Annotated in this window: 47 protein-coding genes (1 of these 47 cut by a window edge); 20 read left to right on the forward strand and 27 right to left on the reverse strand. The window is 70.9% G+C overall.

Annotated elements, in window-relative coordinates:
- The 4 genes from LXM50_RS13460 to LXM50_RS13475 all read right to left on the reverse strand — a co-directional run.
- Positions 1-904, reverse strand: partial view of an ABC transporter ATP-binding protein gene (locus LXM50_RS13460; RefSeq protein WP_233311847.1) — the 5' portion only. It extends 830 nt beyond the left edge of the window; the window shows 904 of its 1734 coding nt (coding positions 1-904); the start codon lies at positions 902-904; the stop codon falls past the left edge of the window.
- Positions 905-1123: 219 nt separating this feature from the next.
- Positions 1124-1972, reverse strand: coding sequence for an anti-sigma factor domain-containing protein (locus LXM50_RS13465; RefSeq protein WP_233311851.1), 849 nt, complete (start codon positions 1970-1972; stop codon positions 1124-1126).
- The gene (gene sigK / locus LXM50_RS13470) at positions 1969-2568 is read right to left on the reverse strand and encodes an ECF RNA polymerase sigma factor SigK (RefSeq protein WP_374107833.1); all 600 of its coding nucleotides are present in this window, start codon (positions 2566-2568) and stop codon (positions 1969-1971) included. Before sigK ends, LXM50_RS13465 begins: the two co-directional genes overlap by 4 nt.
- A 135-nt stretch (positions 2569-2703) precedes the next feature.
- A complete protein-coding gene (locus LXM50_RS13475; RefSeq protein WP_233311852.1) occupies positions 2704-3375 on the reverse strand; it encodes a fasciclin domain-containing protein in 672 nt (223 codons plus the stop codon).
- 127 nt (positions 3376-3502) lie between these two features.
- On the opposite strand from LXM50_RS13475, the gene LXM50_RS13480 reads away from it, so the two are divergent.
- A complete protein-coding gene (locus LXM50_RS13480; RefSeq protein ID WP_233311853.1) occupies positions 3503-5065 on the forward strand; it encodes a molybdopterin-dependent oxidoreductase in 1563 nt (520 codons plus the stop codon).
- Positions 5066-5086: 21 nt separating this feature from the next.
- Here the strand turns inward: LXM50_RS13480 and LXM50_RS13485 are convergent, their stop codons facing one another.
- The 9 genes from LXM50_RS13485 to dnaK form a co-directional block, all read right to left on the reverse strand.
- On the reverse strand, positions 5087-6190 hold the full coding sequence (locus LXM50_RS13485; RefSeq protein ID WP_233311854.1) for a DUF4185 domain-containing protein: 1104 nt from the start codon (positions 6188-6190) through the stop codon (positions 5087-5089).
- Between the two features lie 30 nt (positions 6191-6220).
- Complete coding sequence (locus LXM50_RS13490) at positions 6221-7108, reverse strand: carbohydrate ABC transporter permease (RefSeq protein ID WP_233311855.1); 888 nt, start codon at positions 7106-7108, stop codon at positions 6221-6223.
- A gap of 23 nt (positions 7109-7131) precedes the next feature.
- A complete protein-coding gene (locus tag LXM50_RS13495; protein WP_233311856.1) occupies positions 7132-8058 on the reverse strand; it encodes a carbohydrate ABC transporter permease in 927 nt (308 codons plus the stop codon).
- A gap of 83 nt (positions 8059-8141) precedes the next feature.
- Positions 8142-9512 (reverse strand): ABC transporter substrate-binding protein, encoded by a 1371-nt coding sequence (locus tag LXM50_RS13500; protein ID WP_233311857.1) that lies wholly within the window; start codon positions 9510-9512, stop codon positions 8142-8144.
- A 424-nt stretch (positions 9513-9936) separates the two neighbouring features.
- A complete protein-coding gene (locus LXM50_RS13505; protein ID WP_233311858.1) occupies positions 9937-10323 on the reverse strand; it encodes a glyoxalase superfamily protein in 387 nt (128 codons plus the stop codon).
- Between the two features lie 65 nt (positions 10324-10388).
- Complete coding sequence (locus tag LXM50_RS13510) at positions 10389-10868, reverse strand: heat shock protein transcriptional repressor HspR (RefSeq protein WP_233311860.1); 480 nt, start codon at positions 10866-10868, stop codon at positions 10389-10391.
- 172 nt (positions 10869-11040) lie between these two features.
- Positions 11041-12027 carry a DnaJ C-terminal domain-containing protein gene (locus tag LXM50_RS13515; RefSeq protein ID WP_233311861.1) on the reverse strand — a complete coding sequence of 329 codons (987 nt, stop codon included), beginning with the start codon at positions 12025-12027 and terminating at the stop codon, positions 11041-11043.
- A gap of 10 nt (positions 12028-12037) precedes the next feature.
- On the reverse strand, positions 12038-12640 hold the full coding sequence (locus LXM50_RS13520; RefSeq protein WP_233311862.1) for a nucleotide exchange factor GrpE: 603 nt from the start codon (positions 12638-12640) through the stop codon (positions 12038-12040).
- On the reverse strand, positions 12640-14496 hold the full coding sequence (gene dnaK, locus LXM50_RS13525; RefSeq protein WP_233311863.1) for a molecular chaperone DnaK: 1857 nt from the start codon (positions 14494-14496) through the stop codon (positions 12640-12642). The genes LXM50_RS13520 and dnaK overlap by 1 nt, the downstream gene beginning before the upstream one ends.
- Positions 14497-14906: 410 nt before the next feature.
- Between dnaK and LXM50_RS13530 the strand changes: the two genes are divergently transcribed.
- On the forward strand, positions 14907-15818 hold the full coding sequence (locus LXM50_RS13530; RefSeq protein WP_233311864.1) for a serine protein kinase RIO: 912 nt from the start codon (positions 14907-14909) through the stop codon (positions 15816-15818).
- 109 nt (positions 15819-15927) lie between these two features.
- Here LXM50_RS13530 and LXM50_RS13535 read toward each other — a convergent pair whose 3' ends face one another.
- The 6 genes from LXM50_RS13535 to LXM50_RS13560 all read right to left on the reverse strand — a co-directional run bounded on the left by LXM50_RS13535 (position 15928) and on the right by LXM50_RS13560 (position 21660).
- A complete protein-coding gene (locus LXM50_RS13535; protein ID WP_233311865.1) occupies positions 15928-16671 on the reverse strand; it encodes an aspartate/glutamate racemase family protein in 744 nt (247 codons plus the stop codon).
- Entirely contained in the window at positions 16668-18095 is a 1428-nt protein-coding gene (locus tag LXM50_RS13540) for a dihydroorotase family protein (protein ID WP_233311866.1), read from the reverse strand. Before LXM50_RS13540 ends, LXM50_RS13535 begins: the two co-directional genes overlap by 4 nt.
- Positions 18096-18097: 2 nt before the next feature.
- The gene (locus LXM50_RS13545) at positions 18098-18874 is read right to left on the reverse strand and encodes an aspartate/glutamate racemase family protein (RefSeq protein WP_233311867.1); all 777 of its coding nucleotides are present in this window, start codon (positions 18872-18874) and stop codon (positions 18098-18100) included.
- A 40-nt stretch (positions 18875-18914) separates the two neighbouring features.
- Positions 18915-19562 (reverse strand): GntR family transcriptional regulator, encoded by a 648-nt coding sequence (locus tag LXM50_RS13550; RefSeq protein WP_233311868.1) that lies wholly within the window; start codon positions 19560-19562, stop codon positions 18915-18917.
- Between the two features lie 96 nt (positions 19563-19658).
- On the reverse strand, positions 19659-20993 hold the full coding sequence (locus LXM50_RS13555) for an MFS transporter (RefSeq protein WP_233311870.1): 1335 nt from the start codon (positions 20991-20993) through the stop codon (positions 19659-19661).
- Positions 20994-21198: 205 nt separating this feature from the next.
- Complete coding sequence (locus LXM50_RS13560) at positions 21199-21660, reverse strand: DUF3817 domain-containing protein (RefSeq protein ID WP_233311871.1); 462 nt, start codon at positions 21658-21660, stop codon at positions 21199-21201.
- A 217-nt stretch (positions 21661-21877) separates the two neighbouring features.
- Here LXM50_RS13560 and LXM50_RS13565 point away from each other — a divergent pair, with 217 nt between their 5' ends.
- The 13 genes from LXM50_RS13565 (at position 21878) to LXM50_RS13625 (ending at position 35619) form a co-directional block, all read left to right on the forward strand.
- Positions 21878-22594, forward strand: coding sequence for a sirohydrochlorin chelatase (locus LXM50_RS13565; RefSeq protein WP_233311872.1), 717 nt, complete (start codon positions 21878-21880; stop codon positions 22592-22594).
- A gap of 158 nt (positions 22595-22752) precedes the next feature.
- Positions 22753-23802, forward strand: a complete 1050-nt coding sequence (locus LXM50_RS13570; protein ID WP_233311873.1) for a hypothetical protein — start codon at positions 22753-22755, stop codon at positions 23800-23802.
- A gap of 271 nt (positions 23803-24073) precedes the next feature.
- Entirely contained in the window at positions 24074-25795 is a 1722-nt protein-coding gene (locus tag LXM50_RS13575) for a nitrite/sulfite reductase (RefSeq protein ID WP_233311875.1), read from the forward strand.
- A 131-nt stretch (positions 25796-25926) separates the two neighbouring features.
- On the forward strand, positions 25927-26649 hold the full coding sequence (locus LXM50_RS13580) for a phosphoadenylyl-sulfate reductase (protein ID WP_233311913.1): 723 nt from the start codon (positions 25927-25929) through the stop codon (positions 26647-26649).
- Positions 26646-27584 (forward strand): sulfate adenylyltransferase subunit CysD, encoded by a 939-nt coding sequence (gene cysD, locus LXM50_RS13585; RefSeq protein ID WP_233311876.1) that lies wholly within the window; start codon positions 26646-26648, stop codon positions 27582-27584. The genes LXM50_RS13580 and cysD overlap by 4 nt, the downstream gene beginning before the upstream one ends.
- On the forward strand, positions 27584-28954 hold the full coding sequence (locus LXM50_RS13590; protein ID WP_233311877.1) for a sulfate adenylyltransferase subunit 1: 1371 nt from the start codon (positions 27584-27586) through the stop codon (positions 28952-28954). Before cysD ends, LXM50_RS13590 begins: the two co-directional genes overlap by 1 nt.
- 167 nt (positions 28955-29121) lie before the next feature.
- Positions 29122-30192 (forward strand): ABC transporter substrate-binding protein, encoded by a 1071-nt coding sequence (locus LXM50_RS13595; protein WP_233311878.1) that lies wholly within the window; start codon positions 29122-29124, stop codon positions 30190-30192.
- Positions 30189-30989, forward strand: coding sequence for an ABC transporter ATP-binding protein (locus LXM50_RS13600; protein WP_233311880.1), 801 nt, complete (start codon positions 30189-30191; stop codon positions 30987-30989). The genes LXM50_RS13595 and LXM50_RS13600 overlap by 4 nt, the downstream gene beginning before the upstream one ends.
- The gene (locus tag LXM50_RS13605) at positions 30979-32001 is read left to right on the forward strand and encodes an ABC transporter permease (RefSeq protein WP_233311881.1); all 1023 of its coding nucleotides are present in this window, start codon (positions 30979-30981) and stop codon (positions 31999-32001) included. The genes LXM50_RS13600 and LXM50_RS13605 overlap by 11 nt, the downstream gene beginning before the upstream one ends.
- A complete protein-coding gene (cobA, locus tag LXM50_RS13610) occupies positions 32001-32804 on the forward strand; it encodes a uroporphyrinogen-III C-methyltransferase (protein ID WP_233311882.1) in 804 nt (267 codons plus the stop codon). Before LXM50_RS13605 ends, cobA begins: the two co-directional genes overlap by 1 nt.
- A complete protein-coding gene (locus tag LXM50_RS13615) occupies positions 32801-34237 on the forward strand; it encodes an FAD-dependent oxidoreductase (RefSeq protein WP_233311883.1) in 1437 nt (478 codons plus the stop codon). The genes cobA and LXM50_RS13615 overlap by 4 nt, the downstream gene beginning before the upstream one ends.
- Positions 34234-34563 (forward strand): ferredoxin, encoded by a 330-nt coding sequence (gene fdxA / locus LXM50_RS13620; protein ID WP_233311884.1) that lies wholly within the window; start codon positions 34234-34236, stop codon positions 34561-34563. Before LXM50_RS13615 ends, fdxA begins: the two co-directional genes overlap by 4 nt.
- A 120-nt stretch (positions 34564-34683) precedes the next feature.
- Positions 34684-35619, forward strand: a complete 936-nt coding sequence (locus tag LXM50_RS13625) for an NAD(P)/FAD-dependent oxidoreductase (protein WP_233311886.1) — start codon at positions 34684-34686, stop codon at positions 35617-35619.
- Between the two features lie 178 nt (positions 35620-35797).
- On the opposite strand, the gene LXM50_RS13630 is transcribed toward LXM50_RS13625, so the two are convergent.
- Entirely contained in the window at positions 35798-36349 is a 552-nt protein-coding gene (locus LXM50_RS13630; RefSeq protein WP_233311887.1) for an ATP-dependent endonuclease, read from the reverse strand.
- A 97-nt stretch (positions 36350-36446) separates the two neighbouring features.
- Here LXM50_RS13630 and LXM50_RS13635 point away from each other — a divergent pair, with 97 nt between their 5' ends.
- Complete coding sequence (locus LXM50_RS13635; protein ID WP_233311889.1) at positions 36447-37862, forward strand: MFS transporter; 1416 nt, start codon at positions 36447-36449, stop codon at positions 37860-37862.
- Positions 37863-37907: 45 nt separating this feature from the next.
- Here LXM50_RS13635 and LXM50_RS13640 read toward each other — a convergent pair whose 3' ends face one another.
- Entirely contained in the window at positions 37908-38591 is a 684-nt protein-coding gene (locus LXM50_RS13640; protein WP_233311890.1) for a TetR/AcrR family transcriptional regulator, read from the reverse strand.
- A gap of 74 nt (positions 38592-38665) precedes the next feature.
- Here LXM50_RS13640 and LXM50_RS13645 point away from each other — a divergent pair, with 74 nt between their 5' ends.
- The gene (locus tag LXM50_RS13645) at positions 38666-39634 is read left to right on the forward strand and encodes an alpha/beta hydrolase (protein WP_233311892.1); all 969 of its coding nucleotides are present in this window, start codon (positions 38666-38668) and stop codon (positions 39632-39634) included.
- A 13-nt stretch (positions 39635-39647) separates the two neighbouring features.
- Here LXM50_RS13645 and LXM50_RS13650 read toward each other — a convergent pair whose 3' ends face one another.
- Complete coding sequence (locus tag LXM50_RS13650) at positions 39648-40217, reverse strand: MarR family winged helix-turn-helix transcriptional regulator (RefSeq protein WP_233311894.1); 570 nt, start codon at positions 40215-40217, stop codon at positions 39648-39650.
- 155 nt (positions 40218-40372) lie between these two features.
- Between LXM50_RS13650 and LXM50_RS13655 the strand changes: the two genes are divergently transcribed.
- Complete coding sequence (locus LXM50_RS13655) at positions 40373-41149, forward strand: MarR family winged helix-turn-helix transcriptional regulator (protein ID WP_233311895.1); 777 nt, start codon at positions 40373-40375, stop codon at positions 41147-41149.
- A gap of 103 nt (positions 41150-41252) precedes the next feature.
- On the forward strand, positions 41253-42170 hold the full coding sequence (locus LXM50_RS13660; protein ID WP_233311896.1) for a helix-turn-helix transcriptional regulator: 918 nt from the start codon (positions 41253-41255) through the stop codon (positions 42168-42170).
- Positions 42171-42192: 22 nt separating this feature from the next.
- Here LXM50_RS13660 and LXM50_RS13665 read toward each other — a convergent pair whose 3' ends face one another.
- On the reverse strand, positions 42193-42633 hold the full coding sequence (locus LXM50_RS13665) for a MarR family winged helix-turn-helix transcriptional regulator (RefSeq protein WP_233311897.1): 441 nt from the start codon (positions 42631-42633) through the stop codon (positions 42193-42195).
- 61 nt (positions 42634-42694) lie between these two features.
- On the opposite strand from LXM50_RS13665, the gene LXM50_RS13670 reads away from it, so the two are divergent.
- Positions 42695-43063: a VOC family protein gene (locus tag LXM50_RS13670; protein ID WP_233311898.1), complete on the forward strand. Its 369-nt coding sequence runs from the start codon at positions 42695-42697 to the stop codon at positions 43061-43063.
- Between the two features lie 112 nt (positions 43064-43175).
- Here LXM50_RS13670 and LXM50_RS13675 read toward each other — a convergent pair whose 3' ends face one another.
- From LXM50_RS13675 to LXM50_RS13690, 4 genes are all read right to left on the reverse strand, one after another.
- On the reverse strand, positions 43176-44390 hold the full coding sequence (locus tag LXM50_RS13675) for an MFS transporter (protein ID WP_233311900.1): 1215 nt from the start codon (positions 44388-44390) through the stop codon (positions 43176-43178).
- A 102-nt stretch (positions 44391-44492) separates the two neighbouring features.
- Positions 44493-45272, reverse strand: coding sequence for a hypothetical protein (locus LXM50_RS13680; RefSeq protein ID WP_233311901.1), 780 nt, complete (start codon positions 45270-45272; stop codon positions 44493-44495).
- Position 45273: 1 nt separating this feature from the next.
- On the reverse strand, positions 45274-45879 hold the full coding sequence (dcd, locus tag LXM50_RS13685; RefSeq protein WP_233311902.1) for a dCTP deaminase: 606 nt from the start codon (positions 45877-45879) through the stop codon (positions 45274-45276).
- Between the two features lie 22 nt (positions 45880-45901).
- On the reverse strand, positions 45902-46597 hold the full coding sequence (locus tag LXM50_RS13690; protein ID WP_233311903.1) for a response regulator transcription factor: 696 nt from the start codon (positions 46595-46597) through the stop codon (positions 45902-45904).
- Positions 46598-46701 lie beyond the last annotated feature (104 nt).

The raw sequence follows: 46701 nt of genomic DNA on the forward strand, positions 1-46701 counted from the left end.
CCACGGGCAGCACCAGGAAGCCGGCGTAACCGTAGAACGCCACGAGAGCCCCCACCTGCAACTGCCCCTGACTCACCAGCACAGCCCCGACCCAGGTCAAGCCGGCGACGAAGAGGCCGGGGATCAGCAGGTTCAGCGCTTCCGCCGCCGCGCGCGGCAGGGCGAGGCGGATCCCGGCGACGCGCAGCTCCGCCGAGCGCTCTCCGAATCGGGCGAGGAAACGCTGTTCTCCACCCACCCCGCGGAGCACGCGCAGGCCCTTGACGCTGTCCAGAGCGACGGCGTTCATCGCCTCGCGTGCGCTCCAGGCCACCTCGCTGCGCGCGTTGAGCGTGCGCACGAGCAGGAACGACGCGGCCGAGAACAGGGGAACACCCACGATCACGAAGAGGCCGAGCATCACGGAATCCCGCAGCAGCAGCACCGCGACCGTGACGAAGGCCACCAGCGCCGAGGTGATCGATCCGACGTTGATCGGGAGGAACGTTGCACTCCACGACTCCGCGGCCATCGTCACGACCGCGCCCGGCGCCAGTGAGCGCTCTGCGGCGACGGTCACCCGCGACGTCGCCTTCGCGAGCACCATCTCGAGCCGGGAGTACGCGCGGGCGAAGTTGATGGATCCGGCCCTGTCCCTGAGCCCTTGGATCAGCGAGTGCTGCAGCTGCAGCCACACCACGACGCCCAGCCAGCGCAGGAACGCCCCGTAGTCGCCGGCGACGAGGCCCTCGTCGACCGCGCGGCCGATCGCCCAGGGTGTGAGGGCGAGACCGAGCAGCCAGATCACGTCGCACACGACGCCCTGCAGCACCGTCGTCCACTGCCTGCGGACGAGCCAGGCCAGGAAACCTACGGGGGTGACGCCGGCGGGCGGTGGGACATAGGTCTCGGGAAGGGCGATCATCGCCCGTCTCCTCTCGCAGCAGGAACAGAGTCGACGACCGCGTGCGCACGGCACGACGGTCTGGATCGGATCACGAGGATCCGCGGAAACCCTGTTCAACGGCGCATATCGACACCCTAGCGACTTTCGCGCGAAATCGATATCACGGATTCGGACGAAATCCGCGATCGGCGCCCGGGCATCGCGGTCCGGGGCCTCGCGGCCCGGGACGAGGCGGTCTCAGGACGTCGGGATGACGACGATCGGCTGGCTCGTGGGCTTTCCCGTGGGGGATCCCCCCGCCGGCTCCACCGTCACGGCGATCGCGTCGCCGGCGTGCATGCTGCCCCGCAGCTGCGCGGTCGTCGTGCCCTGCTCGGCGGCGAAGACACCGGCCGACACGGGCGCGTCGCCCCGGACGAACCACAGCTCGTACGTCTGGTTCCCGTCCAACGGCTCGAGTCCGTCGGAGACGAGCACGGCCGTGCCGATCGACGCCGACCAGTGCGCTGTCGCGTGCCCCCCGGAGGGCAGCGCCACGGTCTTCTGGGCGGCGTCGGGTTCACTCTCGATCCGGTCCAGCGCGACGACGGCCGCGGGGCGCAGCAGCTGTGGGATGACGACCGCGGCACCGACGCCGAGACCGACGATCAGCACGAGGCACGCGGCCAGGGCGAACAGCAGTCGTCGCGGTCGACGCGACGCGCCCTCGCCCCCCGCCGCGGACGCGCTGCGTGCACGCTCCTGCCTGCGGGAATCCGGTACCGGGGGCTCGTCGGGGGCGACGTCGGGCACGGTCTCCGAGCCGGTCGACACGACGCCCTCGCCCGCGGCCGCGGTCTCACCCTCGGTATCGGGGTTCTGAGGCGTCACCGCGATGCGGGCGAGGAGCGCATCGCGCAGCACCGGAGGAGGCGCGACCGGTGAGGCACCCTCGGCGAGGAGCGCGGCGGTGTCCGCGTCGTCATCTGCGATCGGCGACCACTCGGGGTGCGCGGCGAGCGCGACCCGGTAACGTCGCTCGTCCTCCGCCGACAGCGCCCCGAGGCTGTGGCCGGCGGCCAGCTCGGCGAACTCCGGCTCGTTCATGCGTTCACCCCCCAGTGCGTCCGAAGACGCGTGAGTCCGTCTCTCATCCGGGTCTTCACCGTTCCCAGCGGCGAACCCGTGATCGTGGCGATCTCGCTCTGCGAGTATCCGCCGTAGTACGCGAGCACCAGCGCCTCGCGCTGCGCGTCCGGGAGCGCCGACAGGGCGTCGACCACCCGGTTCGCCTCGATCGACAGCTCGGCCTGCTCGGCGACGCTGTCGTGGGCGACGTCGAGATCGCGCGCTCCGATGCGCACGTCGCGGTCGGAGCTGGCCTGCGAGGACCGCACCCGGTCCACCGCCCGCCGATGCGCGATCGTGAGGATCCAGGTCCTCCCCCGCCCCCGGTCCGAGGCGAAGCGGGCGGCCGTCTGCCAGATCTCCAGGAAGACCTCCTGCAGCACCTCCTCGCTCTGCGAGCGGTTCACCAGCACGCGGAGGATGAGACCGAACACGCGCGACGACAGCATGTCGTAGAGCTCGGCGAACGCCGACTGATCGCCCTCCGCGACGCGCACCAGCAGCGCGGTCGCGAGGTCGTCGCCGCCGTCCTGCTCGGCGTGCTCGCGGTCATCGATCACCATGGCTTCCAGCATGCCCCACCTCCCCGCCCGGTCCCGGCAATGCGTCGCGGACGAGTGCCGCCGCGCCTCCCGCCGAGCGACGGGACCGCATGCCCAGGCGATGCCTGTGCGCATGCGGTCCGGTCGGTCTCGTGGGTGCGCCGGTGCTTACTGCGCCGGCGGCATCAGGACGGAGTCGATGAGATACACGGTCGCGTTGGCGGTGTGGACGCCGCCGCAGATCACGTTCGCATCGTTCACCTTGAGGCTGTCCCCCGAGCCGGTCACGGTCACCTCGCCGCCCTCGACGGTCTTGTGCGTGCCGACGATGTCCTTCGGCGCGATCTGCCCGGCGACGACGTGGTAGGTCAGGATCTTGCTGAGCGTGTCCGCGCCCGCGTCGGTCTTGAGCGTGTCGATCGTCGCGGGGTCGATCTTCTTGAAAGCGTCGTCGACGGGGGCGAACACGGTGAACTCGCTCCCGTTGAGCGTGTCGACCAGGTTCACCTTGGGGTTGAGCTTGCCCGAGACGGCCGCGACCAGCGTGGTCAGCAGCGGGTTGTTGCTCGCGGCGGTCGCGACCGGGTCCTGGGCCATCCCCGCGACCGATCCCGCGCCGGACGGCACCTGCTTCGCGTAGGCCGCGCACCCGGAGCCGACGAGGTCGGCGGCCGGATCCATCGTCTGGGAGGGGGACGCGGCCGGTGCGCTGGCCGAGGGCTTGGACGACTCCGACGACATCGAACCGGACGTCGACGAGCATGCCGTGAGGGCGAGGGCCGCGGCGGCCAGCAGGCCGGCGGCGGCGAGCGAGGCCCGGGTGCGAACGGTGGATCGCATGATCTTCTCCTTTGACTGGTGCATCTCGACCGTTCCTCGGCCGACATGGAGCGTTCGGAGCCGTGCCCGCACCGGATTGGATCCTGCTGGTCCCCATCCGTTTCGTCGTCCGCGACGAACCCCGGACATGGGAGAGAAGACAGCGTTTCGCGGCGGCCGTATCTGGGCAGCAGCCGCCGGTGCGGTCAGCGGCGGGGTGTTCGTCGCGTCCGCCGAGGTAACGGCGTTCCTGGTGGCGCGGGACGCAAGCCCCCTGCTGGCGGCGGGATCGCTGGTCATCGACATCGTGCCGCAATGGGCCAAGGAGCTGACGATCGCCGTGTTCGGCGCGAACGACAAGCTCTTCCTCCTCGTCACCCTCGGCGTCGGAGTGCTCCTGGTCGCCGCCGCCGCCGGTCTTCTCGAGCGCCGGCGCCGCTGGGCGGGCGTCGCCGTGTTCGCCGCCGCCGGCATCGCCGGGCTGCTGGCGACCACGACGCGTGCGGAGGCGACGGCGTTCGCCGCCCTGCCGCCCCTCGTGGGCGCGATCGCGGGCTGCCTGTTCCTGTCCGCGTCGATCGGAGCGCTGCGTCGGTGGCGCTCCTCCGCGGCCGCCGACGACGGTCGTCCCGGGACGGATCGACGGCGCTTCCTCCTCCTGACCGCACTCGGCGCGGTCGCCGCGATCGTCGCGGGGACCGGGGCCCGCATCGGCACCGTCGCCACGGGCTCCGTCGCCGCCGTGCGGAAGGCGCTGAGGCTCCCGGAGCCGTCGTCCAGGGTCACCGTGCCGGCCGGCGCCGAGCTCGACATCCCGGGGCTCTCGCCGCTGTTCACCCCGAACGCCGACTTCTACCGCGTCGACACCGCGCTCTCGGTGCCCTCGATCGCCCCCGAGGGGTGGCGGCTGACGGTCGACGGGATGGTCGCGAAGAGGATCGAGCTGAGTTTCGACGAACTGCTCCGGATGGGGCTGCGGGAGTACGCCGTGACGCTGACCTGCGTGTCGAATCAGGTCGGCGGCGATCTGGTCGGCACCGCGCGATGGCTCGGCGTCCCCGTGCGCGAGGTGCTCGCCCTCGCCCGGCCCGCGCAGGGAGCGGACATGGTCCTCTCCCGCAGCGTGGACGGCTTCACCGCGGGGACCCCGATCGCCGCGCTCACGGATCCGGACCGCGACGCGATCCTGGCCGTCGCCATGAACGGCGAGCCCCTCCCGCTGGAGCACGGCTTCCCGGTGCGGATGGTCGTGCCCGGCCTGTACGGCTACGTCTCGGCGACCAAATGGCTGACCCGGATGACGGTCACGACGTTCGCCAAGGATCAGGCGTACTGGACGACCCGGGGCTACAGCGCGCAGGCGCCGATCAAGCTGTCGAGCCGCATCGACACCCCGCGCATCGACAAGGAGATCCCGCCCGGGGCGGCCCGGATCGCCGGCGTCGCCTGGGCGCAGACGGTCGGCATCGAGCGCGTCGAGGTCCAGATCGACGGCGGCGCCTGGCAGACCGCGACCCTGTCCACGCCGGTCGGCGAGGACACCTGGGTGCAGTGGTTCCTCGACTGGAACGCGACGAGCGGCAGCCACACCCTGGTCGTCCGCGCGACCGATCGGAACGGCCGGATGCAGGAGCAGGAGCGCACCCCGATCGCGCCCGATGGGTCGACGGGATGGCAGTCGACCGTCGTCCGCGTGGGCACCGCGGGCTGAGCGGCGCGATCGCCCGGCGGCTCAGACGAGACCGCGGATCCGGAACTGCTCCACGTGGTAGACGCTGTTGTTCCCGGTGTTCCACTGGCTCACGCTGAGGTGCAGATCCGACAGGGTGGAGCCGGGGATGATGTACCCGCCGTAGAGCTGCGCGACGTGGCTGGCGTCCTCCGCGCCCCACTCGCACCCTGTGAGCAGCGTGGTCTTCGCGGCCGTGTAGAGGTTGTCGGTCGGGGTGTTCAGCACCATCGCGTCGATCCGGTAGGCGCCGGCGTTGAACCAGGTGAGGATCCACTTCCCGCCGAGCGGCCGCAGGCACATCTCGCCGAACTTCCCCGGCAGCACCTCGGTCGCCGGGTTGCCCCACCCCCAGGCGCCGTTCGCGTAGCCCCAGGGCTGGTAGGCCGACAGCGTGGTCATGCTGTTCTGCGGCACCCGGTAGAGCACGATGCCCTTGTCACGCTGGAAGCCGGTGCCGTAGATGTACACGTAGCCGTCGTTGCCCAGCCCCCACGTGATGCACTGGAAGCGGCCGCCGGCCATGTCGGCGGGGAACTTCAGGCCGGTATGCTGCCATGTCGCCCCGGAGTCGTCCGACTGCCACAGCTCGGTCCAGCGCACCGCCCCGAAGGTGGGCCCGTTCACGATCGCGTGCAGGTACATGCGGGATCCGATCGTGATCACGTCCGAGGGGATCACGGTCTCGTAGTAGGCGTCGTGCGGGTAGTACCAGAGCTGCGGCGCAGTCACCTGCGTGTTCGCGCCCGCACCCGCCGCCCCGGAGAACGCGACCCCGGCGGTGAGGTCGGCGGTCGACGAGTACAGCGCGACCGGCGAGCGCCAGTTGGTGCCGCCCACGGCGTCGGCCCAGGTGTCCCCGAACACGAAGATCAGACGGCCGTCGGGCGTGCGCGCGGGGATTCCGAGATCGGTGGCCCCCACTCCGTACTGCACTCCGGCCTGGGTGCCCGCGAGCACCTTGAGCCGGGTGACGGTGAGCCCGGCCGCGGCCGCGGGGCTGACGCCCAGTGCGGAGACGCCGAGCGCGGCTCCCGCGGCGAGGGCTCCCTGCAGGAGACCCCGGCGGGTCAGTGCGTGGGCGGGACGGTTCGGTTGTTCGGACATGGCATTCTCCTCTTCGAGAACACGGCCGGGCTACTTGAGCCCTGCCATCTTGATGTTGCCGATGATCTGACGCTGGAAGATGAGGAAGAGGATCACGACGGGCGCCGCCGCGAGCACGGATCCCGCCATGAGAAGGCCGAGCTCGCTCGAGCCGCGGCCGGTGCGGAACTCGGCCAGGTACTGCTGCAGCACGAACTTCTCCGGCGATGTGATCGTCATGATCGGCCACACGTAGGAATTCCAATAGGCGAGGAACGCCGTGATGCCCATGACGACGAACGGCGGCTTCGACAGCGGCAGGAAGATCCGCACGAAGATCCCGAACCGGCCGCAGCCGTCGAGCATCGCCGCCTCCTCGAGGCTGGCCGGGATGTTCAGGTAGAACTGCCGGATGAAGAACACCGACGCGGCGCTGGCCGCTCCGGGGATCACCAGCACGGCGAGCGTGTCGAGCATCGCGAGCTTCGTCACGACGATGAAGCTGGTGAGCAGGATCGTCATCCCCGGGATGAACATGGTCGTGATGACGGCGACCCACAGCGTCCGCTGGAACCGGAACTCGAGCCGGGCGAAGGCGTAGGCCGCGAACGAGTTCACGGTGAGGCTGAGCACGGTGAACAGGATCGCGCCGAGGAACGTCCAGCCGAGCGTCCGCAGGAAGGTCTCGTCGCCGAGGATCTTCGTGTAATTCTCCCAGTGCCACACCTCGGGGAAGAACTGGAACGGCGTGCTCAGCACCTCGGTCTTCGCCTTGAAGCCGGCGATCACCATCCACGCGAGCGGGAACAGTGCGGCGAGCAGGAAGATCAGCCCGACCACGCCCTTGCCGATGAACGCCGCCCAGCCGCCGACGCCGTGCGGCACCTTCAACCGGCGGTGGTCCTTGCCGTCCAGGACGATGCGGGTCGTCTCGGGCACGGTCGCAGGGTACGTCGCGCTCATCAGTCGACCAGCCTCTCGGAGTTGATGAACTTGAACACCAGGGCCGACACGGATCCCAGCACCACGAACAGCAGCAGCGCCGCGGCGATCGAGTAGCCCACGTTCACGTCGTTGCGGAAGTGGTTGAAGATGAACAGGTTGGGCAGCGTGGTCGAGTCCAGCGGACCGCCCTGCGTCATGACGAGGGGCAGCTCGAACTGCTGGATCGCCGCGACGAAGCCCGTGATCAGCAGGTACAGGAACACGTTCTTCATCTGCGGCATCGTGATGTAGAAGGTCTTCTGCCACCAGCCGGCCCCCTCCATCGCCGCGGCCTCGTAATACTCGGTCGGGATGTCGACCATCGCGGCGACCATGATCAGTGAGGTCAGGCCCATGCCGAGCCAGACGGCCGGCACGGCGACGGCGAGCAGCGCCCAGGCCGGATCCCCGATCCAGGAGACCGCGTCGATGTGGAACACGGCGAGCACGGCGTTCAGGATTCCGCCGTCGTACGCGTAGATCACCACGAAGATGATGGACGCGATGACTCCGGAGATGATCGTGGGGATGTAGATGCTGACCTTGAGGATCGTCGCCAGCCGGCGCGACAGGCTCACCACGAGACTCGCGAAGAGGAATGCGAGCACGAGCATCGGGGGCACCGTCAGCAGCACGAACAGGAAGCCGCGGCCGATCGTGGCCACGAACAGCGGGTCGGTCAGCACGTCGGCGTAGTTCTTCCAGCCGACGAACTGCGGATCCTTGTAGAAGCTCCAGTCCTGGAAGGACAGGAAGCCGGCGTACACCGCCGGCCACGCGACGAAGACACCCAGCAGGATCACCACGGGGGCGAGCATCAGATAGGCGAGCTTCGTGTCGCGATTCCGGTATCGCGCGTGCCGGCGCTTGACCGTGCGCCCGCCCTCGATCGCTTCGGTGGCCATCGTCTCTCCCCGTCGTTCGGAGCTGGTGGGCGCGGACTGCGCGGTCGGGGACGGCCGCGCAGCGGTCCCCGACCGCGCCGTACTCACTTCTTGGGAGCCTTGCTGGGCAGATCCTGCGACTGGATGACCTTCTGGATCGCGGCGTTCGCCGTGTTGATCGCGTCATCCGGCGAGGCCGCGCCCTTCATCACCGACTCCATGGCGGTGCCGACGGCGAGCGAGACGTCCCACGGGTAGGTCGGCTCGGGGATCGCGTCCGGGGCGATGTCGTTCGTGATCACGGTCGACCAGGGCGCCTTGGCCGCGGCCTCGTCCTTGGCGACGGCGTCCTGCACGGTCTTGCGCACGGGGACCTTCGTGAACTGCGTGTTCACGAAGAACGGCACGAGGTTCTGCGGGTCGCCTGCCAGCGACCACTCGAGGAACTTTCCGGCCGCGTCGGCGTGCTTGCTCTTCGCGTCGATGACCCACTTGAAGTTGCCGAGCGTGGTCGCGGTGCGGCCGTCGGCGCTCGAGGCGTTCGGGAAGGCGCCGATCCCGGTCTTGGTGAGCAGATCGGGATAGTCGGATCCGATCTCGGACATCATCCACGAGCCGGAGACCTTGAAGGCGACCTTCTTCTGCCCGAAGTCCTTGCCCTCCACGTAGGCGGCGAGGGCCTGCTTGGGCATGTACCCCTTGTCCCACAGCTCCTTGTACTTGGACATCAGGTCACGGTATGCGGCGTTGTCGATGTCCGGCTTGGACCAGTCGTCGGTGAGCGCGGTGTGCCCGGCGAAGTTGTACTGCTGGCCGACGGTCGACCAGGCGAAGGTGATCGCGTCGGACGCCGGCGAGATGCAGTACTGCCCCTGCGCGAGCGTCGGCTGGATCTTGGCGCAGTCGGCGAGCAGGTCGTCCCAGGTCGCCGGCGCCTTGTCGGTGTCGACGCCGGCCTTGGAGAGCATGTCCTTGTTCCAGAACAGCACCGTCTGCGCCTCCTGCAGAAGCGGATACGCGTAATAGGTGCCGCCGATCTCGGACACCGACTTGGCGGAGTCGATGATCTCGCCGAGCTTGGACTTGTCGACGACCTTGCCGAGGTCGTACAGCTGCCCGGCGTTCACGGCGTCCTGGATGCTGCCGGAGTGGGTGTAGATGTCGGGTGCCTTGCCCGCGGCCTGCGCGGCCTTCATCTTCTGGTCCCAGGCGTCGGCGGGGATCTCGGTGTCCTTCACGACGATCTTGTCCTGGGAGGCGTTGAACTTCTTGACGATGTCCTTGTACCAGGCGTTCTCGGGCGGCGTGAAGGTGCGGTGCCAGAACTCGATGGTGGTCTTGCCGGAGGAGTCGCCTCCGTCGCCTGCGGCCTGGCCCGGAGTGCTCGAGCCGCAGCCCGCGAGCAGTCCTACCGCCGTGATGCCGCCGAGAGCGGCCATCACCACCCGGCGCGTGCGCTGTGTGTCCGTCTTCATGGGTTCCTCCTCGGGAACACGACTTCCTCGTCGAATCGGTGCTGGGTCCGGCACAGGGGTCCGGGTCCGCGGTCGCGCTGAGTCGGCATCGACCGGGCTGCACTCAGAGTAGGCGAAATCGATTTCAGACACAAGACGCTCTTCGTCGATTCCCGCGATTCCGCGCGGTCGGGTGACGATTTCGCATCCTGCGGAACTCCGGGTGGAGCTTCCCGCTGCGCAACGCGCCCTCCAGGGTCAACCCGGGGGAAATCGATTTCACTGCCTCGTTCCCCTCTCGCAGACGTGACGAACCCCTCAGATGAACACCCGAGAAGGAGTCTGCATGAACCCGCCGCCTGCCGCAGCGCCCTCCTCCGCCGCGCCTTCCGGACGACGGACCCGCTCGGCCGGGGCAGCATCGACGGGCGCGCGATCTCCGCGCTCAGGCGCCGGCGTCGGCGTCGCCGGACTCGGCGAAGCGCAGCATGTTGCCGAACGGGTCGGGCACGACCATGGTCGCGCCGCCCGGGGCATCGTCTTCGATTCCGGGGAAGGGTGCCTCGCCGGCGCTGCGCTCGAAGAACTCGGCACGGAAGCCGACGACGTCTCGCATCGGGATCCACACGGCGGTCCCGGGTGTTCCGTCGCCGTAATGCTCGCTGAGATGGATCCGGCAGTCGCCGCGGCGGATCCCCAGATACAGCGGAAGGCCCTCTGCGAACCGGTGCTCGAACTCGACCTCGAACCCGAGCCGGTCCAGGTAGAAGCGCCTCGCGAGCGCGACGTCGAAGATGCGCAGGACGGGGACGGCGGCGCCGAGGGAGCTCATGACCAGACCCTACGCCGTGCTGCGCGTGTCAGCGCGTGCTGCCCGGTCAGCGCCGTGATGCGGTGTCAGCGCCGGCTGTCGTCCGGATCGTCGGCGACGTCGTCGCCGTGCTCCGGGGCGCTCCCCCACGGTCGCCACAGCACGACCTCGGTGGGGCGGCGGATCCGGCGTCCGGACGGGACGGCCATGACGGATCCGGTCGTGCCGGCGGCGAACACGCGGACGCCGGGGCGGTTCGCCCGCTCCTCGCGCAGGTCGTGCTCGAGCTCGCCCACGCGGCGCCGCAGGGTGCGCACCTCGTCCTCGAGGTCGAGCAGGCGCGCGATCGCGGGCAGGCTCATCCCTTCGCCGGACAGCTGGGCGACCTCGCGCAGCTGCTCGATGTTGCGCATCGAGTAGCGACGGGATCCGCCCCTGGTACGGCCGGGGACGACCAGGCCGATCCGGTCGTACTGCCGCAGTGTCTGCGGGTGCATGCCGGCGAGCTCAGCGGCGACGGCGATCGCGAAGATCGGGGTCTCGGCGTTCATGCGCTCATCGGGCATAGCCCACCTCCCGCACGAACGGGGTCGTCGAGCGAGCGCGCCTTCCCCGGGGTCGTTGAGCGAGCCCCGAGCGCAGCGAGGAGCGAGACGAAACGCGGTCCGTTGCGAGAACACCGCGTTTCGTCACGGTCCCGGAGCGAAGCGCCGCCCACCGCGCCCACCGCGCCCACCATCACGCCCGCGCCTTCGCCAGCAGCTCGGCGCGCGGGTTCTCGGCCGGCTCGGCCGCGCGGAAGCGCTCCAGCGCCTCGCGTGCGGCCTCGTCGAGGTGGGACGGCACGGCGACCTGAACCTCGGCGAGCAGGTCGCCGGTGGCCTTCGACGTGGTGACACCCCGGCCCTTGACCCGCAGGACCCGACCGGACGGCGTGCCCGGCGCGACCTTGAGCTTGACCGGATCCCCGCCGAGGGTCGGCACCTCGATGGTGGCGCCCAGCGCCGCCTCGGTGAACGTGACCGGCACGGTGACCCGCAGGTTCAGGCCGTCACGGGTGAACACGGGGTGCGGCTTCACGGCCACCTGGACCACGATGTCGCCGTTCTCCCCGCCGTCGGGCGAAGGCCGCCCACGACCGCGCAGACGGATCTTCTGCCCGTCCTTCACGCCCGCGGGGATTTTCACCTTGAGCGGACGCCCGTCCTCGCCCTGCAGCGTGACGGTCTCGCCCTTCACCGCGGTCGCGAACGACAGCGTGGTGCGGGCCGTGACGTCGGCGCCCTTCTGCGGGCCGCCATAGCCGCGGAACCCGCCGGACGACTGCCCGAACCGACCGGATCCGAACCCTCCACCGCCCTGGTTGAACATGGCGAAGATGTCGTCGAAGTCGGCCGACTGCCCGCCACGGCCCCGGTTGAACGCGCTGAACACGTCGTCGAAGCCGCCGTTGCCGGCGCTGCCCGGAGCCGTGAAGCGCGCGCCGCCGGCGCCCATCGCGCGGATCTGGTCGTACTCCGCGCGCTGCTCGGCGTCGGAGAGCACCGAGTACGCCTCGCTGATCTCCTTGAACTTCGCCTCCGCCGCGGCGTCGCCGGGGTTGGAGTCGGGGTGGTATTTGCGCGCGAGCTTGCGGTAGGTCTTCTTCATGTCCGCCTCCGACACGTCCTTGGAGACGCCGAGGGTCTTGTAGAAGTCCTTGTCGAACCAGTCCTGGCTAGCCATCGACCACCCCCTACTCAGCGGGGACGGCGACGACGACCTTGGCGGGACGCAGCTCGACATCGCCCAGGCGGTAGCCCACCTCGACGACCTCGAGCACGACGGCCTTCGCCACACCCGGGGTGGGCTGCTGGAAGATCGCCTCGTGCTGCTGCGGGTCGAACTCGTCGCCCTTCTCGCCGTAGGAGACCACGCCGAGGCGCTCCACGACGGAGCGCACCTTGTCGGCGATCGCGGCGAAGGGAGTCCCCTCCTCCAGATCGCCGTGCTGAGCGGCGCGGTCGAGATCGTCGAGCACGGGGAGCAGGCCCTTGGCGGCCTCGCCCTTCGCGCGCTGGATCTCGACGCCGCGCTGCTCCTCGGTGCGGCGGCGGTAGTTCGCGTACTCGGCCTGAAGGCGCTTGAGGTCGACGAGCAGCGTGTGCTCGGCGTCGGCGAGGGCCGCGTCCTCCGCGGCGTCCTCGGCGAGCGCGTCCTCGCTCTGCGCGATGTTCAGGATGTCGTCGACCGTGAGCTCGTCATCGGCGCCGGAATCCGGCTGGGGGCCGGACGCGTTCGCGTCCGACCCCTCGCTCGGAACTCCGGCGTTCTCGTCGAAGTCCTTGGGATCCGTCATTACTTCTTCTCGTCCTCGTCGTCCACGACCTCGGCGTCCACGACGTCCTCATCGGACCCCGTCTCCGCAGCGGCCTCCTCGGCGGCGCCGTCGGCGGCCGCGTCGGCCTGCTGCGATGCGTAGATGGCCTCGCCGAGCTTGGTCTGCGACTGGGTCAGCTTGTCGAACGCGGTCTTCACGGCCTCGTCGTCCTCGCCGGCCAGCGCGGTCTTCAGCGCGTCGACATCGGCCTTGACCTCGGTCTTGACGTTCTCCGGGAGCTTGTCCTCGTTCTCCGAGATGACCTTCTCGACGCCGTAGGACAGGGTCTCGGCCTGGTTGCGGACCTCGGCCGACTCGCGGCGCTTCTTGTCCTCGGCGGCGTGCTCCTCGGCCTCGCGCACCATGCGGTCGATGTCCTCCTTGGACAGCGAGGAGCCGCCCGTGATCGTCATCGACTGCTCCTTGCCGGTGCCCTTGTCCTTGGCGGACACGTGCACGATGCCGTTCGCATCGATGTCGAAGGTGACCTCGACCTGCGGGATGCCGCGCGGAGCCGGCGCGATGCCGGTCAGCTCGAAGGTGCCCAGCGGCTTGTTGTCGCGGGTGAACTCGCGCTCGCCCTGGAAGACCTGGATCGCGACCGACGGCTGGTTGTCGTCGGCGGTGGTGAAGGTCTCGCTGCGCTTGGTCGGGATGGCCGTGTTGCGCTCGATGAGCTTGGTCATCATGCCGCCCTTGGTCTCGATGCCGAGGCTCAGGGGGGTGACGTCGATGAGCAGGACGTCCTTGCGCTCACCCTTCAGCACGCCGGCCTGCAGCGCGGCGCCGACGGCGACGACCTCGTCCGGGTTCACGCCCTTGTTGGCCTCCTTGCCGGTCTCGCGCTTGACGAGCTCGGCCACGGCGGGCATGCGGGTGGATCCGCCGACGAGCACGACGTGCGCGATGTCGCCGACCTTGATGCCGGCCTCGCGGATGACATCCTCGAAGGGCTTCTTGGTGCGGTCGAGGAGGTCCTTGGTGAGGTCCTCGAACTTCGCGCGCGTGATCGTCTCGGAAAGCGACACGGGGCCGTTCTCCGTGAGCGACAGGTACGGCAGGTTGACGCTCGTGGACGTGGAGGAGCTGAGCTCCTTCTTCGCCTGCTCCGCGGCCTCCTTGAGGCGCTGCAGCGCGATCTTGTCGCCCGAGACGTCGACGCCGGTCGAGTCCTTGAACTGCTTGATCAGGTAGTCGACGAGACGCTGGTCCCAGTCGTCGCCGCCGAGGCGATTGTCGCCGGCGGTGGAGCGCACCTGGATGGTGGAGAAGTCGTCGTCCTTGCCCACCTCGAGCAGAGACACGTCGAACGTGCCGCCACCGAGGTCGAAGACGAGGATGAGCTCGTCCTCCTTGCCCTTGTCCAGGCCGTAGGCCAGCGCCGCGGCGGTGGGCTCGTTGATGATGCGCAGGACGTTCAGGCCCGAGATCTCGCCGGCCTCCTTGGTGGCCTGGCGCTCGGCGTCGTTGAAGTACGCCGGGACGGTGATGACCGCGTCGGTCACGGTGTCGCCAAGGTACGCCTCGGCGTCGCGCTTCAGCTTCATGAGGATGCGCGCGGAGATCTCCTGCGGCGTCCACTTCTTGCCGTCCACGTCGAACGACCAGTCGGTGCCCATGTGGCGCTTGACCGACGCGATCGTGCGGTCGACGTTGGTGACGGCCTGGCGCTTCGCGGTCTCGCCGACGAGCACCTCCCCGTCCTTGGTGAAGGCGACCACCGAGGGGGTGGTCCGGAAGCCTTCTGCGTTGGCGATGACCTTGGGCTCGCCGCCCTCGAGGACGCTGACGACGGAGTTCGTCGTACCGAGGTCGATACCGACAGCACGTGCCATTTGTTTTCTCCTTCAGTCGGAAGTTCGTGGAAGTCTGCGCGAACTCCGGGCCCCCGGGAACACCCGCGGGAAACCTGAGTCGCGATGACTCAACGATACGCCGGCTGTCAAGAGATGTCAAACAAACTTGATACGGCCAGACTCAACTTTGTATCTGCGCTCTCGCGGGTCGGTGCAGCAGCGTTCTGGCGAGTCGGCGCCGTGCCGGGAATGCCGCATCCGCCCTCACCCCGGCGCATGCTCGACACCGGGGTCACGGCCCCGTAGACTCGGCGGGCGCCGGGATCGCCCCGGGATCCGAGGGAAGGAGCTGACGATGAACATCTCTGTTGTCGCGCCCTTCGCCGACCTTCTTCCCTGAGGCCGCCCGCCCGATCCTCTTCGCGAGCGGCCCCGACCCGGAGCCTCTCGTGATCCCTTCCTCCGCATCCTCGGATGCCTCTTCCCTGCTCGGCCCCGCCCCCTCGGGCAAGGCCGACTCCTTCTTCCTCTCCGCAGCCGACGACGACGATCTCGGCCTCGCCTTCGCCGACGTCGAGCTCGGCGACGGTCAGCGCTGGACCACCTGGCCGGCGGCGACGCCGACCGAGCGAGGGCCGGAACCGCGTCCCGCCTGGGTGGTGACGTCCGCCGGCGCCGTCGACACCGAGCTCGGCATCCTGAAGACCGGCAAGGAGGCGGACGTCTTCCTCCTCGAGCGCGCCGTGCCGGGCGATCCGCATCAGCGCAGCCTGCTCGCCGCCAAGCGGTACCACGGTGCGGAGCATCGCTCGTTCCACCGCTCCGCGGTCTACACCGAGGGTCGCCGCACCCGCAACTCCCGGGACGCCCGGGCGCTCGCCAAGAAGAGCGAGCACGGCCGCGAGGTCGCGGCGGCGCAGTGGTCGCTCGCCGAGTTCGACGCGCTGCGCCGGATGCACGAGCTCGGCGCGCCGGTGCCGTACCCCGTGCAGGTGACCGGCACCGAGGTGCTCATGGAGTTCATCGGATCGCCGGACGGCGTCGGCGCTCCCCGCCTCGCCCAGGTGCGGCACGACCCGGCGCTGCTCGCCGACCTGTTCGCGCAGGTCGCCGAGCTCATGCGGACCTTCGCGCGAGCGGGCCTCGCCCATGGCGACCTGTCCCCGTACAACCTGCTCGTGCACGACGGCCGCGTCGTGGTGATCGACCTGCCGCAGATCGTGGACACCGTGGCCAACCCGCAGGGCCTGGACCTGCTGCACCGCGACTGCGTCAACGTGTGCGACTGGTTCGGTCGGCAGCGCCTCGACGTCGACGCCGAGACCCTGTTCGGCGAGCTGGTGGCGGAGTCGTTCGGGTAGCCGACGCCCGGGATGGACGATGCGCGGGTGTGGGACGCGCGCTGCAGGCCGCCCCGCCCCGCGGGACGAGGCGGGACCACGAGGCCACGGGCGAAGCGCGCCCGTGGCCTCAGGCGAGCAGCCGTCCCCAGCGCGCGTCGAGCAATGGGGATCCGGCCAGCTCCAGGCAGTGCCACAGCGTCACCGCGACGGAGTCGAGCACGGGAACGCCGGTGCGCGCCTCGACCTCCGCCGCGATCGGCGCGCCGTAGAGGTTGGTGCACAGGTAGACCAGCGCATCGGGGTCGGCCTCGGCCAGCGCGACCGACGGCTCCACCAGCGCCTCGGGACGCACCCGGCCGAACGACTCGTTGTCGCTCAGCCCGAGCGCCGTGTGCCCCGTCACCGCGACGCCGTTCTCGAGGTAGCGGGCCGCGACCTGCTCGTTCACATCGGCCGTGTAGGGCGTGAGCAGCCCGATGTCGGAGATCCCGAACCGCCGGAACGCCGCGAAGTACGCGAGGGTCGACGTCGTCGCCGGCACCCCGGTCGCGCGGGTGATCTCAGCGGCGATCGCCTCGTCGTGCCCGACGCCGAGCCAGGACCCCGAGGTCCCGTTCCAGGCGATCACGTCCACATCGGCGGTGGCGAGCAGCTCCGCGGCCGCGCGCATCCCGGCGGCGTCGAACTGCTGGTCGGATCCGGCGTCGAGGGCGATGCGGGTCACCGGGATGCGGGCGGAGTGCACCGTCACGTCGTCGCGGTCCCCCAGGATCCGGTACGTCATCGGCTCCAGACAGGTGTTCGACGAGGGGACGATCATCCCGATCCGGGTGGGCCGCGAGGCGGCCAGGACGTCCGGCACGGCGCTCATGCGCTCCTCCCTGCCAGCACGCGCTCGGCGCGCGTGCTCGACGGCACCGCCGGCTGCCGCTCGAGGAAGCGCCCGATCGCGCCGGGATCGTGGAAGCCGTCCTCGTCGAGGACGGTCCGCCCCCCTGCGACGACGACCTGCGGCCAGCCCCGCAGCGTCTTCCCGTCGAACGGCGAGAAGTCGGTGCCCATGTGCAGCGCCGTTCCGTCGACACGTCGCTCCTCGGCGGGGTCGAAGATCACCAGGTCGGCATCGTGGCCGACCGCGATGCGTCCCTTGCCTCCCAGCGCATGGATGCGGGCGGGCGCCGCGGAGAACAGGTCCGCGAAGCGCTGCAGCACGGCGTCGGTGATCGGCGCCCCGTCGGTCAGGGCGGTGAATGCTGCGGGCATGCGCGTCTCCACGCCCGGCAAGCCGTGGGGCATCTGCCGGATGTCGTCGCGGCGTTCGCGCTTCTGACTGAGGTCGTAGCAGGAGTGGTCGCTGGCGACCGTGTCGACGGATCCGTCCGCGAACCGCTCGCGCAGGGCCGCGACCGTCGCCGCGTCCCGCATCGGCGGGCAGCAGGCGTACCACTCGGGGAAGCGCGACGCGTAGACGCCGTCGTCCAGCAGGAGGTAGTGCGGGCAGGTCTCGGAGTACGCCTCGACGCCGCGCAGGCGGGCATCCGCGACGAGGTCGACCGCACCGGGCGTGGACTGGTGCACGAAGTACACCGGCGTGCCGACGTACTCGGCCATGGCCAGCACCTCGCGCACCGAGGCCTCCTCGGCGAGTTCCGGACGGGTCTCGTGCAGGTGCTCGATGCCGATCTCGCCGCTGTCGGCGTGGTCCTGCGTGCAGTCGACGACGATCGCATCGTGCTCGGCGTGGATGATCGTCATCCCACCGAGGCGCTTCATCTCCCTCATCACCTTCAGCACGGTGTCGTTGTCGCTCATGGTCGATCCGCGGTTGGTCATGTACATCTTCACCGAGCGGATTCCCATCGCGGCCAGCGCGTCCAGCTGCGCGGGCACCGTCTCATCCCATGCGACGACGGAGCCGTGCAGGGCGACGTCGCAGCGGGACGCCCGAGCCAGATCGCGCTTGTTGCGCGCGGCCGCGAGGGGGCTCTCCGAGGGGTCCCGCGGGATGCCGAAGTCCATGACGGTGGTGGTGCCGCCCCAGAGCGCCGCGGCGCTGGTGACGGCGAAGTCGTCGAGGGTACGGTACCGCCCGGTGATCTGCGCGACGTGACAGTGCCCGTCGACTCCTCCGGGGATCACCGCCCGTCCGGCGGCGTCGATGACCCGGCCGGCGGCGGGAATCGGATCCGAGACGGCGAGGATCGCGTCGATCCTGCCGCCGGTGACGACGATGTGACCGGACGAGACGCCGTCCGCATTGACGATCCGGGCGTTCGCGATGACGAGGTCCGACATGATCAGTTCACTCCTTCCGAGTTGTCCGTGGCCTTCTGCGCACGGTCGAACGCGCGATTCAGCGCGGGGCTGAGGCCCCGGCGGGGCTTGCGCGGCGGGGCAGCGAACGCGCCCGCCCTGTGCGTGCCGGAGGCGAGCCCGACCACCGCCTCCGCGAGTCGCACCCCGGCGCCGATGCCGTCGACGACCGGCACCGGGATCTGCCCGGCGACCTTCCGGGCAAGGCCGGCGAGGGGCGCGCCGGCGAGGATGATCACGTCCGCGCCGTCCTCGGCGACCGCGCGCTGCGCGAGCGCCACCAGCGTGGGCCCGAAGTCCTGCTGGACGCTGTCGATCCCGCCGAGCGCCTCGGTGATGGACCGGATCGAGGCGAGACGCCCGGCGAGCCCGAAGCCCTCGACGCACTCGCGGTACCAGGCGGTGATCCGGTCCGAGATCGCGATGATCGAGAAGCGGTGGCCCTGCAGCGCCGCAGCGCACAGGGCGGCCTCGGTGATGCCGATCACCGGCACGTCCACGAGCTCCTTGAGCGCCGGCATGCCGGGATCGCCGAACGCGGCGACCACGACGCCGTCGACCTCACCCGCGTGCGCGGCGATCACCTCGGCCACGGCTCCCGCCGCGATCACCGACTCGAGCCGGGTCTCGATGTACTCCACACCGTAGGGCGCGGTGTGCACCTGCAGCTCGGTGTCGGGGCTCGCGGAGCGCTGCGCCTCGGCGCGGATGAGCTCCGTGACCGCCGAGCTCGTGTTGGGGTTGATGATCAGCAGTCTCATGTCGTCCTCCCTGCGGCCGACCCGGACTGCCGACGGCAGCTCACACGGTGTCGGGATACTGTTCGCGGTACTTGTCGATGTGGTGGGCGGATTGCGCCGCCGCCCGGTCGGGGTCGCCGCTGGCGATGGCCGTCAGCAGCAGCTGGTGCTCCTCGACGAGCTCCGGCAGGTCGCGGACGTGGCGGAACAGCCAGTGCATCCGGCCCTGCAGCGGCTCCAGCGCGGTGCGGAGGAAGTCGTTGTCCGCGATCCGGGTGACCTCGTCGTGGAACTCGCTGTTCAGCGCGTGGGTCTCGGCCAGGCTCCCCCGGGCCAGGGCGTCCTTCGTCCGGTCGACCAGGGCGGTCAGCCGGGCGATGTCGTCCGGGGTGGCGCGCTCCGCCGCCAGCCGGCAGGCCAGTACCTCGAGCGCGATCCGCACGCTGAACAGGTCGTCCACCTGATCCGCATCGAGTGTCGCGACCACGGATCCCCGCGTCGCCGGCTCCGTGACCAGGCCCTCCTGCTGCAGCATCCGCAGCGCTTCGCGCACGGGAAGGCGCGACACGTTGAACTCGGCGGCGAGGTCCCGCTCCACCAGCCGGGATCCCGGCGTGTACTGCCCCTCGAAGATCCTGTTGCGGACCGTGTCCCTGATCACCTCGCGCAGCGGTTTGGCCCGCTGACCGGCTTCGACTGTCTGCACCACGGGGCTGCCCTCCGCCTTCTCCGATTCTGGGATCCCAGCCTAGCGACACCCCCCGTCCGTGAACCGGGGCGGAGTCCGATCCACGGACGAGGACGATCATGCGCGCACGAGCCGCTTGCTGTAGTCGAGCGCGAGCACCGAGACGCCCATCACGATCGCCGAGCCGACGAAGTAGAGCAGCGCCCAGGTGTAGCCGCCCGTCGCCCCGACGATGAGGCCGACCGCGATCGGCGTGATGAAACCGGCGACGTTGCCGCTGAGGTTCATCGCGCCGCCGAGCACCCCCGCGTTCTCACGGCCGCCCAGCGTGGCCGGCACGGCCCAGAACAGGCCGACCCAGCGCAGGAAGAAGAGCACCACCGAGAGCAGCACGACCGCGGTGATCGGGTCGCCGACGAGGGTCACTCCGACCAGGCCGGCGGTGACGATCAGCGCGGCGGCGCCGAGCATCGAGCGCATCACGAGGTTCGCGCTGTGCCCGCGGGAGCGGAGCTTGTCGGCGAGCAGGCCGCCCAGGATCTCCCCGACGAACCCGGCGCCGAAGATCACGAAGGTCGACCAGCCGACCGTCTTCAGGTCGAAGTGCTTGGCCTCGGAGAGGTACAGCGGGCCCCAGGTGAGCAGGCCGTAGAAGACGCCGTTGAAGCCGAGCCAGCCGAAGCACATCGCCCAGAACGAGCGGAAGCGCAGGTACTGCACGAGGCCGCGGCGGGTCGACACGGGGCCGGTGGCGGCCTCCTCGCGGTGCGAGTCCTCGATGTACTCTGCCTCAGCCGCGTTGACAGCCCGGTGCGCGCGGGGGTTGTCGCGCACGTACCACCAGATGAACAGACCGAGCACGACCGTCGCGATGCCGGCGATGATGAACGCGTAGCGCCAGGATCCGGTGCTCGCGATGAGCCAGGTGATCAGGATGCCGCCGATGCCCGCTCCCAGCGGGGCGCCGGCGTCGAGGATCGTCGCGCCACGACCGCGCTCCTTGGAGTGCATCCAGAGGGCGTTCAGCTTGCCGCCCGCGGGCATCACGCCCGCCTCGGTGACGCCGATCGCGGAGCGCGCGATGAACATGCTGATGAAGTTGCCCGCCAGCCCCGAGGCGGCGGTCGCCGCGCCCCAGCCGACGCAGGAGGCCGTGACGACCTTGCGCGGACCGAAGCGGTCGATAAGGTAGCCGACCGGGACCTGCATGAGCGCGTAGGTCCAGAAGAACGCGCTCAGGAGCAGTCCGACGAGTTCCGGCGAGAGGTTGAAGTCCTTCTGGATGACCGGGAGGGCGACGGAGATCGATCCCCGGTCGACGTAGTTCACCGTGACCAGGATCAGCAGGAGGAGGAAGAGCCTCCATCGAACCCGGGTGGGCTTGGCCTGGCTGCGGGGCGATGCACTGTTCTCGGCGGTTCGGTCCGCCGTGGCTTCGTTCTGAAGGGACACCTGGTCCTCCTTCACTTCGTCGGGAAGGCCGGCCGCGCCTGCGCGTCGACCGGAGTTTGGGATCCCACATTGGGATCCCAAACCGAGGATAGGAGGATCTGTTCACGACGTCAAGGCTTGGGATCCCAAAAAAGTGCACCGCGTCCCTCGGGAGGAACGCGGTGCACTTCGGATCCCGCGGACGCGGCCGTTCGGCCGCGCCGGGTCACTTCCCGCCGGGCGGGCCGATCAGCAGCAGCACCGCGAACAGCACGGCGACCGCGGCGACGATGAGCAGCGCGAGCACCCACGGGCGGCGCAGGAACCAGCGCATCGTGCGGTCGTACCAGGCGGCGTCGCGAGGGTCGTCGCTCTGCTCGAGGCGCCAGTCGCCGGCGAGGCGGCCGGTGCGGTGCAGCCAGATCTCGGCCGGGATCGTGGCGTAGGGCACGATCGCGCTGGCGATCGCGAGGATCGCGACGCCGACGCCCCAGCGCTGGTGGAACGCGAGCAGCACGGCGGTGGCGCCGTAGGAGAGGAACACGAAGCCGTGGATGGAGCCGGCGATCGTGACCAGCACGGGAGGCAGGCCGGTGGCGCGGGCGATCAGGGCGCCGATCAGCAGGGTCCAGGTGATGGCCTCCGCGATCGCGAGCACGCGGAACAGGCGGGCAGGAGTGGTGAACACGTCTCTCCTCGGGTCGAGTACTCTCCAGCGTAGGCAGCAGGATCCGGTCACCGCCTCCCGCCGGCCTCCACCTTTCGGACGGTTTCGGGTCCGGTCCTCGCCCCGCGAGCGGCCGCACCGGCGCGAGGCGGCCTGTCCGGTGCGGCGCCTTCCGCGCGATGTCACCGTGTGACGCGCGACCGGGGCGGCGGACACCGAGGCGGCCTACACTCCCCCCATGCCCCGCCCCGCGCTGCTCGCCGTCTCGCACGGCACCTCCGACGCCGCCGGCGCCGCCGCGATCGCACTGCTGGTGCGCCGGGTCGCCGAGCGGCTGCCGGACGTCGCCGTGCACTCCGGCTTCGTCGACGTGCAGCAGCCCGACGCCCCCACGGCCCTCGCCGCGGTCGAGGGGCCTGTGGTCGTCGTGCCCCTGCTGCTGTCGCAGGGCTTCCACGTGCGGGTGGACCTGGGGCGGGCCGTTTCGGAGCGCTCGGACGCAGTCGTCACGGATCCGCTCGGACCCGATCCGCGCCTCGCGAAGGTGCTCGCGCTCCGGCTCGCGGACGCCGATGCGGCGGCGCACCCCGGGGGCGGCACCGATCGTCCGGTCGTGCTGGCGGTCGCGGGATCCCGGGATCCGCGTTCGCTTCCCGATGCCGAGGCGATGGCCGCACTGCTGAGCGAGGACCTCGGACGCGCCGTCGTGCCCGCCTACCTCGCTGCGCGAGAGCCGAGCCTGACCGCGGCGCGGGAACTCCACCCCGATGCCGCCGTCGCGACCTACCTGCTCGCGCACGGCTACTTCTTCGATGTGGCCGAACGCGTCGCCGGATCCGCGCTGCTCACCGAGCCGCTGCTCGACGACGGGGAGCCGCCCGCGCCGCTCGTGGATCTCGTCGTGGACCGCTATCTCGCGGGCGAGGCCGAGCTCAGGCAGCTCCGAGGGCACTGAGCGGCGGCGTGCCGCTTCGCTCACCGCGACCGCCCGCCCCCCCCCCCCCCCCCGGCGAGCTGTTCCCGCTCCGTTCACGCCGTGTCCACTCACGCCGCCACCTCGAGCGCGAAGGTGGATACGGCGTCGGCGCCGACGCCCCGAACCAAGGAGACCGCATGCCCCTCCCCCGCACTCTGATGGCGGCGACGGCCGCCGCTCTCGCCCTCGTCGCGGCGAGCAGCGCGCCCGCCCTCGCCGCTGAGTCACCCGGTCACGACACGCCCGGCCAGGACAAGGCCGGCCACTACTCGTTCGCCGTGATCGGCGACGTCCCCTACGGCGCCGCCCAGCAGGCGCTGTTCCCGCAGTGGATCCAGGAGATCAACGCCGCGGATCCGGCGATGACGTTCCACGTCGGCGACATCAAGAACGGGTCGACCCGCTGCGACGACGCGCTGTACCAGCAGATCAAGGGCGATTTCGACACCTTCGCCAATCCGCTGATCTACACCCCGGGCGACAACGAGTGGACCGACTGCCACCGTGCGAACAACGGCGCGTACAACCCGCTCGAGCGCCTCGCCTACGATCGCTCGGTGTTCTTCGCTAACCCCGGCGTCTCCCTCGGGCAGAAGCCCGTGAAGGTCGATGCGCAGACGGCGGCCGGCTTCCCGGAGAACGTGTCCCTGCGCCGCGACGGCGTCGACTTCGCCGTGGTGCACGTGGTCGGCAGCGACGACGGCGTCCAGCCGTGGGCGGGCCTCGGTGACACGACCGCCCGGCCCGAGCAGCTCGCCGCCGAGCAGGCGCGGATGGCGAACGCGATCTCGCTCGTGAAGAGCACCTTCGCCACGGCGAAGCAGAAGCACGACCGCGCGGTGATGGTGCTGCTGCAGGCCGACATGTTCGACCCGACCTACACCCCCGCCTGGTCGGACATCTCGGCGTTCCAGCCGCTCGTGCAGACCCTGGTGGACGAGTCGAGCGCCTTCGACGGCGAGGTCTACCTGGTCAACGGCGACAGCCACGTCTTCAACGACGACCGGCCGCTCGCGGCGGGCTCGCCGTGGCTGGCGACCTACGGTGTCACCGGCGCAGCCGACAACCTCACGCGCCTGACGGTCGACGGATCCTCGAACAACAAGGACTGGCTGCGCGTCACGATCAACAGGCCCGGCGCCGACCAGGTGCTGAGCTGGGAGCGCGTGCCGTACCTCGCGCACTGATCCGTATCGCGCTCGAGGACTCCGCCCGCGCTCGCGCTCGGGCGGAGTCCTCGCGTTCCGGAGGAGGCATTCGCGGATCCGCTCCGCCCGTGGCTGCGTTCTCCTCCCGAGCGTGCAGGCGACCGGATCCCCGCCCGAAAGCCGCACCGCGGGCGCTCCATTGAACAGCATCCTCCCCGGAGGAAACTGGACCATGTCGAACAATGACGCTCCGTGTCGGCGCCGCCGACACACACGAGCGTCCGAGCGGATCCGCACGTAGCTTGTCCGCATGCCTCCCGAAGCGATCGCCCCTGTGCGCGGTGCCCGCACCCGCACCGCCCGCGTGCCCACCAAGCCGCACGGCCAGTGGGCCGTCGACGGCACGGAGCCGCTGAACGGCAACGAGGAGTTCAAGCTCGCCGACAACGGGCTGAACGTGCGCGAGCGGATCGAGAACGAGTACGCGAAGGGCGGGTTCGCGTCGATCGACCCGACCGACCTGCACGGCCGCTTCCGCTGGTGGGGGCTGTACACCCAGCGCAAGCCCGGGATCGACGGCGGTCGCACGGCCCAGCTCGAGCCGCACGAGCTCGAGGACGAGTACTTCATGCTGCGCGTCCGCATCGACGGCGGACAGCTCACGACCGCGCAGCTGCGCGTGATCGGCGGGATCTCGACCGAGTTCGCCCGCGACACCGCCGACCTCACCGACCGGCAGAACATCCAGCTGCACTGGATCCGCGTCGAGGACGTACCCGAGATCTGGCGCCGCCTCGAGGACGTCGAGCTCAGCACCACCGAGGCCTGCGGCGACGTGCCACGCGTGATCCTGGGATCCCCGGTCGCCGGCATCGCCGCGGACGAGATCATCGACCCCACCCCGCAGATCTTCGAGATCGCCGAGCGGTTCATCGGCGACGAGACCCTCGCGAACCTTCCGCGCAAGTACAAGACCGCGATCACCGGGCACCCCAGCCAGGACGTCGTGCACGAGATCAACGACTGCGCGTTCGTCGCCTTCGAACACCCCGAGCTGGGCATCGGCTACGACCTCTGGGTCGGCGGCGCCCTGTCCACCGTCCCCCGTCTCGGCGAGCGCCTCGGCGCGTTCGTCACGCCCGACCGCGTCGCCGAGGTCTGGCACGGGGTCACCCGGCTGTTCCGCGACTACGGCTACCGGCGCCTGCGCAACAAGGCGCGGCTGAAGTTCCTGCTCGCCGACTGGGGCACCGAGAAGTTCCGCGAGGTGCTCGAGACCGAGTACCTCGATGCGCCGCTGCCCGATGGTCCTGCCGCTCCGAAGCCGGTCGGCCGGGGCGACCACGTGGGCGTGCACCGCCAGAAGGACGGCCTGTTCTACGTGGGCGCGGCACCGGCCGTCGGGCGAGTCTCCGGCTCGGCGCTGACCGCTCTCGCCGATCTCGCCGAGGAGCACGGATCCACCCGGATCCGCACCACGCCGTACCAGAAGCTGCTCGTGCTCGACGTCGCCGAGGAACGGGTCGAGTCGCTCGTCACGGGCCTGTCGAAGCTCGGTCTCGAGGCCCGTCCGAGTCTGTTCCGCCGCGGCACGATCGCCTGCACCGGCATCGAGTTCTGCAAGCTCGCGATCGTGGAGACCAAGGTCAACGCGGCCCAAGCGATCACGCAGCTCGAGGAGCGCCTCGGCGCCCTGGAGCCCGAGATCGGCCGCCCGATCACCCTGCACGTCAACGGCTGCCCGAACTCCTGCGCGCGGATCCAGACCGCCGACATCGGGCTCAAGGGTCAGCTCGTCATGATCGACGGCGAGCAGGTGCCCGGCTACCAGGTGCACCTCGGCGGCGGCCTCGCCAACGCGGACCGCGAGGAGGCGGGCCTTGGCCGCACCGTCCGCGGCCTGAAGGTGCCGGCGGACGGCATCGCCGACTACGCCGAGCGCGTGATCCGCCGCTACCTCCAGGACCGCACCGGAGCGGACGAGACCTTCGCGGTCTGGGCGCATCGCGCCGACGAGGAGGCCCTGCAGTGAGCACCGTGGCGTCGCGACCGGAGGATGCGCGTCCCGAATCGCCGACGTTGTCCCCTTCCGCCGAGGAGATCCACGGATCCGTCCGCGATGCGGGACAGGCTCGACAGAACGGGACGCCTGTCGGACTCGACCTGCGCCCGGCCCGCCGCTCGCTCGACGAACTGCGAGCACTCGCCGAGCGCGGCGCCGCGGAGCTGCGCAGCGGATCCGCCGACGAGGCCTCGCCCGCCGAGGTCGTCGCCTGGGTCGCGGCGAACGTCTCGCCGCGCCTCGCCGCCGTCGCCTGCTCGATGGCCGACGCTGCACTGCCGCACCTCGTGGCCGAGGCGATCCCTGGCGTCGACGTGCTGTTCCTCGACACGGGCTACCACTTCCTCGAGACGACCTTCACCCGCGACGAGGTCGCGCGCACGCTCGACGTGCGCATCGTCGACGTCAAGCCCGCGCAGACCGTGCGCGAGCAGGACGCCGCCCACGGCACTGATCTCTACAAGACGGATCCGGCGCGATGCTGCGAACTGCGCAAGGTCGCCCCGCTGCACCAGGCGCTCGGCGGCTACGAGGTCTGGTTCACCGGCGTGCGCCGCGAAGAGGCGCCCACCCGGGCGAACACGCCCCTGATCACGTTCGACGAGCGCAACGGACTCATCAAGGTGAACCCCGTCGCGGCGTGGTCGTTCGACGACCTCATCGACTACGCCACCGCGAACGAGGTGGTGGTGAACCCCCTCGTCGCCAACGGCTACCCCTCGATCGGCTGCGCGCCGTGCACCAAGCCCGTCGCCGCGGGCGAAGACCCCCGCTCCGGCCGCTGGGCCGGACTCGCCAAGACCGAATGCGGACTCCACGTATGAGCATCATCGACACTCTGCCCGCGCGCGCCGACGCCGACGCCGGCTCCCTGACCGGGCTCGACCTGCTCGAGGCCGAAGCTATCCACATCATCCGCGAGGTGGTGGCCGAGTTCGAGCGCCCCGTGCTGCTGTTCTCGGGCGGCAAGGACTCCGTGCTCGTGCTGCACCTCGCCGCGCGCGCCTTCGCACCGGGCCGGATCCCCTTCCCGGTGCTGCACGTCGACACCGGGCACAACTTCGACGAGGTCATCCGGTTCCGCGACGAGACGGTCGAACGCCTCGGGCTCACGCTCGAGGTCGCCCGCGTGCAGGACTACATCGACGACGGCCGGCTCGCCGAGCGCCCCGACGGCACCCGCAACGTGCTGCAGACCCAGCCGCTGCTCGACGCGATCGCCGCGGGGAAGCACGACGCCGTCTTCGGCGGCGCACGCCGTGACGAGGACAAGGCGCGCGCCAAGGAGCGGATCATCTCGCTGCGCGACGAGTTCGGGCAGTGGGATCCGCGCAACCAGCGCCCGGAGCTGTGGAGCCTCTACAACGGCCGGCACACCCCGGGCAAGCATGTGCGGGCGTTCCCGATCTCGAACTGGACCGAGCTCGACGTCTGGCGCTACATCGCCCGCGAGCGCATCGCCCTGCCGCCCCTGTACCTGGCGCACGAGCGCGACGTGTTCCGCCGCGACGGCATGTGGTGGGCCGTGAACGAGCACGCCCAGCCTCGCGAGAGCGAGCAGGTCGAGCGCCGTGTGGTCCGCTACCGCACGGTCGGCGACGCCAGCTGCACCGGCGCGGTCACCTCCGACGCGACGACCGTCGACCAGGTGGTCGCCGAGGTCGCCCGTTCCACGCTCACCGAGCGCGGCGCCACGCGCGCCGACGACCGGATCAGCGAGGCCGCCATGGAGGACCGCAAGAAGAACGGATACTTCTGATGAGCACGATCGACGTTTCGTCCCGGTCGGCTGCGCCGTCCTCGCTCCGCGGCCCCGAGGGGGCGGGCGCGCTGCTCCGCGACACCACGCTGTTCCGCTTCGCGACGGCCGGATCCGTCGACGACGGCAAGTCGACCCTGGTCGGCCGGCTGCTGCACGACGCGAAGGCGATCCTCGCCGACCAGCTCGAGCAGGTCGCGCGCACTTCCGCCGACCGCGGCTTCGCGCACGGCGAGTTCGACTTCGCGCTGCTCACCGACGGCCTGCGCGCCGAGCGCGAGCAGGGCATCACGATCGACGTCGCGTACCGCTACTTCGCGACCGACGCGCGCAGCTTCATCCTCGCCGACTGCCCCGGCCACGTGCAGTACACCCGCAACATGGTCACCGGATCCGCGACGGCCGACGCCGTGGTCGTGCTCATCGACGCGCGCAAGGGCGTGGTCGAGCAGACCCGGCGGCACCTCGCCGTGGTGTCGCTGCTGCGTGTGCCGCACGTCGTGATCGCCGTGAACAAGATCGACCTCACCGGTTTCGACGAGGAGCGGTTCCGCGCCGTCGAGGAGCAGGCCCTCGCCGTCGCGGCCGAGCTCGGCCTCATCGACACGCATGTGATCCCGGTCTCGGCACTCGAGGGCGACAACATCGTCTATCGGTCGGCGCGCACCTCCTGGTACGACGGTCCGACCCTGCGCGAACTGCTCGAGACCCTCCCCGCCCGCCAGGCCGAGGAGGATGCCGCGTTCCGCCTTCCCGTGCAGACCGTGATCCGCCCGCAGGGAGGCATCTCCGCGCTGATCGACGATGCAGAGGCCGACGCGCTGCGCGACTACCGCGGGTTCGCCGGGCGCGTGTCGAGCGGATCCGTCCGGGTCGGCGACCGCGTGCAGGTCTTCCCCGGCGGGTACGAGACGACCGTGACGGGGATCCGCGTCGCCGGCCGGGTGGCCGAGACCGCGCACACCGCGCAGTCGATCGCCGTGACCCTCGCCGACGAGGTGGACGCCGCCCGCGGCGCCCTCATCGCGACGGTCGGCACCGTGCCGAGCGGGCACACCGAGGCCGAGGTCGAGATCTTCCAGCTCGACGTGCGCTCGATCACCCCGGGCACCCGCGTGCTCGCCAAGCACGGCACCGCCACAGTGCAGGCGATCGTGACCGATGTGCTCTCGCGCCGTGACCTGGACACGCTCGCCCTCGAGGACGCGGCCGAGCTGGCCGTGAACGAGATCGGCCGCGTGCGGATCCGCTTCGCGTCCGCTCTGCCCCTGGAGCCCTACGCCGATGACCGGGAGGGCGGCGCGCTGCTGCTCATCCACCCGGTCGACGGGGCGACCCTGGCCGCCGCCACCGTCGTCGACGCCGCGTGAGGGGGTCGTTGAGCGAGGACGGCGGAGCCGACCGAGACGAACGCGGCAATCCCGCATGAGCACCGCGTTTCGTCTCGCGCAGACCCGCACTGAGCGAGCGAAGCGAGCCGAAGTGTCGCTCAACGACCACAGAGACCACCCACCCAAGAACGCCTAAGGAGGCGACAGTGAATCGCAAGACCCGTATCGCAACGGCCCTCACCTCTCTCGGACTCGCGATGGCGATGCTCGCCGGCTGCACCTCCGGTCAGGCCGCCGCCGCCGACAAGGGCGAGAAGCTCGACACGCTGCGCCTCGGCTACTTCGCCACGGTCACGCACGCCCCGGCACTGGTCGGCGTGGAGAAGGGCTTCCTGCAGAAGGAGCTCGGCACGACCGCGCTCAAGACCGAGGTGTTCAATGCCGGCCCCGCCGCGATCGAGGCGCTCTCCGCGGGCGCGATCGACGCCGCCTACATCGGCCCGAACCCGGCGATCAACACCTTCATCAAGTCGGGCGGCGCCTCGGCGCGCGTGATCGCGGGCGCCACCAGCGGCGGCGCGTCGCTCGTGGTGCGCGACGGCATCACCAGCACTGCGGACCTCAAGGGCAAGACCCTGGCCACACCGCAGCTCGGCAACACGCAGGACGTCGCGTTGCGCACCTGGCTTGACTCGAAGGGCCTGAAGACCAGCGTCACGGGCGGCGGCGATGTGACCATCACCCCGACCGAGAACGCGCAGACCCTCACCCTGTTCAAGGACGGCAAGCTCGACGGCGCCTGGCTCCCCGAGCCGTGGGCGTCGCGTCTGGTCGTCGAGGCCGGCGCGCACGTGCTGCAGGACGAGCGCGACCTGTGGCCGGGCGGGAAGTTCCCCACCACGGTGCTGCTCGTGAGCACCGATTTCGCCGACAAGCACCCCGACGCCGTGAAGGAGCTCGTGGCCGGGCACCTCGATTCGCTGGACTGGATCGCCAAGAACCCGACCGAGCTCGGCGGCGTCGTGAACTCCGCGCTGCAGAAGGCCACCGGCAAGCCACTGGCCGACGAGGTGCTGACCAAGTCCCTGGCGAACGTGTCGTTCTCGGCCGATCCCAACGCCAAGGCCTTCGCGACGCTCGTGAAGAACGGTGTCACGGCGGGCACGCAGACGAAGGGCTCGATCGACGGCCTGTTCGACCTCACCGCGCTGAACGCGGCTCTCAAGGAGCGCAACGAGGCCACGGTCGACGACGGCGGGCTGGGAACGAAGAAATGACCGCCCCGCTCGCGCCGAGCTTCGACGGGGTCACCCCGGTCCTGCCCGCACCGGATCCGGTGGATCCGGCCGTGCGCCTCGCGCACGTGACCAAGCGGTACGGATCCGGCCCCGTCGTGCTCGACGACGTCTCGCTCGACATCGCGCCGGGAGAGTTCGTCTGCCTGCTCGGCGCGAGCGGCTGCGGCAAGTCCACCCTGCTGAACCTCATCGCCGGCCTCGAGCCGCTGACCTCGGGCTCGCTGACGGCTCCGGACGAGGGCGCGGCCGTGATGTTCCAGGACGCGGCCCTCATGCCGTGGCTGAGCGCCCGGCGCAACGTCGAGCTCGCCCTGCGACTGCGGGGGGTGCCGCGCGCGGAGCGCCGGGCCGAGGCGCTGCGCCTGCTCGGGATCGTGAACCTCTCCGACGCCGCGGACAAGCGCCCGCACGAGCTCTCCGGCGGCATGCGGCAGCGCGTCGCGCTCGCCCGCGCCCTCGCCCAGGACCGGCCGGTGCTGCTCATGGACGAGCCGTTCGCCGCGCTCGACGCCATCACCCGCGACCTGCTGCACGAGGTGCTGGAGAACGTGTGGCGCGAGACCGGCCGCACCATTGTCTTCGTGACGCACAACGTGCGCGAAGCCGCCCGCCTCGGTGAGCGCGTGGTGCTGCTCGGCAGCCGCCCGGGCCGGATCTCGCGCGAGTGGCGCGTCGCCCGCACCCGCGGCCGCCGCATCGAATCGCCCGAGGTGTCGGCGCTGGCCGCCGAGATCACCGTCGAGCTGCGGAAGGAGATCCGCCGCAATGCCGACTGAGAAGATCATCCCCCCGGGGTCGTTGAGCGAGGACGCCGCAGGCACCCCCACCTCGGGGTCGTTGAGCGAGGACGCCGCAGGCGACCGAGACGAAACGCCGCGCCCTCGCGAGAGCACCGCGTCTCGTCTCGCTCCGGCTGCGCCGGGGCTCGCTCAACGACCCCATGGGGAGCTGGCCGGCCTCGACCGCCTGCAGACGACCGAGATCGGATCCGGATCCGGTCTGCGCAAGCGCTTCGGCACGATCCTGCCTCCCGTCATCCTGCTCGTGCTGCTCGTCGCCGCCTGGCAGCTGTACGTGATGATCGCGCGTCCGCGACCCGACAAGGCGCCCGGTCCGCTCGACGTGCTCGGCGCGTTCGGCGACGCGTGGGCGTCCGGCCGTCTGCAGGAGTCGGTGGCCACGAGCCTCGAGCGCGGCCTCATCGGCTTCGTCATCGCGATCGTCATCGGCACCCCGATCGGCCTGTTGCTGGCCGAGTGGAAGCTGCTGCGCCGGGCCGCCGGGCCGCTCATCTCCGGGCTCATGGTGCTGCCGAGCGTGGCCTGGGTGCCCGCCGCGATCATCTGGTTCGGGCTGACGGACGCGACCGCGTACTTCGTGATCCTGATGGGCGCCGTGCCCTCGATCGTGAACGGGCTGCTCTCCGGCATCGACCAGGTGCCTCCGCAGCTGCGCCGTGTGGGCACCGTGCTCGGCGCGAGCCGCTGGCAGGCTGCCACCGCGATCGTGCTGCCCGCCGCACTCCCCGGCTATCTCGGCGGCATCAAGCAGGGCTGGGCGTTCTCCTGGCGCTCGCTCATGGCCGCGGAGATCATCACCACGGGCGGCACTCTCGGCTTCGGCCTCGGCACGATGCTGGACCAGGCTCGGCAGCTCGCCGATCTGCCCGGGGTCCTCTCCACCATCCTGCTGATCCTCGCGATCGGCATCCTCATCGAGCTGGCGCTGTTCGCGCCGCTCGAGCGCGCCGTGCTGCGCCGGCGCGGACTTCTGCTCGGAGGCGCATGATGACCAACGGAACCGTCACCCTCGTCGGGGCCGGCCCCGGCGACGCCGGCCTGCTCACGATCCGCGGCCTGCGCGCCCTCGAGCGCGCCGACGTGATCGTCGCCGACCGTCTGGGCGCACGCGCCGTACTCGACCAGCTCGCCGCGGAGGGCGTCGTGCTCACCGCCGAGGTGATCGATGTCGGCAAGACCCCGGGGCACCACCCCGTGCCGCAGCACGAGATCAACGCCCTGCTCGTACGACACGCCCGCGCCGGGCGGGAGGTCGTGCGCCTCAAGGGCGGCGACCCGTTCGTGCTCGGCCGCGGCCGCGAAGAGGCGCTGTACTGCGAGGCCGAGGGCATCGCAGTACAGGTCGTGCCGGGCATCACCAGCGCCATCTCGGTGCCCGCCGTCGCCGGCATCCCGCTCACCCACCGCGGCGTCGCCACGGCCTTCACCGTCGCGAGCGGGCACGACCCGATCGAGCAGCTGTCCGGCGGATCCGACCACACGGTGGTGCTGCTCATGGGCATCGGCACGCTCGCGCACACCGCAGCGGTCCTCGCCCGCGGTGACCGCGGGGCGGACTGCCCCGTCGCGATCGTCGAGGACGGCTACGGATCCGGCGAGCGCGTCACGATCGCGACCCTCGGCACGGTCGCCGCCGTCGCCGCGGTGCGCCAGGTGCGCAACCCCGCCGTCGTCGTCGTCGGCGACGTGGTGCGGCTGAGCCCGCACGCCGCTCCCTCCCAGACCGAGCCCGCCCTGCTCGAGACGCTCCTCTCCTCCACCCGATCCGACCGAAAGACCCTGCAGCCGTGACCGACCTTCACCCCTCCGCCCCGCTCCGCGTCGCGATCGTCGGCGCAGGCCCCGCCGGGATCTACGCCGGCAACATCCTCGCGAACGCCGTGGCCGCCCGTGCCGACGGGAGCACCTTCCGCACCGTCGAGATCGACCTGTTCGAGTCGCTGCCCGCGCCCTACGGACTGATCCGCTACGGCGTCGCCCCCGACCACCCGCGCATCAAGGGCATCGTGAACTCGCTGCACGAGATGCTCGACGCTCAGGGCGTCGACGCCGACCGTCGCACCATCCGCTTCCTCGGCAACATCGAGGTCGGCCGCGATGTGTCGGTCGACGAGCTGCAGGCCCGCTACCACGCCGTGGTGCTCGCGACGGGCGCGATCCGCGACGCCGCCCTGCGCATCCCCGGTGTCGACCTGCCCGGCTCCTATGGCGCCGCCGACTTCGTCTCGTGGTTCGACGGCCACCCCGACGTGCCCCGCACCTGGCCGCTCGTGGACGAGCAGGTCGCGGTGATCGGCAACGGCAACGTCGCGCTCGACGTCGCCCGCATCCTCGCCAAGCTGCCGGAGAACCTGCGCAGCACCGAGGTGCCGGACAACGTGCTCGCGGGGCTCGAGGCCTCCGCCGTCACCGACGTGCACGTGTTCGGCCGCCGCGGGCCCGCCGACATCAAGTTCACCCCGATCGAGCTCCGCGAGCTCGGCGAGGTCGCCGGGGTCGACATCATCGTCGACGACGCCGACTTCGCGGGCGTGGATCCGGCCTCGGCGCCGAACAACCAGCTGAAGATCATGCTGCGCACGCTGAACGCGTGGCGCGACCGCCCGGAGAACCGCGGCGAGAGCACGGGCGCGACCCGCCGCCTGCACCTGCACTTCTGGCACGCGCCGGTGGAGATCGTCGGATCCGACCGCGTCGAGAAGGTGCGCTTCGAGCGCACGGCTCCGGCCGAGGACGGATCCGTCTCGGGCACCGGCGAGTTCGTCGAGTACCCGATCACGGCCGTGTACCGCGCGGTGGGCTACTTCGGCTCGCCGATCGTCGACGCCCCCTTCGACGCGCAGCGCGGCGTGGTGCCGAACGAGGCCGGACGCGTCGACGACACGACGGGCCTGTACGCGACCGGCTGGATCAAGCGCGGTCCGGTGGGCCTCATCGGGCACACCAAGTCGGACGCGACCGAGACCATCGCGAACCTGCTCGAGGACGCCGAGGCCGGCCTCCTCGCGGCCCCGACCGAGACGGCGGACGTCCTCGACCTGCTCGCCGAGCGCGAGGTCGAGGTGACCACGTGGGACGGGTGGCTCGAGCTCGACGCGCACGAGCGCGCCCTGGGCGCCGCGCACGAGCACACCCGCGAGCGGGTCAAGGTCGTGCCGCGCGAGGAGCAGGTCGAGATCTCGCGCAGCACGACGCTCTCGAGCACCGGGGCGCTCGCCCGATGACCTACGTGATCGCGCTGCCCTGCGTGGATGTGAAGGACCGCGCGTGCATCGACGAATGCCCTGTGGACTGCATCTACGAGGGTGAGCGCTCCCTGTACATCCATCCCGACGAGTGCGTCGACTGCGGCGCCTGCGAGCCCGTCTGCCCGGTCGAGGCGATCTATTACGAGGACGACCTGCCCGACGAGTGGACCGACTACTACACGGCGAACGTCGCGTTCTTCGACGAGATCGGGTCCCCGGGCGGAGCCGCCAAGGTCGGGCCCTATGCCTTCGACCACCCCGTCATCGCCGCGCTCCCGCCCCAGGCCGACGGACATGACTGAGGCGCCACTCGGATCCGGTCCCGAATCACCGAGCCTGTCCCCTATCGCCGACGGATCCGCCCGATACCTCGGTGGTACGGGACATCGTCGGCGGAACGGGACGCGCGAGGAGGCGAGCTCATGACCGGCACGATCGACGATCCCTACGACGTGCTCATCGTGGGAGGGGGCCCGGCCGGGCTCTCGGCCGCGCTGAACCTCGCGCGCTCTCTCGCGCGCGTGCTCGTGGTCGACGCGGATCGGCCGCGCAACGCCGCGACCCTCATCTCGCACGGCTTCCTCACCCGCGACGGCATCCCCCCGCACGAGCTGCGGCGGATCGCGCGGGAAGAGCTCGCCGCCTACCCGAACGTCACGATCCGCACCCGCGAGCGGGTGTTCCAGATCGAGGCCGACGGATCCGGCTTCGTCGCCGGGATCGGCCGTCGCACACCCGAGACGCAGGTCGCCGCTCATCGCGTGCTCCTCGCCACCGGGCTGCGCGAGACGCTGCCCGAGGTGCCGAACCTGCGCGGCTTCTACGGCGTGAGCCTGTTCAGCTGCGCGGCCTGCGACGCCTGGGAACTGCAGGACCGCCCGCTCGCCCTCATCGGCGAGACGACTGATCTCGCCGCCCGCGCCCGGCTCATCGCACGGTGGACGAAGCGGCTCACGGTCTTCACGAACGACGCCGACACCGTCGACACGGCGGAGGAGGCCGAGCTCGCGGCCGCCGGTATCGCAGTCGAGCGCAGCCCGATCACCGAGCTGCACGGCGAGCGCGGGGCGCTTACCGGCATCCGACTCGTCGACGGATCCGTGCACGCGGTCGAGGGCGGCTTCGTGCGCCCGGAGTGGGAGACCGACCTCTCGTTCCTGCCCGCGCTCTCACCCGACCTCGACGCGCACGGTCACCTCGCGGCCGACCGTGCGGGCCGCACCAGCGTGCCAGGGCTGTACGCCGCGGGCGACGTCGCCTCCCCCGGTCCGCAGCAGCTCGTCGTCGCCGCCGGCGCCGGGGCGCGGGTGGCCGCCGTGATGATCCACGACTCGATCGGCGTCGCGACGGCGCACTGACGCACCCGGGGTCGGAGCAGGCGCTCGTCGCGCCGTGCGCGTTCGGGAGGAGTTCCCTCGACCGGGAGGACGGATCTGGGGATCCACTCCTCCCGAGCGCGAGATCTCCTCCCGAACGCGCTGGTCGGCAGTGCGACCCCGGCCCCGCTCAGCCGGCAGCACTACGTCGGGGATCCGGTCAGCCGCGCCGTACCGCCTCGAGCAGCGCGACGAGCGGATGCGGGATCCGGTCCGCCGGCAGGGCTGCGACGACGTCGGCCGCGAAGCGGGTCTTTCGACCGCTCGCGGTGCCGGCGAAGCGATGCAGCTGCGCCTCGATCGAGCGGACCCTCTGCGCGGGCTGCCCCTGGAAGACGCGGAACAGGGCGAGCTCTCCCCGTGCGGCGAGCGTCTCCAGCACCCGCTCAGGGCCGGCCGCGCGGATCACCTCGTCCTCGAGATCCCGCTCGCAGCCGAAGAACCCCAGCCGAGCGATGACGGCAGGATCCGTCTCGCCGTCGGCCAGCAGCCCTCCAGCCACGAGCGCGCCGAGCACGTAGCGCAGCTCGGCGGCGTCGTAGAGCCCGAGCACCGGAACGGCCGGGTCCCGTCGCTCCAGCCAGGACCGCAGGTTCGTGATGCCGCCGAGAGAGACGACGTCCGCGCGGAGGTCGTCCCCGCGGACGCGCGCGGCGGCGAGCAGCGCGAGGCGGTCGCTCTCGCCCTCCACGACCACGACAGACGGCTCCATCCCCCGACGCTACCGGGCGGGGGACGGCCATGGCGGCGCGGATCGCGCATCGGCGCGCCGCTACCTCTCGTTCACCCCCACCCACGAGACTTCCTGCATGAGCAACGGCGATCATCCCGAACCCCAGGCGACCGCGAACAGCGGAGCCGTGGCGGTGGTGGGCCTGGACCTGCGCGGGGACGAGCCGGCGCCGAAGAAGCAGATCTACTCCTGGGCCCTCTGGGACTGGGCGACGCAGCCGTTCCACTCGGTGATCCTGACCTTCATCTTCACAGCGCTGTACCTGACGTCCGACGCGTTCCTGCCGGCCGACCTCGCCTCGCTCGCGGACAAGGATCCGGCCAAGGTCTCGGGGATCGCCGAGCTCACGAGCGGCCTCGGGCTCGGCGGCACCGTCGCCGGCTTCGCCATCCTGCTGCTTGCGCCCGTGCTCGGCCAGCGCGCCGACGCGGCAGGCCGGCAGAAGCTGTGGCTCGGGATCGGCACCGGCGCCCTGATCCTGTGCATGCTCGGGCTCTGGTTCGTCACGCCGACGCCCGCGCTGTTCTGGCTGGGGGTCGCCCTGATCTCCGCCGGCGTCGTGTTCAGCGAGATCGCCTCGGTGAACTCGAACGCGATGCTCATCTCGATCGCGAGTCCGAAGACGGTCGGACGGATCTCGGGTCTCGGCTGGGGCTTCGGCTATCTGGGCGGCATCGTGGCGCTCGTGCTGGTGATCGTGTTCTACATGGCGGACTGGTTCGGTCTCTCCGCGGACGGCGGACTGCCGTTCCGCATCATCGCCATCGGCTGCGCGGTGTGGGCGATCGGGTTCTCGATCCCCATCTTCCTGAACGTGCCGGAGCCGTCGCTGGGCCGGGCCGATCGGAAGGTGGGCTTCTTCGCCTCCTACGTCCTGCTCGTGAAGGACGTCATCGGCCTGTATCGGAACCCCAGCACTCGCACCACGTTCTGGTTCCTCGTCGCGAGCGCCGTGTTCCGCGACGGCCTGGGCGCCGTCTTCACGTTCGGCGCCGTCATCGCCAGCACGGTCTTCGGCTTCAAGTTCATCGAGCTCGTGATCTTCGGCGTCGCGGCGAACCTCATCGCCGGGGTGTCTACGATCCTCGCCGGGCGTCTCGACGACCGCTGGGGCCCGAAACGACTGATCATCATCTCGCTCGCCTGCATGTGCGTCGCGGGCACGGCGGTGTTCGCCCTGGTCGACACCGGGCGGATCGCCTACTGGATCGGCGGTCTGATCCTGTGCGCCTTCGTCGGACCGGCGCAGTCCGCGGGTCGGTCGTTCCTGGCCCGGGTCACGCCCGCCGGCCGCGAAGGAGAGGTCTTCGGGCTCTACGCGACGACCGGCCGCGCGGCGAGCTGGATCGCCCAGGGCGCCTGGACGCTGCTCATCATCCTGACGGGCAATACGAAGTTCGGGATCCTCGGGATCGTCGCGGTCCTGCTCGCGGGGCTCCTGCTGCTCCTGCCGGTCAAGGAGGCGCGGCGGAGCGTCCACCTGTCGCACTAGCCCCGGTTCCGCGGCGCTGCGCCCGCGCCCCGGGTCGCCCGGCGGCTACGCCTCGAACGCGGTCAGGAGTTCGGGCGCCGCGCCCGCCGCGCGCAGCCGGTCGCGCATCGCCCGGGCGGCGAGCTCGTACGGACGCTCGTCCTGCAGGAGCAGCGAGCGCGAGTTCGCCTCCTCGTTCAGCGCCACGAGCTCGAACGCCAGCAGCTCCGGGTCGGTCACGGCGGCGAGCTCCTCCCCCGCCATCGCGTACCGCAGTTGCGCCTCGATGTAGCCGTACCAGTCCACGAGAGCCGTGCGCACGGCATCGCGCACGGGACCGGGCTTGGAATCGACGTCGGCCGCGGTCGCTGCGAAGAAGCAGCCGCCGGTGAAGACACGGTCGCGGGAGTAGTCCAGCGCGTAGCGGAGCAGGGCGGACAGCCGCCGCACGCCGCGAGGCTCGGTGCGCGCCCGCTCGACGATGTGCGCCGCGAAGACGTCTCGCGCGGCGGCGATGGTCGCGAGCTGCAGACCCTCCTTGCTCTGGAACAGTGTCGCGATGCTGCTCTTGCCCCGACCGGACGCCGTCGCCAGCCTCCCGATCGTGAGCCCGTCCAGGCCGTCCACCGACGCGATGTCGGTCGCGCTCTCGAGCACGGTGCGTCGCGAGGCGTCTCCGCGCAGGCGACGACCGTCGGGAGCCGCACCCCGCGATGGCTCGGCGGCGGTGTGGACGGCGATCTCGGACATGACTCTAGTGTACGAACGATCGTTCGCTTATTCTACGTATGACCGTTCGTATTCTTTGTTCGAAAGGGGAACCGATGCCCGCCTCCGCCCGCCTGATCCTGGGCGGCATCCGCACCGCCGGAGCCGTCTCGCCGAACCTCGCCGGCCGGCTCGCGCTGCGCCTGTTCTTCACGACGACACCGCGCATGGCCGTGAGTGACGCAGACCTCGCCACGCACCAGGCCGCACAGCGCGAACGGATCCCGATCCGCGGATCCGAGATCGTCACCTACCACTGGGGCCGTGGCGAGCGCGCCGTCCTGCTGCTGCACGGGTGGCAGGGACGCGCGTCGCAGTTCGCGCCGCTCGTTCGAGAGCTCGTCGCCGAGGGATTCAGGGTCGTCTCCTTCGACGCGCCCGGCCACGGGGATTCACCGGGCCGCCGCACAGACCTGCGCGACTGGGTCGCCGCCGCGGAGCAGCTGCAACGCAGCGACGGTCCGTTCCATGCACTCGTCGGCCACTCCTTCGGCGGCCTCGCCGCGCTGACCGCGGCACGCACCTCTGTGCCGTCTCGCCGCGTCGCGGTCATCGCCGCCGCCTCCGCTCCGGCCGCATACCTCGCGGAGTTCTCCCGCACGCTCGGCCTCGACCCCGCCGCCGCAGCGAGCTTCGAGCAGAGGTTCAACGCCCGCTTCGGTCTGGATCGGGAAGGCATCGCCGCAGCCTACGACGCGGTCCGGGATCCGCTGCCCTCCGACACCGAACTGCTCGTGGTGCACGATCGCAGAGATCGCCGAATGCCCGACGCAGACGCCGTGCGCCTGCACGCCGCGCACGCCGGACGCGCGCACCTGCTGCGCACCGAGGGCCTGGGTCACAACCGCGTGCTGCGGGCCGACCCGGTGCTGGACACCATCGTCGCCTTCGCCGGCGCCGGGGTCTCGAGCCTCGATTCGATGCGCTCCCGCGAGACCGACATCGGATCCGTCGGGCACGACGTCGACGCCGCCGTCACCCGGATCGACAGCCCGGCCGAGGGCCGCGCGGCCGTCGCGCCCTGAACGAGGCCGGGGGTCAGCGCCAGTTGGCGGCGATCTTGGCCAGCAGGCGGGCGAACTCGGCCTGCTCCTCCGCCGTCAGCGCCGACATCGCGCCGCGCAGAGCCTCGCGCCGGTCTCCGCGCACCCCGCGACCCATGCGCCGCCCCTCATCGGTGAGCACGATGCGGGTGCGGCGCGCATCGTCGGGATCCGCCTCTCGGCGCAGCCAGCCCCGCTCGACGCCCTGCTGCACGAGACGCGAGGCACGCGGCTGATCCACGCCGATCGCCTCGCCGAGTGCGCTCACGCTGAGCGGCCCCGAGGCCAGCGCCTCGAGCATGCGCAGCCGAGCGGGCGCCTCGCCGCGCCCGCCGCCCCACGGCCCCGCACCACGACCGTGCGGTTCCCCGTGCGGGCCGCCGTGACCGCCGCGCTCCCCCCGCGGGCCGCCGTGACCGTGGAACCCGTCGCCACCGTGTCCGAAGTCCCCCTCGAGCATCCCGTGCCGATGCTCGCGCGGCGGACGCGGGCCACGGCCGCGCAGCAGACCGAGCGCCGCGACGATCGCGTCGAGGGGATCCGGGTTCTCGGTGTCATGAGGCATCCTCCGATTTTACATGTGACTTGACATGGATCCCTATTGCATGTCACACTGCATATACATGGCAGATGACATGGATCCGGAGAGTCCGGAGAGGCAGCCCCGCCGCGAACGGCGCCGAGCGGCCCGTCATCGCCCCCAGACCCGAAGGATTTCGCATGAACAGCACAGAGAACACTTCAGAGAACACGTCCCCCGACCAGAGCCGCCCGTTCGGCTTCTGGATCACCGCCGTCGACCGCCTGCTGGCGGCCGAGTTCGCCACCGCCTTCGAGGATGAGGGGATCACCCGCCGCGACTGGCGGATCCTCAACGTCATCGACGGCACCGTTGCCGCGAGCCACGAGCTCGCGGACGGGAAGGTCCGCCGCCTGGCCGCCCTCGGCTGGATCGAGCGCACGGCCGACGGCTGGGCACTCACCGCGGACGGCGCCGCCGGCAAGGCGCGTCTGGCCACCGCCGTCGAGGAGATCCGAGCGCAGGTCGCCGGCGCCCTCGACCCCGAGGAGTTCGCCGCCTTGGCGGCCTCCCTCGAGAAGCTCGCCCGCGGCCTCGGCTACGAGGAGGGCAGGCGCCTCCCCCGCCGTCGTGCCGGTGAGCGCCACCGGGCCGGGCACGGGCGGGGCCACCGCGGATACCACCGCGGACACGGCGAGCACCACCACGCGACCGGATCCGGTCGCGGCGAGCGCCCGGGCTTCGGCCGCTTCGATCAGCACCTCGGCTTCGGCCACGAGTGGCTGGAACGAGAGCACCTCCGTCAGGAGCACCTCCGTCACGAGCACCGCTGCGGCGGCCGCCCCGATGGAGAGCACTCGCGCGGCGGGCACCGTCATGGCGAGCACTCGCGCGGCAGGGGTCCGCACGGCGGATTCCGCCCGCACACACCGGAGCAGATCCACATCCACCTGCACGACGGCCGTCACGACGGCTGACCTGCACCCCTTCCGGCCCCTGCCCGCACTCGCGGACAGGGGCCGGATCCGTCTCTCCGCCCGCCTCGGAATAGAGCCCGAGCGGACGGGGTTTCCCTTTCACATGACCCTTCTCGCCCCGGACAGGACGCCGACCGGCGGCTCGGTGCGGGGTGCGGTCACGCCTACCGGCGGCGCGGTCGAAGCACTTCTCTCGGCCGTCGACGTGCGGCCGAGGCGGCAGGTGCGGATCGCACCGGATCCGGCGGAGACCATCGCGCTCGACCGAGATGCGCTGTCGATCGTGTACGTCATCGACGGCGCCGTGCACACCCGCTGCGGCGACAAGCCGATGTCCCTCGCCCGGGGCGACGCGATGTTGACTCCTGGACGGGTGCCGATGTCGGTGAAGACGGATCCGGGCACCCGGCTCCTCGTCTCCACTCTCACCCTGGTGCCGCACGCGGCGCACATCGCGAACGCGCTGCCCGACGTGGCGCTGGTGCGCGACTTCGCCCACCATGAGCCGGCCGCGGCCGCACTGGCCGCCCAGGTCGGACTCGACCTCACGGCCCTGCCCGTCGACGCCGCGGCCCTCGAAGCCGCCGGCCGCGACGGCGACGCCGTGATCTGCCGCATGATGGCGAACACCGTGCTCGCGTCCGTGATCCGCGCCTGGGCCGCGCACGGCTGCGCCCCCGCGGGCTGGCCGGCGCGCACGAGCGACCCCTTCCTCGAGAAGGTGATCGAGGCGATCCACGCCGCACCCGGCAACGATTGGAGCGTCGAGGGCCTCGCCAGCGTCGGAGCCATGTCCCGGACCGTGTTCGCGGAGCGCTTCCGCGCCGCTTTCGGCACCTCGCCCGCGAGCTACGTGACCGAGGTGCGCATCCGCGCCGCGCAGGATCGGCTCGTGCTGGGCTGCCTCGTCAGCGAGATCTCCCGCGACCTCGGCTACAGCTCGGACGAGGGCTTCAGCCGCGCCTTCCGCCGCCGCACCGGGCAGACCCCGACGGCGTGGCGCGAGGCCCGCACCGCCTGACGCCAGCAGGAGACCGTAGCCGCTATTCCTCCCGGAGGGCCCGGATCATGCCCCGGAGGCTCCGGAACGCGTCGAGGCGCTCACTCTCACTCATGCCGCCCGTCATGCGGAGCTCGACGGAGCGGACTGCCGCGCTGGCCTCCTCGAGATGCGCCTGACCCAGCGCGGTGAGCCTGGTCGGCAGCGCCTTGCCTACGGGCGGCTGAGCCGTGCGCGTCACGATCCCGTCGCGTTCGAGCGACTGAAGCAACACGTTCATCGTCTGGCGCGTCACGAACGCTCCGCGTGCGAGCTCCGAGTTCGACAGGCCGGGGCGCTGAGCGAGCAGTTCCAGACAGGAGTAGTGGGTGATGGTCATGCCGAGCGGGCGCAGCACCTCTTCCATGGCGGCACGCAGCGCGCTCGCCGCTTCTTTCAGCAGGTAACCGAGCGACGTCTCCAGATCGATGCCGTCTTGACGCATGTCAGAAGTCTGACATACGATCTCATGTCAGATAACTGACACAGAGATTCAAGGAGACACCATGCCTGCCATCGGCCCCGACTTCCTCTCACTCCAGGTCCGCGACCTCGATGCATCCCAGGCGTTCTACGAGCACTACCTCGGCCTGGTGCGGTCGACCGCCGGCCCGGCCCATGCGGTCGTCTTCGAGACGACGCCCGTCCCGTTCGCGCTGCGCGACCTGGTCGAGGGAACCGACCTGGACGCCGCGGCCTCACCCGGGCTCGGCGTCGCGATGTGGTTCCGCGCCACCGGGGTCCAGGCGATCCACGATGCTCTCGCCGCCGACGGTCATCGCATCGTCATCGCGCCGTTCGACGGACCGTTCGGGCGGACATTCGCCTTCGCCGATCCGGACGGCTACACGATCACGCTGCACGATCGCGCCTGACGACGGCGACTGTTGCCCGGGAAACCGGACTCAGCACGAAACACCATCACGGGCGTGGTTTCTCGTGCTGGATCCGGTTCCCGCGGCGCTGTCACGGCGCGAGAACGTCCGCTCAGCGATCCGCGCGAGCGCTGATCCTGCTCGAGAACCCGAACAGCAGCGCCCCGACGACCAGCACGGCCGCGCCGATCACGTAGACCTGGGCGATCCCGATGCCGTCCACCAGCAGGCCGCCGACGCCCGCGGCGGTCATGATCGCCGCCTGGAACCCCATGACCACCAGGCTTCCGCCCGCCTCGAGCCGGTCAGGCATGCGGTGCCCGATCCAGGTGTTCACGATCAGGAGCCACGAGGCGAAGAAGAAGCCCCACACGAACGCGACCACGCCGATCGCCCAGAGGGATCCGACCATCGCGTTCATCAGCAGCACGACACCGGCGATCACCAGCGGCGTGATCACCGCGAGCGTGCGGTAGCTGCGGTCGACGATGACGCCGATCGCGATGTTGCCGATGAAACCGCCGATGCCGAACAGCGCGAGCAGCAGGATGATCGTGCCCTCGGTGATCGCGGCGCCGCCCTCGTGCACGCGCTCGAGCGCGACCCGGATGTAGGTGTAGGCGAGGAAGTGCCCGAGCACGACCAGCACATGGCCGACCACGCCCAGGCCGATGCCCCGCCGACGGAACGTCTCGACCAGGGTGGACAGTCGCGCGGCCCCCTCGGCGGGCACGCTCGGCAGCAGGATCCGCAGCAGCACGGCGAGGACGGCGCTGGCCACGGCCGCGATCCCGAACACGCCGCGCCAGTCGAGCACCTGGCTGAGCAGCACGCCCGCCGGCACACCCGCCACGGTCGCGAGGGAGACCCCGGCCGAGTTGAACATCATCGCCCGGCCCAGACGCTCGGGCCCGGCGATCCGGGCCGCGACCGTGACCGACATCGACCAGAAGCCGCTCAGCGCGGCGCCCAGCAGCACGCGTGCGACGAGCAGCAGGGGCAGGTTCGGGGCGATCGCGACGATCAGGTTGGAGACGGCCGCGCCGATCGCCATCCACACCAGCAGCGAGCGGCGGTCCAGGCGCGGCAGCATGAGGCCGATGGTCGGCGCCACGATGAGTCCCGCGAGCGCTGTCACGGTGACCATCTGCCCGGCCTGGCCCGGGGTGACACCGATCTCCGCCGCGATGTCGGTGAGCAGACCACCGGGGAGGAACTCCGCGGTGACGAGCAGGAACGCGGTCGCCATCATGGCGAGCAGGGCGCCGTAGTTCAGCCGGCGCGGGGCTGCGGCCTCGACCGTGGGGACAGGGGCGGTGGTGGTCATGTTTCCAGACTGTCGCAGGAGGGGGATCCGCGCCCGACCGTGCGTCCGCCCGATCCGACCGATCGTCCGGATCGGATCCGTGCGCACCCGGTCTGGCGGAGATCAGAGCGGCGGGAGCACCGCCGTCAGCGCGGCGGCGACCGGGAACGGCCACGCCGCGTTCGCGATGAGCACGGCGATCAGCACGACCGCACCGACCAGCAGCACCACGAGGATCAGGAACACCAGCGCCACCAGGCCGGGGTAGCCGCCTCTGCCCGCCTCGGGGGCCGACGGCGGAGGTCCTGGCCGCTCCGGCGGGAGCGCGGGAAGCGGGAGTCCGGTCGGCGGCACCGGATCGGCGTCGTGGGCGGAGACAACACCCGCGGGCGTCGGGTCGGCACGCGGGGGCTTGGCGTCGCGGCGGGAATCCCAGGTCTGCCTCACGGCGGCCGCCGGCGCCGACGGGTGCCCCGTCGCCTGCGCGGTGTCGGGTGCGGCGCCCGTGCCCGACCGGGCCTCGGAGGCCGGCTCGCCGAACAGCGCGGGGTCGGGATCCGCCAGGATCGCGGCGAGGCCCGGAGTCTCCTCCGCGGGCGCTGCCGCCTCAGGGCTGGCGAGCAGTCGCGCGAGCTCGGCGTCGTCCCGGGCGGGCGCGATCTCGGGGTCGGCGAGGATCCGCGCCAGCCCATCGCTCTCCACGGGCACAGGTGCCGGATCGGCATCACCAGGAAGCGGTGCCGGCTGCGGGAGCGACGTCGGATCGTCGGCACGCCCGGGCCCGGGCGCATCGGGGACGGGCTGCTCCGGGACGACGGACGAGGTCGGCGCGACCGACGGAGTGGGCGGCGCGGGCGCGGCGGACGGCTCGTCCCGGGTCGGATCCGTCTCGTCCGCGGTCATGTCAGCCTCCGGTGGATCCCGCGTCGGTGACTCCGACGTCGGTGCGATGGAAGTTCTGGAAGGAGCGGGACGCGGTCGGACCGCGCTGCCCCTGGTAGCGGTTGCCGTAGGGGCCGGATCCGTAGGGGTTCTCGGCCGGGGAGGACAGCTGGAAGAAGCACAACTGGCCGATCTTCATGCCCGGCCAGAGCTTGATCGGCAGGGTCGCCACGTTCGCGAGCTCGAGCGTGACATGCCCCGTGAAGCCGGGGTCGATGAAGCCGGCCGTCGAGTGCGTGATGAGCCCGAGGCGGCCCAGCGACGACTTGCCCTCGAGGCGCGCGGCCACGTCGTCCGAGAGCGAGACCTGCTCGAACGTGGCGCCGAGGGCGAACTCGCCGGGGTGCAGCACGAACGGCTCGTCAGGCTCGACCTCGATCAGCCTGGTCAGCTCGGGCTGGTCCTCGCCCGGGTCGATGAAGGGGTACTTGTGGTTGTCGAACAGCCGGAAGTACCGGTCCAGCCGCACATCGATGCTCGACGGCTGGATCATCGACGGTTCGAGCGGATCCAGTCCGATCCGCCCCGCGTCGAGCCCCGCTCTGATGTCCCTGTCGCTCAGCAGCACGGTTTCAGCGTAGTCGGTGCGGTCACTGCGGATCGGTCAGGCCGTTGCGGAAGGCGAACACGACCGCGAGGACGCGATCCCGCATGCCGAGCTTCTGCAGCACTCGGCCGACGTGGGTCTTGACCGTCGACTCGCTGAGCCACAGCCTCTCCGCGATCTCGGCGTTGGACAGCCCCTGCACGAGCGCGTCGAAGACCTCGCGCTCCCGGTCGGTGAGCACCTGCAGCCGGGCGGCGGCGGCGCGACGGTCGTCCTCCTTCGCTCGACGCCCCGGCTCCTCCGCGGCGCGGGTGAGCGCGCCGAAGCGCCGCAGCAGCTCCGATGTGACCCGCGGGGCGAGCACGGCGTCGCCGGCGGCGACAGCGCGGATCGCGGCGACGATGTCGTCGGCGTCCGAGTCCTTGAGCAGGAAGCCGCTGGCCCCGGCGTCGATCGCGCCGAACGCATAGGCATCGAGGTCGAAGGTCGTGAGCACGAGCACGCGGATCCCGCTGCCCGACGACACGAGTTCCCTGGTCGCCTCCAGGCCGTCCATGCGCGGCATCTGCACGTCCATGAGCACGACGTCGGGCCGGTGCACGGTCGCGAGCGCGACCGCCTCGATCCCGTCCTGCGCCTCCCCGACCACGTCGATGTCCGGCTGAGCGCCCAGCACCATCGCGAGACCGGCGCGGATCAGGGCCTGATCATCGGCGATGAGCACCCGCACCGCGGTCATGACCCGCTCCTCGGCAGCGCCAGGCGCACGGCCCAGCCCCGCGACCCCGCCGGTCCGGCATCGAGCGCGCCGCCGTAGAGGGCGGCGCGCTCGCGCATGCCGAG

The sequence above is a fragment of the Microbacterium sp. Au-Mic1 genome (assembly GCF_021341785.1).
Lineage (GTDB): Bacteria > Actinomycetota > Actinomycetes > Actinomycetales > Microbacteriaceae > Microbacterium.

Bases quoted from the DNA above. Each gene is read 5' to 3' on its own strand.
- LXM50_RS13545 (WP_233311867.1), bottom strand. From the start codon at position 18,874: ATGAGACTGCTGATCATCAACCCCAACACGAGCTCGGCGGTCACGGAG.
- LXM50_RS13670 (WP_233311898.1), top strand. From the start codon at position 42,695: ATGCCTGCCATCGGCCCCGACTTCCTCTCACTCCAGGTCCGCGACCTC.
- LXM50_RS13540 (WP_233311866.1), bottom strand. From the start codon at position 18,095: ATGTCGGACCTCGTCATCGCGAACGCCCGGATCGTCAATGCGGACGGC.
- LXM50_RS13505 (WP_233311858.1), bottom strand. From the start codon at position 10,323: ATGAGCTCCCTCGGCGCCGCCGTCCCCGTCCTGCGCATCTTCGACGTC.
- LXM50_RS13500 (WP_233311857.1), bottom strand. From the start codon at position 9,512: ATGAAGACGGACACACAGCGCACGCGCCGGGTGGTGATGGCCGCTCTC.
- LXM50_RS13640 (WP_233311890.1), bottom strand. From the start codon at position 38,591: ATGTCCGAGATCGCCGTCCACACCGCCGCCGAGCCATCGCGGGGTGCG.
- LXM50_RS13600 (WP_233311880.1), top strand. From the start codon at position 30,189: ATGACCGCCCCGCTCGCGCCGAGCTTCGACGGGGTCACCCCGGTCCTG.
- LXM50_RS13590 (WP_233311877.1), top strand. From the start codon at position 27,584: ATGAGCACGATCGACGTTTCGTCCCGGTCGGCTGCGCCGTCCTCGCTC.
- LXM50_RS13535 (WP_233311865.1), bottom strand. From the start codon at position 16,671: ATGAGCGCCGTGCCGGACGTCCTGGCCGCCTCGCGGCCCACCCGGATC.
- LXM50_RS13645 (WP_233311892.1), top strand. From the start codon at position 38,666: ATGCCCGCCTCCGCCCGCCTGATCCTGGGCGGCATCCGCACCGCCGGA.
- LXM50_RS13690 (WP_233311903.1), bottom strand. From the start codon at position 46,597: ATGACCGCGGTGCGGGTGCTCATCGCCGATGATCAGGCCCTGATCCGC.
- LXM50_RS13495 (WP_233311856.1), bottom strand. From the start codon at position 8,058: ATGGCCACCGAAGCGATCGAGGGCGGGCGCACGGTCAAGCGCCGGCAC.
- LXM50_RS13625 (WP_233311886.1), top strand. From the start codon at position 34,684: ATGACCGGCACGATCGACGATCCCTACGACGTGCTCATCGTGGGAGGG.
- cobA (WP_233311882.1), top strand. From the start codon at position 32,001: ATGACCAACGGAACCGTCACCCTCGTCGGGGCCGGCCCCGGCGACGCC.
- LXM50_RS13570 (WP_233311873.1), top strand. From the start codon at position 22,753: ATGCCCCTCCCCCGCACTCTGATGGCGGCGACGGCCGCCGCTCTCGCC.
- LXM50_RS13655 (WP_233311895.1), top strand. From the start codon at position 40,373: ATGAACAGCACAGAGAACACTTCAGAGAACACGTCCCCCGACCAGAGC.
- cysD (WP_233311876.1), top strand. From the start codon at position 26,646: ATGAGCATCATCGACACTCTGCCCGCGCGCGCCGACGCCGACGCCGGC.
- LXM50_RS13515 (WP_233311861.1), bottom strand. From the start codon at position 12,027: ATGGCTAGCCAGGACTGGTTCGACAAGGACTTCTACAAGACCCTCGGC.
- LXM50_RS13465 (WP_233311851.1), bottom strand. From the start codon at position 1,972: ATGAACGAGCCGGAGTTCGCCGAGCTGGCCGCCGGCCACAGCCTCGGG.
- LXM50_RS13565 (WP_233311872.1), top strand. From the start codon at position 21,878: ATGCCCCGCCCCGCGCTGCTCGCCGTCTCGCACGGCACCTCCGACGCC.
- LXM50_RS13575 (WP_233311875.1), top strand. From the start codon at position 24,074: ATGCCTCCCGAAGCGATCGCCCCTGTGCGCGGTGCCCGCACCCGCACC.
- LXM50_RS13520 (WP_233311862.1), bottom strand. From the start codon at position 12,640: ATGACGGATCCCAAGGACTTCGACGAGAACGCCGGAGTTCCGAGCGAG.
- dnaK (WP_233311863.1), bottom strand. From the start codon at position 14,496: ATGGCACGTGCTGTCGGTATCGACCTCGGTACGACGAACTCCGTCGTC.
- LXM50_RS13660 (WP_233311896.1), top strand. From the start codon at position 41,253: ATGACCCTTCTCGCCCCGGACAGGACGCCGACCGGCGGCTCGGTGCGG.
- LXM50_RS13510 (WP_233311860.1), bottom strand. From the start codon at position 10,868: ATGCCCGATGAGCGCATGAACGCCGAGACCCCGATCTTCGCGATCGCC.
- sigK (WP_374107833.1), bottom strand. From the start codon at position 2,568: ATGCTGGAAGCCATGGTGATCGATGACCGCGAGCACGCCGAGCAGGAC.
- LXM50_RS13630 (WP_233311887.1), bottom strand. From the start codon at position 36,349: ATGGAGCCGTCTGTCGTGGTCGTGGAGGGCGAGAGCGACCGCCTCGCG.
- LXM50_RS13480 (WP_233311853.1), top strand. From the start codon at position 3,503: ATGGGAGAGAAGACAGCGTTTCGCGGCGGCCGTATCTGGGCAGCAGCC.
- LXM50_RS13475 (WP_233311852.1), bottom strand. From the start codon at position 3,375: ATGCGATCCACCGTTCGCACCCGGGCCTCGCTCGCCGCCGCCGGCCTG.
- fdxA (WP_233311884.1), top strand. From the start codon at position 34,234: ATGACCTACGTGATCGCGCTGCCCTGCGTGGATGTGAAGGACCGCGCG.
- LXM50_RS13485 (WP_233311854.1), bottom strand. From the start codon at position 6,190: ATGTCCGAACAACCGAACCGTCCCGCCCACGCACTGACCCGCCGGGGT.
- LXM50_RS13675 (WP_233311900.1), bottom strand. From the start codon at position 44,390: ATGACCACCACCGCCCCTGTCCCCACGGTCGAGGCCGCAGCCCCGCGC.
- LXM50_RS13650 (WP_233311894.1), bottom strand. From the start codon at position 40,217: ATGCCTCATGACACCGAGAACCCGGATCCCCTCGACGCGATCGTCGCG.
- LXM50_RS13680 (WP_233311901.1), bottom strand. From the start codon at position 45,272: ATGACCGCGGACGAGACGGATCCGACCCGGGACGAGCCGTCCGCCGCG.
- LXM50_RS13635 (WP_233311889.1), top strand. From the start codon at position 36,447: ATGAGCAACGGCGATCATCCCGAACCCCAGGCGACCGCGAACAGCGGA.
- LXM50_RS13605 (WP_233311881.1), top strand. From the start codon at position 30,979: ATGCCGACTGAGAAGATCATCCCCCCGGGGTCGTTGAGCGAGGACGCC.
- LXM50_RS13665 (WP_233311897.1), bottom strand. From the start codon at position 42,633: ATGCGTCAAGACGGCATCGATCTGGAGACGTCGCTCGGTTACCTGCTG.